This is a genomic window from Halomonas sp. N3-2A, assembly GCF_002216165.1.
Taxonomy (GTDB): Bacteria; Pseudomonadota; Gammaproteobacteria; order Pseudomonadales; family Halomonadaceae; genus Vreelandella.
The window spans coordinates 1,620,324-1,677,994 of sequence record NZ_CP022286.1; the positions used below are offsets into that span (position 1 = coordinate 1,620,324).

At 53.0% G+C, this 57,671-nt stretch carries 49 protein-coding genes, 1 tRNA gene and 1 other RNA gene (2 of these 51 cut by a window edge); 26 read left to right on the forward strand and 25 right to left on the reverse strand.

Translation table 11 applies throughout. The features are described from left to right. A protein-coding gene (locus CEK60_RS07655) for a DUF488 domain-containing protein (protein ID WP_089038519.1) crosses the window boundary here: on the forward strand, positions 1-31 show its end. It extends 320 nt beyond the left edge of the window; the window shows 31 of its 351 coding nt (coding positions 321-351); its start codon lies off the left edge, out of view; its stop codon occupies positions 29-31. Here the strand turns inward: CEK60_RS07655 and CEK60_RS07660 are convergent, their stop codons facing one another. The 3 genes from CEK60_RS07660 to CEK60_RS07670 form a co-directional block, all read right to left on the reverse strand. Then, on the reverse strand, positions 32-418 hold the full coding sequence (locus CEK60_RS07660; protein ID WP_089038520.1) for a SirB2 family protein: 387 nt from the start codon (positions 416-418) through the stop codon (positions 32-34). A gap of 11 nt (positions 419-429) precedes the next feature. Then, positions 430-837 carry a ribonucleotide reductase subunit alpha gene (locus CEK60_RS07665; RefSeq protein ID WP_232471484.1) on the reverse strand — a complete coding sequence of 136 codons (408 nt, stop codon included), beginning with the start codon at positions 835-837 and terminating at the stop codon, positions 430-432. Between the two features lie 70 nt (positions 838-907). Beyond that, positions 908-1,477: a hypothetical protein gene (locus tag CEK60_RS07670; protein WP_232471485.1), complete on the reverse strand. Its 570-nt coding sequence runs from the start codon at positions 1,475-1,477 to the stop codon at positions 908-910. Between the two features lie 177 nt (positions 1,478-1,654). Between CEK60_RS07670 and CEK60_RS07675 the strand changes: the two genes are divergently transcribed. The 6 genes from CEK60_RS07675 (at position 1,655) to CEK60_RS07700 (ending at position 8,928) form a co-directional block, all read left to right on the forward strand. Next, the gene (locus CEK60_RS07675; protein ID WP_089038522.1) at positions 1,655-3,553 is read left to right on the forward strand and encodes a type IV pili methyl-accepting chemotaxis transducer N-terminal domain-containing protein; all 1,899 of its coding nucleotides are present in this window, start codon (positions 1,655-1,657) and stop codon (positions 3,551-3,553) included. Beyond that, the gene (gene narL, locus CEK60_RS07680) at positions 3,553-4,221 is read left to right on the forward strand and encodes a two-component system response regulator NarL (protein WP_083023291.1); all 669 of its coding nucleotides are present in this window, start codon (positions 3,553-3,555) and stop codon (positions 4,219-4,221) included. The genes CEK60_RS07675 and narL overlap by 1 nt, the downstream gene beginning before the upstream one ends. 238 nt (positions 4,222-4,459) lie before the next feature. Then, on the forward strand, positions 4,460-6,052 hold the full coding sequence (locus tag CEK60_RS07685) for an antiporter (RefSeq protein ID WP_089038523.1): 1,593 nt from the start codon (positions 4,460-4,462) through the stop codon (positions 6,050-6,052). A 92-nt stretch (positions 6,053-6,144) separates the two neighbouring features. Next, complete coding sequence (locus tag CEK60_RS07690) at positions 6,145-6,603, forward strand: universal stress protein (RefSeq protein ID WP_089038524.1); 459 nt, start codon at positions 6,145-6,147, stop codon at positions 6,601-6,603. A gap of 56 nt (positions 6,604-6,659) precedes the next feature. After that, positions 6,660-8,153 carry an MFS transporter gene (locus CEK60_RS07695; protein WP_089038525.1) on the forward strand — a complete coding sequence of 498 codons (1,494 nt, stop codon included), beginning with the start codon at positions 6,660-6,662 and terminating at the stop codon, positions 8,151-8,153. A gap of 208 nt (positions 8,154-8,361) precedes the next feature. After that, positions 8,362-8,928 carry a YIP1 family protein gene (locus tag CEK60_RS07700; RefSeq protein ID WP_232471486.1) on the forward strand — a complete coding sequence of 189 codons (567 nt, stop codon included), beginning with the start codon at positions 8,362-8,364 and terminating at the stop codon, positions 8,926-8,928. A gap of 83 nt (positions 8,929-9,011) precedes the next feature. Here the strand turns inward: CEK60_RS07700 and CEK60_RS07705 are convergent, their stop codons facing one another. Further along, entirely contained in the window at positions 9,012-9,443 is a 432-nt protein-coding gene (locus CEK60_RS07705) for a DUF488 domain-containing protein (protein ID WP_089038527.1), read from the reverse strand. A 478-nt stretch (positions 9,444-9,921) separates the two neighbouring features. Further along, positions 9,922-10,776: an iron-siderophore ABC transporter substrate-binding protein gene (locus CEK60_RS07710; protein ID WP_089038528.1), complete on the reverse strand. Its 855-nt coding sequence runs from the start codon at positions 10,774-10,776 to the stop codon at positions 9,922-9,924. Positions 10,777-11,030: 254 nt separating this feature from the next. Here CEK60_RS07710 and CEK60_RS07715 point away from each other — a divergent pair, with 254 nt between their 5' ends. Further along, a complete protein-coding gene (locus tag CEK60_RS07715) occupies positions 11,031-13,205 on the forward strand; it encodes a TonB-dependent receptor (RefSeq protein WP_089038529.1) in 2,175 nt (724 codons plus the stop codon). Between the two features lie 344 nt (positions 13,206-13,549). Here CEK60_RS07715 and ffs read toward each other — a convergent pair. The 3 genes from ffs to CEK60_RS07730 all read right to left on the reverse strand — a co-directional run bounded on the left by ffs (position 13,550) and on the right by CEK60_RS07730 (position 14,814). Continuing rightward, positions 13,550-13,646, reverse strand: an RNA gene (gene ffs / locus CEK60_RS07720) — signal recognition particle sRNA small type. Between the two features lie 55 nt (positions 13,647-13,701). Continuing rightward, a tRNA-Met gene (locus CEK60_RS07725) sits at positions 13,702-13,778 on the reverse strand. Positions 13,779-13,881: 103 nt separating this feature from the next. Then, positions 13,882-14,814 carry a choline ABC transporter substrate-binding protein gene (locus CEK60_RS07730; protein ID WP_089038530.1) on the reverse strand — a complete coding sequence of 311 codons (933 nt, stop codon included), beginning with the start codon at positions 14,812-14,814 and terminating at the stop codon, positions 13,882-13,884. Positions 14,815-15,005: 191 nt separating this feature from the next. On the opposite strand from CEK60_RS07730, the gene betI reads away from it, so the two are divergent. From betI to CEK60_RS07785, 11 genes are all read left to right on the forward strand, one after another. Further along, a complete protein-coding gene (betI, locus tag CEK60_RS07735; protein WP_193059614.1) occupies positions 15,006-15,629 on the forward strand; it encodes a transcriptional regulator BetI in 624 nt (207 codons plus the stop codon). A 10-nt stretch (positions 15,630-15,639) separates the two neighbouring features. Next, positions 15,640-17,109 carry a betaine-aldehyde dehydrogenase gene (gene betB / locus CEK60_RS07740; RefSeq protein WP_089038531.1) on the forward strand — a complete coding sequence of 490 codons (1,470 nt, stop codon included), beginning with the start codon at positions 15,640-15,642 and terminating at the stop codon, positions 17,107-17,109. A 99-nt stretch (positions 17,110-17,208) separates the two neighbouring features. After that, the gene (gene betA, locus CEK60_RS07745) at positions 17,209-18,885 is read left to right on the forward strand and encodes a choline dehydrogenase (RefSeq protein ID WP_089038532.1); all 1,677 of its coding nucleotides are present in this window, start codon (positions 17,209-17,211) and stop codon (positions 18,883-18,885) included. A 198-nt stretch (positions 18,886-19,083) separates the two neighbouring features. Continuing rightward, on the forward strand, positions 19,084-21,570 hold the full coding sequence (locus CEK60_RS07750) for an acyl-CoA dehydrogenase (protein WP_089038533.1): 2,487 nt from the start codon (positions 19,084-19,086) through the stop codon (positions 21,568-21,570). A gap of 444 nt (positions 21,571-22,014) precedes the next feature. Beyond that, a complete protein-coding gene (locus CEK60_RS07755; protein WP_089038534.1) occupies positions 22,015-23,112 on the forward strand; it encodes an ABC transporter ATP-binding protein in 1,098 nt (365 codons plus the stop codon). Further along, the gene (locus CEK60_RS07760; protein ID WP_089038535.1) at positions 23,105-24,202 is read left to right on the forward strand and encodes an ABC transporter ATP-binding protein; all 1,098 of its coding nucleotides are present in this window, start codon (positions 23,105-23,107) and stop codon (positions 24,200-24,202) included. Before CEK60_RS07755 ends, CEK60_RS07760 begins: the two co-directional genes overlap by 8 nt. Continuing rightward, a complete protein-coding gene (locus CEK60_RS07765) occupies positions 24,199-25,086 on the forward strand; it encodes a carbohydrate ABC transporter permease (protein ID WP_089038536.1) in 888 nt (295 codons plus the stop codon). Before CEK60_RS07760 ends, CEK60_RS07765 begins: the two co-directional genes overlap by 4 nt. Before the next feature lies 1 nt (position 25,087). After that, positions 25,088-25,984, forward strand: coding sequence for a carbohydrate ABC transporter permease (locus tag CEK60_RS07770; RefSeq protein WP_038484944.1), 897 nt, complete (start codon positions 25,088-25,090; stop codon positions 25,982-25,984). A gap of 15 nt (positions 25,985-25,999) precedes the next feature. After that, on the forward strand, positions 26,000-26,272 hold the full coding sequence (locus CEK60_RS07775; RefSeq protein ID WP_038484947.1) for a DUF2160 domain-containing protein: 273 nt from the start codon (positions 26,000-26,002) through the stop codon (positions 26,270-26,272). A 94-nt stretch (positions 26,273-26,366) separates the two neighbouring features. Then, positions 26,367-28,106, forward strand: a complete 1,740-nt coding sequence (locus CEK60_RS07780; RefSeq protein WP_089038537.1) for an ABC transporter substrate-binding protein — start codon at positions 26,367-26,369, stop codon at positions 28,104-28,106. A gap of 169 nt (positions 28,107-28,275) precedes the next feature. Further along, positions 28,276-29,934, forward strand: coding sequence for a glycerol-3-phosphate dehydrogenase/oxidase (locus CEK60_RS07785; protein ID WP_089038538.1), 1,659 nt, complete (start codon positions 28,276-28,278; stop codon positions 29,932-29,934). Positions 29,935-30,009: 75 nt separating this feature from the next. Here the strand turns inward: CEK60_RS07785 and glpK are convergent, their stop codons facing one another. The 4 genes from glpK to CEK60_RS07805 form a co-directional block, all read right to left on the reverse strand. Continuing rightward, complete coding sequence (gene glpK, locus CEK60_RS07790) at positions 30,010-31,494, reverse strand: glycerol kinase GlpK (RefSeq protein ID WP_089038539.1); 1,485 nt, start codon at positions 31,492-31,494, stop codon at positions 30,010-30,012. 164 nt (positions 31,495-31,658) lie between these two features. Further along, positions 31,659-32,417, reverse strand: coding sequence for a DeoR/GlpR family transcriptional regulator (locus tag CEK60_RS07795; protein ID WP_038484959.1), 759 nt, complete (start codon positions 32,415-32,417; stop codon positions 31,659-31,661). Positions 32,418-32,542: 125 nt separating this feature from the next. Continuing rightward, a complete protein-coding gene (locus CEK60_RS07800; RefSeq protein WP_089038540.1) occupies positions 32,543-34,393 on the reverse strand; it encodes an SLC13 family permease in 1,851 nt (616 codons plus the stop codon). A 241-nt stretch (positions 34,394-34,634) separates the two neighbouring features. Next, positions 34,635-35,612, reverse strand: coding sequence for an NADPH:quinone reductase (locus CEK60_RS07805; RefSeq protein ID WP_089038541.1), 978 nt, complete (start codon positions 35,610-35,612; stop codon positions 34,635-34,637). Positions 35,613-35,792: 180 nt separating this feature from the next. On the opposite strand from CEK60_RS07805, the gene CEK60_RS07810 reads away from it, so the two are divergent. Both CEK60_RS07810 and nfo read left to right on the forward strand, forming a co-directional pair. Further along, positions 35,793-36,560: a glycerophosphodiester phosphodiesterase family protein gene (locus CEK60_RS07810; protein WP_089038542.1), complete on the forward strand. Its 768-nt coding sequence runs from the start codon at positions 35,793-35,795 to the stop codon at positions 36,558-36,560. A 36-nt stretch (positions 36,561-36,596) separates the two neighbouring features. Further along, positions 36,597-37,457 (forward strand): deoxyribonuclease IV, encoded by an 861-nt coding sequence (gene nfo / locus CEK60_RS07815; RefSeq protein ID WP_089038543.1) that lies wholly within the window; start codon positions 36,597-36,599, stop codon positions 37,455-37,457. On the opposite strand, the gene CEK60_RS07820 is transcribed toward nfo, so the two are convergent. Further along, the gene (locus CEK60_RS07820) at positions 37,427-38,014 is read right to left on the reverse strand and encodes a helix-turn-helix domain-containing protein (protein ID WP_089040878.1); all 588 of its coding nucleotides are present in this window, start codon (positions 38,012-38,014) and stop codon (positions 37,427-37,429) included. The two genes, nfo and CEK60_RS07820, sit on opposite strands and share 31 nt — an antisense overlap. A 151-nt stretch (positions 38,015-38,165) precedes the next feature. Between CEK60_RS07820 and CEK60_RS07825 the strand changes: the two genes are divergently transcribed. Further along, complete coding sequence (locus tag CEK60_RS07825) at positions 38,166-39,377, forward strand: benzoate/H(+) symporter BenE family transporter (RefSeq protein WP_089038544.1); 1,212 nt, start codon at positions 38,166-38,168, stop codon at positions 39,375-39,377. 86 nt (positions 39,378-39,463) lie between these two features. On the opposite strand, the gene CEK60_RS07830 is transcribed toward CEK60_RS07825, so the two are convergent. After that, entirely contained in the window at positions 39,464-39,898 is a 435-nt protein-coding gene (locus CEK60_RS07830) for a hypothetical protein (protein ID WP_089038545.1), read from the reverse strand. A gap of 243 nt (positions 39,899-40,141) precedes the next feature. Here CEK60_RS07830 and CEK60_RS07835 point away from each other — a divergent pair, with 243 nt between their 5' ends. Then, positions 40,142-41,872, forward strand: a complete 1,731-nt coding sequence (locus CEK60_RS07835; RefSeq protein WP_089038546.1) for a proline--tRNA ligase — start codon at positions 40,142-40,144, stop codon at positions 41,870-41,872. A 93-nt stretch (positions 41,873-41,965) separates the two neighbouring features. Here CEK60_RS07835 and CEK60_RS07840 read toward each other — a convergent pair whose 3' ends face one another. The 6 genes from CEK60_RS07840 to CEK60_RS07860 form a co-directional block, all read right to left on the reverse strand. Then, positions 41,966-43,189, reverse strand: coding sequence for a PqqD family protein (locus tag CEK60_RS07840; protein WP_089038547.1), 1,224 nt, complete (start codon positions 43,187-43,189; stop codon positions 41,966-41,968). 48 nt (positions 43,190-43,237) lie between these two features. Further along, positions 43,238-43,411, reverse strand: a complete 174-nt coding sequence (locus CEK60_RS22100; protein WP_157698019.1) for a hypothetical protein — start codon at positions 43,409-43,411, stop codon at positions 43,238-43,240. A 277-nt stretch (positions 43,412-43,688) separates the two neighbouring features. Next, positions 43,689-44,735, reverse strand: a complete 1,047-nt coding sequence (locus CEK60_RS07850) for a GGDEF domain-containing protein (RefSeq protein ID WP_319022057.1) — start codon at positions 44,733-44,735, stop codon at positions 43,689-43,691. Between the two features lie 107 nt (positions 44,736-44,842). Next, entirely contained in the window at positions 44,843-45,355 is a 513-nt protein-coding gene (locus CEK60_RS07855) for a hypothetical protein (protein ID WP_089038550.1), read from the reverse strand. A gap of 182 nt (positions 45,356-45,537) precedes the next feature. Then, on the reverse strand, positions 45,538-45,663 hold the full coding sequence (gene ccoM / locus CEK60_RS22795) for a cytochrome c oxidase subunit CcoM (RefSeq protein WP_269768700.1): 126 nt from the start codon (positions 45,661-45,663) through the stop codon (positions 45,538-45,540). 242 nt (positions 45,664-45,905) lie between these two features. Beyond that, positions 45,906-46,424 (reverse strand): FKBP-type peptidyl-prolyl cis-trans isomerase, encoded by a 519-nt coding sequence (locus tag CEK60_RS07860; RefSeq protein ID WP_089038551.1) that lies wholly within the window; start codon positions 46,422-46,424, stop codon positions 45,906-45,908. Positions 46,425-46,542: 118 nt separating this feature from the next. On the opposite strand from CEK60_RS07860, the gene CEK60_RS07865 reads away from it, so the two are divergent. Then, positions 46,543-47,913, forward strand: a complete 1,371-nt coding sequence (locus CEK60_RS07865) for an AmpG family muropeptide MFS transporter (RefSeq protein ID WP_089038552.1) — start codon at positions 46,543-46,545, stop codon at positions 47,911-47,913. A gap of 2 nt (positions 47,914-47,915) precedes the next feature. Here CEK60_RS07865 and CEK60_RS07870 read toward each other — a convergent pair whose 3' ends face one another. After that, positions 47,916-49,736, reverse strand: coding sequence for an SEC-C domain-containing protein (locus tag CEK60_RS07870; protein ID WP_089038553.1), 1,821 nt, complete (start codon positions 49,734-49,736; stop codon positions 47,916-47,918). Positions 49,737-49,818: 82 nt separating this feature from the next. Continuing rightward, entirely contained in the window at positions 49,819-51,066 is a 1,248-nt protein-coding gene (locus tag CEK60_RS07875) for an ABC1 kinase family protein (RefSeq protein WP_089038554.1), read from the reverse strand. 192 nt (positions 51,067-51,258) lie between these two features. Here CEK60_RS07875 and CEK60_RS07880 point away from each other — a divergent pair, with 192 nt between their 5' ends. Next, on the forward strand, positions 51,259-53,175 hold the full coding sequence (locus CEK60_RS07880) for a DNA topoisomerase III (RefSeq protein ID WP_089038555.1): 1,917 nt from the start codon (positions 51,259-51,261) through the stop codon (positions 53,173-53,175). Between the two features lie 113 nt (positions 53,176-53,288). On the opposite strand, the gene CEK60_RS07885 is transcribed toward CEK60_RS07880, so the two are convergent. Beyond that, the gene (locus CEK60_RS07885; protein WP_089038556.1) at positions 53,289-54,194 is read right to left on the reverse strand and encodes a LysR substrate-binding domain-containing protein; all 906 of its coding nucleotides are present in this window, start codon (positions 54,192-54,194) and stop codon (positions 53,289-53,291) included. A 122-nt stretch (positions 54,195-54,316) separates the two neighbouring features. Between CEK60_RS07885 and CEK60_RS07890 the strand changes: the two genes are divergently transcribed. Further along, positions 54,317-55,018 carry an FMN-dependent NADH-azoreductase gene (locus CEK60_RS07890; RefSeq protein WP_089038557.1) on the forward strand — a complete coding sequence of 234 codons (702 nt, stop codon included), beginning with the start codon at positions 54,317-54,319 and terminating at the stop codon, positions 55,016-55,018. A gap of 129 nt (positions 55,019-55,147) precedes the next feature. On the opposite strand, the gene CEK60_RS07895 is transcribed toward CEK60_RS07890, so the two are convergent. Both CEK60_RS07895 and CEK60_RS07900 read right to left on the reverse strand, forming a co-directional pair. Continuing rightward, the gene (locus CEK60_RS07895; RefSeq protein WP_089038558.1) at positions 55,148-55,867 is read right to left on the reverse strand and encodes a ZIP family metal transporter; all 720 of its coding nucleotides are present in this window, start codon (positions 55,865-55,867) and stop codon (positions 55,148-55,150) included. 52 nt (positions 55,868-55,919) lie between these two features. Next, positions 55,920-57,671: the 3' portion of a M48 family metallopeptidase gene (locus CEK60_RS07900; protein ID WP_089038559.1), read on the reverse strand. 207 nt of this gene lie beyond the right edge of the window; the window shows 1,752 of its 1,959 coding nt (coding positions 208-1,959); the start codon falls outside the window, past its right edge; the stop codon is at positions 55,920-55,922.

Below are 57,671 nucleotides of genomic sequence, written 5' to 3' on the forward strand. Positions count from 1 at the left end.
ACTTCGCCAATACTTAAGAATGCTGAAATAATCAGGCCAACCAGGATAGCGGGCTGTGGTGAATAGCGGCCCCCACCATATAGGCGAAGATAACCACCGCCACTACCGCGGCTAGGGCTCGTACCGCTGGCGTCGCCCCACGTTTAATCGCAATGGTGCCAATACCGATATAGGCCAGCAGTGCTAATAGCTTGGCGCCAAGCCAGGGAAGCTGCCAGGGCCATACGGAAAGCAATACCATTAAAGTCACCCCCAGCCCCAACAGAGCCGTATCAATAAGATGAGGCAATACCTTGGCCCAACGGGCGTTGAGTCGCGGACTTTCCTGCACCGACCACCAGGCGCGCACTACGAAGAGCGTGATGCTCAGCGCAGCGGCCGTCATGTGCAGGTGCTTGATAAGGAAATAGTGCTCCATGGTAACCGTCCCTAGCCGACGTTAACCGCATTGCCGTGATGATCGAAGGCAAGATAGGCGGTGATACTACCCATTTGCAGCGACTCCATCATACGCTGGAGTTGCCGTTCAACCTCGGCATCATCTTTTGGGTCGTCCATGGCAGCGCTGAAAACTAGATCCCATTCGATCTCGGTACGGCGTGACTCCTCGACCAACGCCGCCATACTGGTCAATTCCTGCGTCGACTTATCTACGCAGACTACCGGCACCAACACACCCCCTTCACCCTGCTCGAAGCGACGGCGCTGTTCAGCATCGGGGAAATCGGGCAGCTCTGCGCGCACGAACACAAACAGCAGGCGCTGGGGCTTAGGTTGTTTACGTGCTTCCCGCAGTAAATCGGCAAACGTCGCTATAGTCATAAAATCGGTGGTCATAAAATGAGCCCTATCGCTAGTAGTTAAGAATCAGTCGGCAAGAATGAACAAGTCAGGCTAATAGGCGGCATCACTCGGGTGACGCTACGAAAAGCCACAGCAGCAGCATTACCATAAACAGAGGGATCAGCAGGCTAAGTGGCGCCGCCCGCCAACCATAGGCTTGGACGACCAGAGGTGCTATTCGCAGGGAAAGCCCGACGCCTGCCGCTAACACCAGAAAAAGGACGACACAAAGACACACCCAGCGGCCAGGCATCCAGCCTTGGGCGTGGGCGATGCCGGTGGCAATCACCGCCCCTCCCAGCCCAAGCCCAGCCCCCACCAACAAAAACTCCCACGGCTGGCTAGCCATTCCAAACCCGCCCAGCGCCAACGCTAGCCCCAATAATAGCCACTGCATCACGCGGCAGGTGTCGCCCCGTTTGGCGATATACCAGGCTGGCCACGCCAATAACACACCACACATCAACGGTAACAACACATAGACAGGCTGCTTTGCGAGCAGGCCATAAAGTGTCCAGCTCGCCACCGCTAAAGCGCTTGCCAACGGCATTAGCAGCATGGCTACCAGCAACTGATAACCATTTACTGGCTGTGTGGATGTCTCCAACGTGGGAGGCGGCACAGATGATGGCATGGCGTTTCCCAGCGAGGGTATAAAGACATCGGAAGACATGCCAGAATTGTCGGTAAATACTGGGCGTAGGTCAAAAAGGCATCGGAGGTAGGCTGGCTAACCCCAAAGGAATAGCCCTCGTATCGAAATGCAGACAGTGCCACACTCTCTTACCTCTTTCGCGCTATCGGAAATGCCATGAAATTACTTCAGCGCTCCCTGGTTGCTCGCATCATTGCGTCCCTGCTTGCCATTAGCGGGATGGCACTCATCAGTATCACCCTGACCATGGCAATGTCTAACAGCAGTCGTGGCGATGCGGCTGCCATTAATGTCGCTGGCTCATTACGCATGAATGCCTATCAGATTATGGGAGCCTTGCAACGCCTGGAGTATGCTCCAGAGGAGACAAGCGCAGAACAGCTCGAAGGACTGATTTCGAGCTTCGATCAACGTTTGTATGGCACAACGCTACAACAAACGATCCCCATTGATGATCGTCATGAGCGCCGCCGTCAACTGGAAAAACTTCAGAACTACTGGCAGCACTCGCTGCGCCCAGCACTGGAGGCTCCGGCCGCTGCCACGGCGCTAGACCTCGCTACGCTAGAAATGATGATCGTTGAGATGGTCAGTGACATTGAAGTGCTAGTGACCTATCTGGAGCAGAGCACCGAAGCTAAGGTGCGGCTACTGGGGGTGATGCAACTGCTTTTTCTGGTACTGATCGCTATTGTGGTTTCGATAGCCCTTTACGATGTTCGCCATAACCTGGTAGTGCCGCTGCGCCAACTGATGGTGCTTGCCCGCGAGGCGGCGCAGCGTAATTTCAAGCCACGTTCAGAGCTACGCGGCAGTGATGAGCTGGCTTTGCTGGGCCACACCTTTAATAAGATGTCTGCCGAGCTGGCCACCAGCTACGCCGCATTAGAAGACAAGGTATCGCGCAAGAAACAGGAACTTGAGCGCAGCAATCAGGCGCTGCGAGTCATGCATGATGCTAGCCGTTCGCTGTATGGCGGCGGTAACGACCTTTGCTCTAGCGCAGCACCTATGCTGCGCGAACTGGAAAAGCTGCTGGATATCGGGCCGATTCGGCTTTCCCTAAACGACCCTTTCGACCAACGGGAAATGCCGGTTTTAGAAACCCACTCGCGTACCCGGCCAGAGTATTGCCGTGACCAGGAGTGCCACGCCTGCCTGATTGATCCTCGCCCCTTGGAGGTGCTGTCCAATAACCAGTCACAGTGCTTACTGCTACCGATTAGCGTCGGTGACACGCTGCTTGGCACCCTGGAAGTGTGGTATCACCAGGAGCGGCTCAACGATAGCACCCGCCGGTTACTCACCATGTTAGCCGACCAGCTCGCCACGGCAGTGTACCTGCAACGGCGTATCGAGGAGCAGCAGCACGTCACGCTGATCAACGAGCGGACCATCATTGCCCGCGAACTTCACGACTCGCTAGCCCAATCGCTCTCTTATCTAAAGATGCAGGTTGCGCGACTCGAACGTATGCAGCAAAAAGACGCCTCTCGAGAGATGCAGTCTGCGGTATTCGACGAGCTGCGTACCGGTTTAAACAGTGCCTATCGTCAACTGCGTGAACTGCTTACTACCTTCCGGCTCAAACTAGAGGGGCCAGGGCTGCAATTTGCCTTACGCCAAACCATCGAAGAGTTTAGCCAGCGAATGGAGATAACAGTCGAGCTTGACTACGATGTGCCGCCTTATCTACTTAACCCCAATGAAGAAATTCACGTGCTGCAGATCATTCGCGAGGCGCTGGCCAATACCCACAAGCACGCCCAAGCCCACTGGGCTGGAGTCACTGTGCGCTTTGCCGATGCTCGACTGCTAGTGCGTATTGAAGATGATGGCATAGGCCTGGAAGACGATAGCTCGCCACCCATGCACTACGGTTTGGTGATCATACGCGACCGAACTACTACCCTGAACGGGGAGCTGAGTATCACCAATCGCCCCGCAGGGGGGGCCAGCATTGAGATAGTCTTCACCCCGTTGACCGCTCGCTTAATTCAGCAGCAGCCTGTAACGGCTGCCTCAGACTCTCACTTAGGTACAGGGGCTTCTTAATGACGCTGACCACCGCCAACGATACACCCGCCAGCCTGATGATTATTGATGACCACCCACTACTGCGGCGTGGCGTGATACAGCTGCTTGAACTAGAGGACGATCTTGAACTGGTTGGCGAGACGGGCGACCCTGAAGAGGGCATTGCACTGGCTCTTAAACTGGAGCCTGACTTGGTTTTACTGGATTTAAACATGCCGGGCGTTAATGGCTTAGAAGCCTTGCGCCGCCTACGGGAAGCCAACTATAGCGGCCGTGTGGTGATGTTCACTGTTTCCGACCATGAGGATGATGTGGTCGCAGCGCTGCGCAACGGTGCCGACGGTTATCTGCTAAAGGATATGGAGCCTGAAGACATGGTGCGCCAGCTGCGTCAGGCTGCTTTGGGACGCATGGTCATCAGCGAAAGTCTAACCGCCCTACTCGCTGAAGCGCTGCGTAATCAGCGCAATGCCCCCACCACTCCGGATATTCATAGCCTAACCCAGCGTGAGCGCGAAATTCTGCAACAGCTGGCTGGCGGGCTCTCCAACAAGCTCATCGCGCGCAAGCTGGATATTACCGAAGGCACGGTCAAGGTTCACGTCAAGCATCTGCTCAAAAAGCTCAACTTACGCTCGCGTGTCGAAGCCGCCGTCTGGGCAGTCCAGGAAGGTATCGATCACTAGTCGGTTCTGTGTGGTTACCTCCAAAGACTCCCAGAGTACTTTTGCTCTGACCCGCCTTTACCCCCTGTCGATTTTTTCTCTTTAAAATCAATCAACCCAGGTTTTTCAGCGACTACCTCTCAATAGGTATGTCGCTGTTTTTCATGTTATTTTCACCTATTTCCCAATTTCTTCCTCCAGCGTATCTTGCTTGCTAACTGCTAGATGCAGAAAGGTTCGATGCCAAGGGGAAATCGCCATGAGCAAGAGAAATGCCGACATTGAGAAATGGAATGTCGAAGACGCCCAATTCTGGGAACAGGAAGGCAAGCACATTGCCAACCGCAACCTATGGATATCCATTCCCAGCCTGCTGATGGGATTCGCTGTCTGGATGATGTGGGGAATGATTACCACCCAGATGCAGAACCTGGGTTTTTCGTTCACGGTTAACCAACTATTTTCACTAACAGCGCTTGCCGGTCTAGCAGGTGCCACACTGCGCATCCCAGCATCGTTCATGATCCGCATCGCTGGCGGGCGTAACACTATCTTCCTGACCACCGCGCTATTGATGATCCCCGCTGCCGGCACTGGTATCGCCTTGATGAACCCAGGCACGCCGTTTTGGGTATTCCAGGCGTTGGCGCTACTTTCCGGTATCGGTGGCGGTAACTTCGCTTGTTCAATGAGCAACATTTCCACTTTTTATCCCAGCAAACAGCAAGGTTACGCCCTGGGCATGAATGCAGGCCTGGGTAATTTCGGCGTCACTACCATGCAGATTGTCATCCCACTGGTAATGACCGTCGGCATTTTTGGCGCTATGGCCGGTTCGCCAATGGAATTGCAAAGCGCTAGCGGTACGTTGATTGGTCGGATCGAAGCAGGGACCGACACCTGGATCCAGAATGCTGGCTTTATTTGGCTCGTATTCCTGATCCCATTAGCGTTCGCCGGTTGGTTCGGCATGAACAATCTCCGCACTATTACGCCCAACCCTGGTTCGCCGCTGGCGGCTTTCAGCAAAATATTGGGCCTCTACGGCGTCGGCATGGTAACTGCCATCGTCGGTATGTTAGCGCTCGGCTGGCTTAATATGTGGATTGCCCTACCGCTAACCATTGTTCTGACCCTGGTGTTGTTGCGTCTGATTCCTGGCGACATCAAGCCCAATATCCAGAAGCAGTTCGCGATATTTTCCAATAAGCACACCTGGTCAATGACCATTCTCTATATCCTGACCTTCGGCTCCTTTATTGGCTTCTCTGCAGCACTGCCGCTCTCTATCAACGTCATCTTCGGCAACATGATGGAAGCGACTGCCGATGGCACGCTGATTCGCGTGGCCAACCCAGAGGCGCCCAGCGCTTTAACCTGGGCCTGGATAGGCCCCTTCGTGGGCGCTCTGATTCGTCCGCTGGGCGGATGGATCTCCGACAAAGTGGGCGGCTCCATCGTTACCCAAATAATCTCTGCGGTCATGGTGGTCGCCTCTGTCGCCACTGGCTACGTGATGATGCAGGCCTATAACGCCACCGATCCTAATCAATTCTTCTGGCTATTCCTGCTGCTATTCATCGTGTTATTCGCCGCCAGTGGTATCGGCAACGGCTCTACCTTCCGCAGCATCGGGGTGATTTTCGACCAGCAGCAGAAAGGCCCGGTTCTTGGCTGGACCTCTGCCGTCGCTGCCTATGGCGCCTTCATCGCCCCGCGGGTAATGGGCGAGCAAATCCAGGCCGGCACACCAGAACTTGCCATGTATGGCTTTGCGGTCTTCTACACCATCTGCCTGGTCATCAACTGGTGGTTCTATCTACGCAAGAGTGCCTACGTTAAGAACCCGTGAGCTAGGTTAACAACTCCTAAATATAGCTTGCTTCTTTACGCCCGGAGCCAAGCGCCGGGTCTTTTCCCCCTACCCCACTGCGGGAGGACACCATGAAAATCATGATCGCCTATGACGGTTCGCGAAACGCCAAGCTGGCTCTTGCTCAGGTCGTCAATATGTTCCGCTGTAACCAACCTCTGCTGATACTGGTCGGCGTGGTGGAAAACCCACTCGACGCTACCGATAACAACGAGGTGCTGTTTCAGCAGGAGCACGATGAGGTTAAACAGCACCTTCAGGAGGGTATGGCGTTCGCTATCGGCGAGGGCTTCCAAGCCGAGCAGCTTCTTGCCGAGGGTGACGCACGCAAGATGCTGCTTCAGGCCACTCGCAAACTCTTGCCAGACCTACTAGTGATTGCCCGCCATAGCCATCAGCCGGACGGCGGCATCATCGCCAAGTCGTTGACTTATTTTGTTGATGAACTCGACTACATGACATTTGGCAGCGTCAGCTCGTTCCTAGCCCGGCGCGCCGAGTGTCCCTTATTGATCCTACCCAGCCCTTGAGTAGCCTCTCCCTCCCTTTGGCATAGACCACATTTGGGACACAGGACGATACGACCATGAAAGTTTCCGCTGTATTCAAGTTTCGCAGCCCCGAAATTCGGGCCTTGCACCTGACCTGGATTGCCTTCTTTATTACCTTTTACGTGTGGTTCAACATGGCGCCGCTCGCGTCGAGCATGCTCAAGAGCGTCGACTGGCTAACCACGGATGATCTCAAGCTGTTCGCCATCTGCAACGTCGCCTTAACGATTCCCGCGCGTATCATCGTTGGTATGGCACTGGATCGATTCGGCCCGCGACGGGTGTTCTCGGTGCTCATGGTCACTATGTCGCTACCGGCGCTGGCGTTTGCTTTCGGTAACAGCATGACGCAGCTACTAGTGGCACGCCTGGTACTGAGCTCGATTGGTGCCAGCTTCGTGGTCGGTATCCACATGACAGCGCTGTGGTTCAAGCCCAAGGACATCGGCTTCGCCGAAGGCTTCTACGCTGGCTGGGGTAACTTCGGCTCCGCCGTCGCGGCCATGTCGCTGCCGACCATCGCCCTAAGCATGTACGGCGGCGCCGATGGCTGGCGCTGGGCAATCGCCCAAAGCGCTATTGTTATGGCCGCTTACGGTGTTTACTACTGGTTCGCGATTACCGATGGCCCGGATGCCCAGGCTCACCGGAAACCACGCAAATCCGCTGCCATGGAAGTGAGTTCCTGGGGCGATATGATCAAGCTGATCATCTGGACGATCCCACTGGTCGGCGTACTCGCCATTCTAGTCTGGCGAATTCAATATATGGGCTATTTATCGGTTACGGGTGCCGTCATCGCTTATCTAGCCATTATCGCGATCGTCATCTATCAAATTGTCCAGATCTTAAGAGTCAACCTACCGATCCTGCGTAAGGGGGTACCGGAGGACGATAAGTACTCGTTCAACAGTGTGGCGGCGCTTAACAGCACCTATTTTGCCAACTTCGGCGCTGAACTGGCGGTGGTGTCGATGCTGCCCATGTTCTTTGAGGAGACTTGGGGCCTGAATGCTGCTACGGCTGGCCTGATTGCTGCATCATTCGCGTTCGTCAATCTGGTGGCGCGCCCCATGGGCGGCATGGTTTCCGACCGCATGGGCAACCGGCGTTTTGTAATGCTGTGCTACATGTTTGGCATTAGCGTTGGGTTCTTGCTGATGGCCATGCTCAATTCAAGTTGGCCGCTCATTCTGGCCATTGCGGTGACCATCGGCACCTCGATTTTCGTGCAAGGGGCCGAGGGAGCAACCTTCGGTATCATTCCCTCCATCAAGCGCCGCATCACTGGGCAGATATCCGGTATGGCCGGCGCTTACGGTAATGTTGGCGCGGTGGTTTACCTAACCATCTTTACGTTTGTCACTCCATCGCAGTTCTTCTACATCATCGCCACCGGCGCTTTCATCAGTTGGGTTATCTGCTTGGTGTGGCTCAAGGAGCCAGAAGGCGCTTTCGATGACGAGTACTACGTCTCTTCTGTTGATAGAGACATCGAAGAACAGGCTTTACAGAGTGCCAAGCACTAAACGTTAGAGTCATCTGTAGCACGGTACTGTTCGCGTCGATTGGATTCGGACAGTGCCTCTATTGTTCAGCAACTAACCGAAATGCCACACAGCACACTTAATTTTTTTAGTCATTTTCCCAACTCTGTTTACCACATACTCAACTATGGCTAACTCGCTAATTTAGAGCACCTAATCATTGAAATTACACTTCCAAGGGAGTCCTGAAGTGCGAGCACTCACTTTTCTCAAATTACCCTTCAACCATCGTGAAGGCTGGAAAGAGTTACAGACTTCCTGCCCCTCCATTCCTTTACTAGCGTGGCGGGTAGTTTTACCTATGTCGCTCTTGCCGCCAATACTGCTCTATTATGCGGGCAACCATTACGGCGATACATTTATGGTGGGCTTTGCTGACCGAGAGTGGCGTTTTATCACCTCCATTATTTTCCTTGCAGAGATAGTGAGTTTTTTTGTTATCGGGTGGGTAATCTACGCTGTAGTCAATGGAACTGAAGAGCTATCTATCAGCTATCAAGATGCCTATTTGCTTGCCGGGCTTGCACCACTGCCTTTATTTGCCTCGTCGTTGGCACTCCTGGTACCCAACTTATTTTTTAATGTCGTGATTATACTCAGCGGGCTGGGTATCTCTTGCAGCTTGATTTACCACGGTTTACAAGCACTCTGCACGCAGCAAGAAGTTGATGTTGCTACTATCTCAGCCACTTACACAATTATGGCTGCCAGTGCTCTGGGATGGGGTATTTTGTTTGCGGTTATCTGGGCTTATTAAGCGATTAACATTAGGTGCACTGGCCTACAGGGGCACTAAACCAGTCATCATCAAGCCCAATGATGACGCGTGAAGCAAACGGTCTAACGTTGAGAAGTGGGTAATGTGTGCGCCAGGCAGGGCGATGAGCAAAATTCACGATCACTCGCGTCTTCCTCTTCGAGCGCTGATAGCACCAGCTCTTTGATTACTGGAAGGTGGGAATCGTCAATTTGACGAGCGGCAGTGAGCAGGGTCACTCGCCCCGCGCGTGCGAATATCATTAAAGGCAGTAGCTTATCAGGGCACGCCTTCAGCTCACTGCTATAACGCTCAAGAAAGCGTGGTTTACTGATTTTTTGCTGACGATACTGACGGCATAGTTGAGATGCAGGAGCTATCTCCGGGTACCATTCATTCAGTGCAAGGAAGCTTGAAGACAGCCCGTTAGGGTATAACCGATCAACCAACACGCGAGTGCCGTCGTGATCCTCTATCGGCGCATATATGCGCTTAAGCGTTATTTCATATGACATCGATTACATACCTCTGCCAGGGTGCTCATGGCTTCAGCGAGTAACTTATATAAATAACAGCATAGCAGCGATGCTCGATTAATTAACTAAGAGAAAATTAGGTAGATAGCTTTTATCGATAGATAGCATTAAGCCATAACGAGTCTTTGAAACTGGAATAGAGCTTGTATGTCCTACTAGATAGCCAGTTCCCTAAGATATCCCTCAAAATGATCACGGAGCTTGTGAGATAGTATAGCGCTCAACCTCAGTCCAATAGGTAGACTGGTATCATCATCACACGGTAGCAGAATCAATTTATGGCACACTAGAACTAGCACGACAGAACTCAAATACGTATAGATACTGAGTGGAACAAACGTAACACCTCCTTCCGATTTCCTCTTGTGGGGTACATGCCCTGCCGTCGGCTAGCACTTTTACTGGCTATTCACCCCCAGGCGCCATCTCAGGAACAGCGCCCGTATAGCGACGTGCGTCAACGTCGTGGCTGAGACGCGAGCGCAGCAACCAACTCCCGAGCAAAGCGTTGCCCGGAAGGCAGCGCTCCAAAACTCCATGCTGGCGGTAAACGCAATAAATTGGCGTTTTTAACGCTGGGCAAATGTTGCCATAAACCACTTTTCGCCAATGCGTCTTCAACACCGGTTGGCACTGGGTCAACAATGACTAGGGTTGCCTCGGGGTAATCGTAGAGTGCTTCGATAGCTGATAGTGAAAATCCCCAGGCGTTGGTGGGCCGGTCCCAGGCATTGGTCAGATTAATTTGTTCAAGCACAGCGTTGTAGAGACTGTTATCACCAAAAACCCTTACATGACGGGCATCCATAAATTGTACCATCAGTAACGGTGGCGCATCGGGGTGCTGTTGGCGAAGCGTGTTCATCAACGTATGCGTTTCGCTGATTAACTGCGCTGCCTGCAGCCGGTGGCCGGTTAGCTCACCTAGCTGACGGGTAAGTGTTTGTATCTCTTGCCAGGTATGAGTACCAGGTGAATAGGGGGAAAACGACGTGACCGGGGCAATTCTCTCCAGACGCTCCGTCAGTCCAGCGAACATCGGCGAAATGAACGTTTGCGTCGGTGGCGATTGCGCCATGAGCTCGAGGTTGGGCTGTGATCGCAGACCAAGATCTTCAACGCCGTCGGGGATCCTTGGCTCCCCTACCCACTCATGGTAGCCATTTTGTTGGGCGGTACCGCTCAGCGGCGCGTCAATGGCCAGTAGCGTTTCGGCAATGGTCCAGTTGATGGTGGCCCACTGTGCGTGGGCATTCGACAAGGGCAACAAGCAAGCGGCTGATAAACAGCAGCGGGCCACGAAAGAGAGCATCGACCGATAACACATAGCAGCGAGAGCATCAGAAAGAAAATAGGCATCACATTTAGACGCCAATACCCTTTTTTTGCAAGGCGGGTACGGAAAAAATATCACCCGCAGATGCTAATACATCTCATTTTGTTTATCATGTAGGCCTATGCTTGAGGGGTGACCACGGCACGGCAGCCAAGCCCTCCGCTTTCTTACATCAGTTTCATAAAAACGTGGCGGCTCGGCGCTGCTGTAAAAATGATCGGATCGACACTATGTCTCTTGGGAACACTTTCAACACAGCGGCTAAGCGCCGCAAAGCTCAGCTGCTGCGCGCGCTAACACTGATCGCAATGGGTATCACGCCTGCGAGCGCCTGGGCGCAGACGAGCACTGCCAATCAGTCCTTGGATACCGTCACCGTCACGGGCTCCATGCCTACCTACGGAGATACACCACCGCCAGCCTTCGCCGGAGGCCAAATCGCGGCGGGTGGCCGCGTAGGGTTGATCGGTGAAAAGGACGCGATGGACGTGCCTTTCAACGTCATCAGCTATACCAGTGAGCTGATGGAGAACCAGCAATCCCAGACACTGGGCAATACGCTTCAGAACGATGCCTCGATATCGGTAGGACTGGGCTTCGGCATCTATGGCGAAGCGTACAAGGTACGCGGCTTTAACTTGGCCGGTGACGACGTGGCTTACGGCGGTCTATACGGCGTGCTGCCACGACAAATCATCAACAGCGACCTTGCTGAGCGCGTCGAAGTCTTCAAAGGCGCCAGCGCCTTTACGTCGGGCATACCTGTCGGCGGGAGCGGCGGAATCGGTGGCACCATCAACATCGAGCCCAAGCATGCCGGTGATGACCCGATGCTCAATCTATCCAGTGGTTACCGCTCCGATGGCTATGGCGAAGTGGGCGTCGATGCTAGCCAGCGGTATGGTGATCAGCAGCAATGGGGGGCACGGATAAGTGCCGTGCGCGGCCGTGGTGACACCGCCATTGATGGCGAAGCTCAGCGCGATACCTCCGTCGTCGTTGGGCTCGACTACCGTGGCGATCAAGGCCGAATACTGTTCGATGTCGGCCATCAAAAACTCACCCTTGATAGTGGCCGCTCAAGCGTTAATACCGGCGCGGCAACTCAGATACCCGCTGCGCCGGATTCATCGTTGAACTACACCCCCTCTTTCGGTGGGACTGAGCTAGAAACTAACTTCGGCATGGTCAGGGGCGAATATGACCTCACCAACACCTGGACCGCTTTCGCGGCCTTGGGGGGTAACCGCACGCTCGAAGGCATTGTGTCGGCGACTCCGCGCCTTACCAATGACGCGGGTAACGCCAGGGTCAATGACTTCGAAACCGATAACCACATTGACAACATTGCCAGCCAGGTGGGGCTCCGTGGCTACGTGCTGACCGGCCCGGTCAGCCATGACATCACCTTCGGCTACTCTAGCGCCTATCGCAAGTTCGACACCGACTGGAACTTCCTCGCGGCTGGCACGACCAACATCTACGATCCTGTCGATTTATCTCGCCCAGATGGCACGCCTTTCGTGGGCGGTAGTGTGACGCGCACGCGCTCCCAAGGGGGCACGCTGAGCGATACGCTTGGATTCATTGATGACCGGCTTTTACTGACACTGGGCGCACGTTATCAGGAACTTGAGATCGACGAACGCCCTAACGACGGTAGCAGCAATCGCTATGCCGATCGTCGGGTGACACCCGCCGTCGGCGCGGTGTTCAAGACCACTGACAATATCTCTCTTTACGCCAACTACGTCGAAGCATTGCAGAATGGCGGCACGGTCACCGATACCACAGCGGTGAACTTTGGTCAGCACTTGGGTATTGCCCATGCCGAGCAACACGAGGTAGGCGCTAAGTTCGACTACGGCCACCTAGGCGGTGGCATTAGCCTGTTCCAGATCGAGCTGCCCTCTGCAGCGGTCGTCGATGGCGTAGGCAGCCTGGATAACGAGCAGCGTAATCGCGGCTTGGAACTAAGCCTATACGGTGAGCCGATGACAGGAGTGCGCCTGTTCAGCAGTGCGACCTGGATAGATGCCGAACTTACCAAAACACAGGATGGCAATGAAGGTAATGTCGCCACGGGCGTTCCAGAGTATCGCTTTGTGTTCGGTGGCGAGTGGGATACCCCCTTCATTGAGCGTCTCACTGCCACTGGGCGTATCCTGCACACGGGCTCGCAGTACGCTGATGTGGCCAACGACTTGAAACTGGATTCCTGGACACGCCTCGATCTTGGCCTGCGCTACACCACACCGGTCGGTGGCGCTGACTGGATCTGGCGCGCAGGTATCGACAACATTACCGACGAAAATTACTGGTCAGGTGCTTCGACGTCCTTTGCGAATTATTTGATTCAAGGCGAACCGCGCACCTTCAAGCTTTCGGCGACCGTCGAGTTTTAAAAAAAGCATCCTCATTACCGTTACCATGAGGGTGCTTCCTATCAAGCGCCCTCACTGTTTGCGGCGGGGCAATAAAAGACTTAACTTGAGGGGAGTATTCAAGGTGGTAGCAGGCATCTAACTCTAGGGAAGACTCTACAGTATGAGCAGAGGCAGTTTTGAAGCTAGCAAATTTGTAGAGGTTCTTGACACGGGAGTGACGGAGTTTGCGCCTGTACATGACAACACCTCATTGAGTAGGTTTACTACAAAATCAGGTTATGTCACGAGAGACCGCAAATCATGTCATTTTGATCGGAATTTATGCCAAAACAGGCCGGAAACGGCACTAGAAATGGAGGCGGCCCCAAAAGCCACATCCCGGCACACGCAGCCACCACTACCGTTGCTCCCTTCCGGGCCTGGCGGGGTTTGCAGTTTAGCGTTGCGGGAGGACCTAAGGGGCCACCATAACGGTACACTCTGATATTTCTAAGTGAGTGTACTAATGCTGATGTGGTGGCTACGCCCTGATTTGAACAGGGGACCCCATCATTATGAGTGATGTGCTCTAACCAGCTGAGCTACGTAGCCTTTCCCTCATCAACGGGTGCAGATTATGCCTATCTTAACTATGAAAGGCAAGCCAAAAACGACCTGCCTTTCATTCAACTACCCTGTTAAGTGAATAGTGTGCTTATAAAGCTGCTTGGACTGCTGGCAGTGCTTCTTCGCCAGCTCGAGTAGTCACCCCTTCGAGCCATGCTGCTAGCACATCATCGTTTTCATTGAGGTAACTGCGTGCTGCCTCTCGCGGGTCTACCCCATCGTCCATAATGGCACTCATCAGTTGGTTTTCCATTTCCAGGGTGAATGTCATATTTTTTAGCAATTCACCGACATTAGGGCACGCTTCAACAAACCCCGCACGAGTATTGGTATGTACGGTTGCGCCCCCCAGGTTAGGGCCAAAATAGTCGCCAGCATCAGATAAATACGCCATATCAAAATTAGTATTCATTGGATGCGGTTCCCAACCCAAAAACACCATCCATTTTTCATTGGGTACCCTCGCGCGAAGCTCAGCCAGCATACCCGCCTCGCTCGAATCGATGACTTGCCAATCACCTAGCCCATAGGCGCTATCATCAATCATTTGCTCAATCAGCTCGTTACCATCATTGCCAGCTTCAATGCCGTGTAAACGCTGCTCAAACTGATCAGCATGCTCTGCCAGATCATTAACGGAGGTCACGCCCGCATCATAGACATATTGGGGCACTGCCAGGGTGTACTTAGCTCCCTCAAGGTTGACCGCTAAGCGCTCAACCTCGCCACGCTCCACATAGGGGTCGCTGATAGATGCCATCGATGGCATCCAGTTACCTAAAAAGACGTCAAAATCATTATTACTCATGCCCGCATAAGCAATCGGCACCGAGACAGTATCGACACGCGTTTCATAACCAAGTGCTTCCAGTACTTCACTAGCCAATGCTGTCGTTGCTGTAATATCAGTCCAACCCACTTCTGCAAAGCGAACACTACTACACTCATTAGCATAGGCAGCTGCCGGTAAACAGGCAGTCAGCAGTAATGTACTTAGGCTTCGTGTGTATTTCCGTTTCATGTTGATCTTCCCCATTATCGGTTTTATATGAACACGCCCTATACGCAACAGTCGTAGAGACGAGAAAACAACGCAGGCTTTTATTGATTGAACGTTCAATAAAAAAATGTCATCATACCCAGGTAATCATGCCTACTCCTGGTTTTCAAGGACAGGAGCCAATGGGCATTCAACGTCAGTAGGAGATAGCTGTGCCTAAGGTGGGAATGGAACCGATACGCCGCCAGCAGTTAATTAAGGCTACCATGGCGGCCATTGACGAAGTTGGTTTAGCAGAAGCAACCGTCATGCGAATTGCCCGTCATGCTGGCGTTTCGGCGGGCATTATTAGTCACTACTTTGGCGGCAAGGATGGCCTGCTGGAAGCAACGATGCGGCAGATCTTGACCGATCTTAGTGACGCCGTTGCAGCACGCCGCCGTGCGTTAGAAGACGACTCCCCCCGAGCTCATATTGGCGCCATCATCGAAGGTAACTTTGATCGCACCCAGGTGACCGGCCCTGCCGCCAAAACATGGCTCGCCTTTTGGGCTAGCAGCATGCATAAGCCCGTGCTTCAGCGGCTACAGAATGTTAACGACCGCCGTTTGTACGCCAATTTATGTCATCAATTCCAGCGCGTCATGCCCCGCGCAGACGCTCGTAATGCCGCCCGCGGGTTGGCTGCGATGATTGATGGTCTATGGCTGCGTGGTGCACTTACCCCAGAAGGGCTCGATGCCGCTGAAGCGCGACATCTTGCGCACACCTATCTCGACCAATTGCTTATTCATCATGGATGCCAACAACGTGCATCCACTGCAGATACACAGTAAGGAGACCAACATGGCCGCTCAAGATATTCAGCCACTTTATATTGATGGTCGTCCGGTAGACGCCACTTCAGGCGAGACATTTACCGTTTCAAACCCCTACGATGGCAGCCTCCTTGCCACGATTGGTCAGGCAAGCCAAGCTGATGTTGATAGCGCTGTAGAAGCCGCCCAACGCGGGCAGCGTCAATGGGCTTCGATGACGGGCATGGAGCGCTCACGTGTTCTGCTGCGCGCTGTTGCACTGTTAAGAGAACGAAACGATGAGCTTGCCGAGTTGGAAACTCAAAATACCGGCAAGCCTATTAGTGAAACCGCCAGTGTCGATATTGTGACGGGTGCCGATGCCCTGGAGTACTACGCTGGCCTTGCCCCCGCTATCGAAGGCAGCCAGATTCCGCTGCGTGATAGCTCCTTTGTGTATACCCGTCGCGAGCCACTCGGCGTCATTGGTGCCATTGGCGCCTGGAACTACCCCATTCAAATCGCCTGCTGGAAAGCCGCACCGGCGTTGGCAGCGGGCAACGCCATTGTATTTAAGCCTAGTGAAGTAACACCGCTAACCGCTATCAAACTGGCTGAAATTTTCACTGAGGCAGGCCTGCCTAACGGTGTTTTCAATGTCGTTCAAGGCGATGGCCGCGTTGGCGCGATGCTGACGGAGCACCCTGGTATCGCCAAGGTATCGTTTACTGGCGAAGTCGGCACGGGCAAAAAAGTGATGGCCGCTGCTGGTGGCTCTACGCTGAAAGACGTCACCATGGAACTAGGCGGTAAATCTCCGCTGATCGTGTTTGGCGATGCTGATTTAGATCGTGCCGCCGATGCCGCCATGATGGCCAACTTCTACTCCAGCGGCCAGATTTGCACTAACGGCACTCGCGTGTTCGTGGAGCGCAGCGTCAAAGACGCCTTTGAGGCGAAGCTGGCTGAACGTGTTCAGCGTATCAAAGCGGGCGACCCGATGGACCCCAGCGTTAACTTCGGCCCGCTAGTAAGCTTTGAGCATCAGCAAAAAGTGCTTTCCTATATTGCCCTGGGTAAAGAGCAAGGCGCGCGAGTATTGGCAGGCGGCGATGCGTGGAATAGCGGTGATTGGGCGAAGGGGGCTTGGGCTGCGCCCACCATCTTCACCGATTGCACTGACGATATGCGTATCGTAAGAGAAGAGATTTTTGGCCCAGTAATGTCCGTACTCGCCTTTGAAGACGAAGATGACGTTATTCGTCGCGCTAATGACACCAAATACGGTCTAGCGGCGGGTGTGTTTAGCGAAAGCTTAAACCGTGCTCACCGAGTTATTCACCAGTTGGAAGCCGGCATTTGCTGGATCAACACCTGGGGCGAGTCTCCTTCTGAGATGCCGGTAGGTGGTTACAAAGAGTCGGGCATTGGCCGTGAGAACGGCGTCGAGACGCTCAATCACTACACCCAGACCAAGTCCGTACAGATCGAGATGGGGCCGTTTGAGTCGGTGTTCTAATCGAAGTAATGGACGCTCTCGGTAGGTATATCGAAGAGAAGTATCTCTTTTATGCCTACCGGCTCATTACCCATCATTCGGCTCCTCCAAGGTAAAAGCATGTCTCAATCACGCGAATTTGATTACATCATTATCGGTGCAGGCTCGGCCGGCAATGTACTGGCTACCCGCCTCACCGAAGACAGTGACGTCAGCGTTTTGCTGCTTGAAGCAGGCGGCCCCGATTACCGTTTCGATTTTCGCACCCAAATGCCTGCCGCACTGGCCTACCCGCTACAAGGCAAACGCTACAACTGGGCATTTGAAACCGATCCCGAACCGTATATGGATGGCCGCCGTATGGAGTGTGGCCGAGGCAAAGGCCTGGGCGGCTCTTCACTGATCAATGGCATGTGCTATATCCGCGGCAACGCCTTGGATTACGATAACTGGGCCAAGCAACCCGGCTTGGAAGAGTGGGATTACCTCAGTTGCCTGCCCTATTTCAAAAAGTGCGAAACCCGCGATATTGGCCCTAATGATTACCACGGCGGCGACGGCCCGGTCAGCGTGACCACGCCGAAAGCTGGCAATAATCCGCTTTACCGCACGTTTATCGAAGCAGGGAAACAAGCGGGCTATCCAGAAACCGAGGACGTTAACGGCTACCAGCAAGAGGGCTTTGGCCCGATGGACCGTTTCGTCACGCCCAAGGGACGCCGTGCATCGACTGCACGCGGCTACCTGGACACTGCCAAGCAGCGCAGTAACCTGACCATTGAAACCCACGCAGTCACCGATGTGATTGAATTTGATGGCAAACGTGCCGTTGGCGTGCGTTACGAGCAGAAAGGTCAGCCACACAAGGCCCGCGCTCGCCGGGAAGTGCTGCTGTGTGGCGGTGCCATTGCCTCACCACAGATTCTTCAGCGCTCTGGCGTAGGCAACCCCGAATGGCTTCGGGAATTAGGCATTTCAGTCGTCCATGAGCTACCCGGCGTAGGCGAAAATCTCCAGGACCACCTTGAGATGTACATTCAGTACGAATGCAAAGAGCCTATTTCGCTGTATCCAGCGCTGAAATGGTACAACCAGCCAAAAATTGGTGCCGAGTGGTTATTTAAAGGTACTGGCGTTGGCGCCAGCAACCAGTTTGAATCCTGCGGTTTTATTCGTAGCAATGATGAGGAAGAGTGGCCAAACCTGCAGTACCACTTCCTGCCCATCGCGATCAGTTACAACGGTAAAAGCGCCGTCCAGGCACATGGCTTCCAGGCCCACGTTGGCTCGATGCGCTCGGAAAGCCGTGGACGAATTCGCTTAACCTCGAAAGACCCACACGCGGCACCCAGCATCTTGTTTAACTACATGGCCAAAGAGAAAGATTGGCAAGAGTTCCGCGATGCGATTCGCTTAACCCGCGACATCATCGCGCAACCAGCGTTTGATAAGTACCGCGGCCGTGAAATTTCACCTGGCCCTAGCGTACAAAGTGATGAAGAACTCGATAACTTCGTCAAGCAACACGCTGAAACGGCTTATCACCCGTGTGGCAGTTGCCGCATGGGCGAAGGCGAGATGGCAGTGACCGATAGCCAAGGCCGCGTACATGGGCTCGAAGGCCTGCGCGTCGTCGATGCCTCGCTGTTCCCGGTGATCCCTACCGGCAACCTAAACGCGCCTACTATTATGCTGGCGGAGAAAATTGCTGACCGCATCCGTGGACGTGAACCTTTGCCACGTTCCAAGGTGGATTATTACGTCGCTCACGGCGCACCCGCGAAACAGGCTTCGTAGCGCACTCACACCTGCATGCAACACGCTAAACGCCATGGCCACTCGCCATGGCGTTTTTTTATGGCCTATTTACGCTACAGTAAAGAGACTATAGCGAATGTATAAGAGTGAAATGCTTGCACTGATATAGGTGACTCTGACAATATTCAAACATACGTTTAAATACGTCCACAATTAACCACCCACGGAGAAACATCCATGCTCACCTTACTACTCATTGTGCTTGCCGTTGCAGGCTTGCTCGTGGTGATGCGCCGCGAAGCAGGCGCTACGCCAGCACTCGCCCTGCTTGGCGTACTGGGCTTAGTAGGCTTAGTGCTTGGCGCAAGCGTTATTGGCACGCTGCTATTGATTGCGGCCGCCGCCGTTGCAATTGCTGGTCTACCCGTATTACGCAGCAAGTGGCTGACGCCGCGCATTTTCGCCACCTTCAAAAAGGTAGCGCCGAAAGTGTCCGATACGGAGCGCACGGCATTAGAAGCGGGCAGCGTCTCCTGGGATGGCGAGCTCTTCTCTGGCAAACCTCAATGGGAGTCGTTACTTAACTATAAAGACAACGGCCTGAGCGAGGCAGAACAAGCGTTTCTGGATAATCAGTGTTCGAAAGCAGCTGGCATGTGTAACGCCTGGGATATCGCCCAAGAACGCGCTGACCTCCCCCAACAACTGTGGGATTATCTAAAGAAAGAAGGCTTCTTCGGCATGATTATTCCGAAGGAGTACGGCGGCCTCGGATTCTCAGCTAAGGCACAGTCCATGGTGCTGCAGAAGCTCTCCGCTAATGAGACGCTGATGGTCACCGTTGGCGTACCGAACTCACTTGGCCCAGGCGAACTGCTGCTTAAATACGGCACTCAACAACAGAAAGATCACTACTTGCCGCGCCTTGCTGATGGCCGCGAAATCCCCTGCTTCGGCCTAACCGGCCCGCGTGCTGGCTCTGATGCCACGTCGCTACCGGATACAGGCGTTGTCTGTAAGCAAGTTATCAATGGCGAAGAAGTGCTTGGCTTACGCCTTAACTTCGAAAAACGCTGGATTACCCTGGCTCCCATCGCCACCGTGGTAGGCCTAGCCTTCCGTCTTTTCGATCCAGAAAAATTGCTCGGTGACGAAGAAGACCGCGGTATTACCCTTGCACTCGTTCCCCGGGATACTCAGGGCATGGATATCGGTCGCCGTCACCACCCTATCGGCAGCCCGTTTATGAACGGCCCGATTAAAGGTAACGACGTATTTGTGCCGCTGGATACCATTATTGGCGGCCCAGACATGATCGGCCAAGGCTGGCGCATGCTGGTCGAGTGCCTCTCGATTGGTCGCTGCATTACCTTACCTTCTGGTGCGACCGGCACCGCCCGCTACGCGCTAGGCTGGAGCGGTGGTTTTACCCGCGTACGTCGTCAGTTCAACGTACCCGTCGCTGAAATGGAAGGCGTACAGGAGCCGTTAGCACGCATGGCCTCGCTGGCTTACATCTCTGCTGCTACGGTTTACCAGACCGCCAACCTGATCGACCATGGCGAAAAACCCGCTGTTCCTTCAGCCATCTTGAAGAGCCAATTGACCGAGTTCCAGCGCGTGCTGCTTAGTGACGCAATGGATGTTCACGGCGGTAAAGCCGTTACCCTTGGTCCACGCAACTACCTAGGCATTGGCTACAGTGCTAACCCGGTGGCAATCACCGTGGAAGGCGCCAACATTATGACCCGCAACCTGATGATCTTTGGTCAAGGTGCGATTCGCTGCCATCCCTATGTACTGGACGAGCTAGCCGCTAAAGATGCCAACGACGTTAAAGCCTTCGACAAAGCCTTCTTTGGCCACGCAGGGCTAATTTTCGGCAATGCTGCCCGTGCCTTTACGCTTGGGTTTGGCTTGGGCAAAGCAAATGTCCCCTTTAGTGGCCCTGCGGCTACTTACGCCCAGGATATTGCACGCATTTCAGCAGGCTTTGGCCTATGTGCCGACGCCGCCATGGCCAGCCTTGGCTCTGAACTCAAGAAGCGCGAAATGCTGTCAGCACGCTTGGGTGATGTTCTGTCCAATCTGTATCTAGCTTCCATGGTACTGAAACAGTGGCACACCGGTGACCAAGTCGAGGGTGAAGAAGCGCTGCTACACTATAGCTTGCGGTTCTTACTGAACCGTGCCGAACAGGCGTTCGTTGAAATTTTCGATAACCTACCGAACCGCGCGTTAGGCAAGGCACTGAAAGTTATCATAATGCCGACCGGCCGCCGTTGGAATAAACCGCATGACGACTTGGCTCGCGATATCGCACAGCGCGTATCCACACATAGCGCCCTGCGTAGCAAGCTACTTTCCAATACATGGGATAAAGATGATGGCGCAGAGTCTAACCCGCTTGCGCGCTACAACGCGCTGCTGGTGGATTATGACCGTGCCGAAACCCTCTACCGCACGGTGAACAAAGCCTATGCCAAAGGTGAGCTGCCACAAACGGCACTACATCCTGAAGCACGCATTGAAGCCGCACTGGACAAAGGGATTATCACAGAAGACGACGCACAGTTTATGCGCACTTTCGAGGCAGAGGTACTCGAGATGCTGACGGTTGATGATTTCGCCTATGACGCGTTTGCTAATGATAAATCGACGTTGATTAATCACAATGCAGCGCCTGTGGCCACGCCGCAGCAAGCAGAAACCAGCGTTAAGTAGTCCTTTCTCGCTTTAACTAGCGATCCTAACCGGCCTCTCCAGGCCGGTTTTTTTACGTATATTTTCAAAAACGAAACAAACGAACATTCGCTTATCTCACTCAGCGGCTGCTTTCCTTCTCTAAACGCCTCGTTTTTATGCCAATTTCTCACCAAAGCAACCGTTATGCAGTACTCTCCACCGCTGGAGAAGCGACGATATACGCCTAAAAGCGAATACAAACCGCTACAAAAGTCGTTGCAAGTTCGCAAATGATCAACTAGCCTTTCGTTATTGAAAATAAAGTGAATGGAAGTCCGCTTGATGGTTGGCTGACAATAACGTGCAAACAGCCAAGGCTAACATCTCGAATAAGCGTGTATTGCTTCACTTTCATCAATAGCGATCAACGCAAGACCTCTACCAATAACATTTATCTATAACAATGACGTTAGCGAGATCGGCATGTCCTTACATCTGCAAAATATCGACCACATCGTCGGTGGTGAATCCCATATCAGTGGGGTGAACCTCGAGCTGGAGCCGGGTTCTTTCAATGTGCTGCTAGGGCGAACCCTGGCAGGTAAAACAACGCTCATGCGATTAATGGCGGGTTTGGAGCAACCTACCCGGGGGCGAATCTACATGGATGGCAAGGATGTCACGGGCGTATCCGTCCGCAAGCGCAATGTCTCCATGGTGTATCAGCAATTCATCAATTACCCAAGCCTTAACGTTTACGACAATATCGCGTCACCACTTAAACTGGCTAAGGCATCCAAGCAGGAAATCGACAAGCGTGTGCGCGAAACTGCCGCCATGCTGGGGATTGACCACTTGCTGGACCGCTTGCCGCTTGAGCTTTCTGGTGGGCAACAGCAGCGTACCGCCATGGGCCGCGCTTTGGTTAAGGATGCGGACCTGATCCTGTTTGATGAACCGCTGGTCAATCTTGACTACAAACTGCGTGAAGCGTTGCGCGATGAACTTCGCGGGCTATTCAAGGCGCGAAACTGCATTGCCGTTTATGCCACCACCGAGCCCAACGAAGCGCTAGCGTTAGGCGGTAACACTGCCGTATTGCATGAAGGCAAGCTGCTGCAATATGGCCCAACCGAGCAAATTTATCGCGAGCCTAACGGCATCCTAAGCGCTGAGATGTTTTCAGAACCGCCGATCAATATTGTGCCTGGGCATCTTACTGCCAATGAAATCACCTTCGACCAGGATATCCATTTCCCCTGCGATGTGGCGCTACGCAACCTACCCGCGGGAGCATACCGATTTGGAGTCCGTGCCTCTCACGTCAGCCTACAGCCGAATGCAGCAGATGATCTAGAGCTTGAAGTTGAAGTTGAAGTGGCTGAAATCAGCGGTTCGGAAACTTTCCTCCACGTGCGGCACAACTTATTTTCTTTAGTACTCCATTTGCTTGGTATTCATACCCCTAAAGTCAATCAGCGCATAAAGATCTACTTCCCTACCCACAAGCTGTTTGTCTTCGATCAGCAGGGTTCTATTGTTCATACGCCGGAAACACGGGGAGTGAATCAGCATGGCTGAGATCATACTAAAGGCTCTCGCGCATACTTATAGCGCTAACCCGAAATCACCTGAAGATTACGCGATTCGCCAGATGGAACATATCTGGCACCAAGGCGGCGCTTATGCCCTGCTGGGGCCATCGGGGTGTGGCAAATCTACCCTGCTGAACATTATTTCCGGACTGCTCGAACCTTCTGAAGGGGATGTGCTGTTTGATGGCCAGCGAGTTAACGAGTTGCCGCCTGAGGAACGTAACATCGCTCAGGTTTTTCAGTTCCCGGTGATCTACGACACCATGACGGTGTTTGATAACCTCGCCTTTCCATTGCGTAACATCAACATTCCAGGCCATCGCATCACGCCAAAGGTAGAGGAAGTCGCCGAGATTCTGGAGTTAACCCCACTGCTAAAGCGTAAAGCCAAAGGGCTGACCGCCGACGAGAAGCAGAAGGTTTCAATGGGGCGCGGCTTAGTGCGCGATGATGTCTCGGCAATTCTGTTTGATGAGCCGTTAACGGTTATCGACCCACAGCTCAAGTGGAAATTACGCCGCAAGCTGAAGGAGATTCACCAGCGCTTCAATATCACCATGATTTACGTCACCCATGACCAGCTGGAAGCGGCAACTTTTGCCGACAAAATCGCTGTGATGTATGAAGGTCAGGTGGTTCAGTTCGGCACTCCTCAAGAGCTCTTTGAAACCCCCGCGCATACCTTTGTTGGCTATTTCATTGGCAGTCCCGGCATGAACATTCTGGATGTACGCCACCATGCGGGGGAAGTCATCTTTGCTGATATACCGCTCCCCTTACCGCAGGCGTTTGTTGACGCCATTGCCAATACCAAAAGTTCGAATATAAAAATCGGCATTCGCCCCGAGTTTGTAACCGTGCATGCCAGCAAACGTGAAGGTGCCCTGCCCGCTCGTAAACGGCAGGTGCAAGATCTAGGCACCTACTCAATTGTTACCTTTGAGTTGGGTGGTCAGGCGTTCAAGGCACGCTTGCCGGAAGGTCACCCTGAATTCGGAGACGATATTTATCTCACCTTCGACCACGATCAGTTAGGGCTGTTTGTGGACGAATACCGGGTGGAGGTTACCTCATGAATAATAAAGTCTATAACAACCGCGCTTGGCTATTAGTTCTACCAATGTTAGTGCTCGTGGCGTTTTCCGCCATTATCCCCTTGATGACAGTGGTCAACTACTCGGTACAGGACGTGCTAGGCCCCAACGCTAGCTTCTTTACCGGCACCGAGTGGTTTCGCACTATGCTCAACGACTCGGAGCTGCAAGCTGCATTTGGTCGGCAGATACTGTTTTCATTGATTATTCTGGCTATTCAGATCCCACTGGGAATAGGAATAGCGCTGATTATGCCAAAACAGGGCTGGCAGGCGTCCGCCGTACTAATTCTGATTACCCTGCCCCTGCTAATTCCTTGGAACGTCGTTGGCAGTATCTGGCAGATCTTTACCCGTGGCGATATTGGGTTAATGGGCTGGGGGCTGCGCGAGCTGGGTATTAATTACAATATTACCCGTAATGCCGGTGACGCCTGGGCGACCATTATTTTAATGGATGTTTGGCACTGGACACCGCTTGTCGCAATGCTCTGCTATAGCGGGCTGCGCTCTATTCCTGAAGCCTACTATCAAGCGGCAAGAATTGACCGTGCTTCTAAGTGGGCAGTGTTTCGCTATATTCAGCTACCGAAGCTAACTAACGTTCTGGTTATCGCCGTACTGCTGCGCTTCATGCACTCCTTCATGATCTACGCCGAGCCCTTTGTGTTAACCGGCGGAGGACCTGGCAGTTCAACTACATTCCTAACCCAATCGCTTGCCACCATGGCTATCGGCCAGCAAGATCTGGGGCCTTCTGCCGCCTTCTCGATCATCTACTTCCTCGTCATTCTGCTAGTCAGCTGGGTGTTCTATACCACCATCATGCATCTGCAGAAAGACAAGAATTCACAGGGAGGCGTGTAAGATGTCTTACCAACTTGAAAACACCCAGCAGGGTGAAAAATACAACACTATTTTCAGTAAGGTGCCAGCAGCTGAGCGACGCAAGCGCCACTCACGCTCTCGGCTGAGAAAGCGGCTTCTGCTTGGCACCTATATCGTGCTGCTGATACTGCCCCTTTATTGGCTGCTCAATATGTCGCTGCAGACTAACAGCGAGATCCTCGGGTCGATGACGCTGTGGCCACAGAATCTGACCTTTGACAACTACATCGGCATCTTCACTAACCCAAGCTGGTACATGGGGTACGTCAACTCCATCATGTATGTGGTGATGAATATGGTCATCACCATGTTAGTGGCACTTCCGGCCGCCTATGCCTTCAGCCGTTACAAGTTCATCGGTGATAAGCACCTGTTCTTCTGGCTATTAACCAACTTGATGGCGCCACCCGCAGTATTTTTGCTGCCCTACTTCCAGCTTTATTACTCGGTCGGCTTATTCGATACGCACATCGCCGTAGCGCTAGCTCACTGCCTATTCAATATTCCGCTGGCCATCTGGATTCTGGAAGGCTTTATGAGCAGCGTGCCTAAGGAAATCGACGAAACCGCCTATATCGACGGCTACAGCTTTCCCAAGTTCTTCATCAAGATCTTCATTCCCATGATCAGTTCTGGCATTGGCGTGGTGCTTTTCTTCCTATTCATGTTTTCGTGGGTTGAACTGCTGCTGGCACGCACACTGACGTCTACAGACGCTCAGCCAATCGGCATGATCATGACCAGGACCTCGACGGCATCAGGTATCGACTGGGGCACCCTCGCGGCCGCCGGTATGTTGACCATTGTTCCCGGCATTCTGGTGGTTTACTTCGTACGCAACCATATCGCCAAGGGCTTTGCCCTGGGCCGCACCTGAGTAGGAGGAAACCTTATGTCCTGGATGGTATGGACTTTACCGACGGCTATTTTCTTTTCTTCCATTGCGGCCATGCTCGCTGGCATGACGATCTGGGAACTACGCTCGCCAAGCATTGAAAGAAAGGGATTTTTACCCATTAGCACCACCCGCGGTGATCGGCTGTTTATCGGCTTGCTGTCTGCCGCGTTTATTCACTTGGGCTTCATTGGGTTCACGTCGCTTTCAATTTGGATTGCACTAGCACTTTCAGCGGTATGGCTGCTGGTGTTAATGCGCTGGGGTTAGCCAATCAGCAATTCCAGGAAAACCCTGGCGTTAAGTACGGCAGTATCAAGGACGCTCAAGAGATCAGGGAAGAGCACAACAAAACGAGGTCAACATGCGCAACAACAAGTTCAAACTTACTACCCTCGCCGCCAGCCTCATGCTCGCATCGGGGACACTGATGGCCGACGATCACGACGCGCGGGCAATCGCGGAGCGCTTGGTCGACGAACACTTCCAAAACTCTACCTTGAGTCGTGAAGAGCAAATCGAAGAACTGCTTTGGTTTGCAAAAGCAGCTGAGCCTTTCCGCGGTATGGATATTCAAACTGTCGCAGAAGGCTTGACCACTCACGTCTATGAAAGTGAAGTGCTGGCAGAAGCATTCAGTGAGTTAACCGGTATCAACCTTACTCACAATATTATCGGCGAAGGCGACGTCGTTGATACGATGCAAAATCAGATGCAGTCAGGTAACAGCATCTACGACGGTTTTGTTAATGACACCGACGCTATCGGCACGCACATTCGTTACGGCACCACCATCAACCTCACCGAGGCGATGGAAAACGAATGGGCTGACTACACACTTCCAACGCTGGACCTAGACGACTTCATTGGCTTGCAGTACGGCACTGGCCCCGATGGCAGCCTATACCAACTACCCACTCAGCAGTTCGCCAACCTTTACTGGTTCCGTTATGACTGGTTCCAGCGCGAAGACCTACAGGAGCAGTTCCGTGAGATTTACGGCTACGACCTAGGCGTGCCCACCAACTGGACGGCTTATCAAGATATTGCCGAGTTCTTTACCAAACATGTTGGTGAAATCGACGGCACTACCGTCTATGGCCACATGGACTACGGCCGTCGTGACCCGTCGCTTGGCTGGCGCTTCCACGACTCCTGGCTCTCAATGGCCGGTATGGGTAGCCCGGGCGTACCATCAGGTAATCCAGTCGATGACTGGGGCATTCGCGTTAACGAAGATAGTCAGCCGGTAGGTGCCAGCGTTAGTCGTGGCGGTGCGACCAACTCGCCAGCGTCTGTCTTTGCCATGCAAAAAGCCGTTGATTGGCTACGTGACTTCGCACCGCCTGAAGCACAGGGCATGACCTTTGGTGAAGCGGGTCCTGTGCCTGCTCAAGGTCATATTGCTCAGCAAATTTTCTGGTACACCGCCTTCACAGCAGACATGACCGATCCTGCCGTGGCTGTGACCGACGATGAAGGCAACCCACTTTGGCGCATGGCACCTTCCCCTACCGGCCCTTACTGGGAAGAAGGCATGAAAGTGGGTTATCAGGATGTAGGTGCATGGACGTTCTTTGACTCCACACCCGAAGACCGTCGAACCGCTGCTTGGCTATTTGCCCAGTTCACGGTAGCCAAAACGACCTCTCTTGAAAAACTGATAGCTGGTCTAACGCCGATTCGTGAATCTGACATTTTCTCTGAACAGATGACCGAAATGGCACCTAAGCTTGGTGGTTTGGTTGAGTTCTACCGCAGCCCCAACGAATCCAACTGGACGCCTACGGGCACCAACGTACCTGATTATCCGCGTATGGCTCCGCTATGGTGGCAAAACCTAGCACCGGTAATGAGTGGCGAAGTTACCCCTCAAGAGGGCTTGGATAAGCTGGCGGCAGATATGGATAACACCATGTACCGCTTAGCTCGCGCGAACGTCTTCGATAGCTACGCCCCTGCGCTTAACGAAGAGCGCGACCCGCAATACTGGCTGGATCAAGAAGGCTCTCCTAAGCAAAAGCTTGATGATGAAATGCCGCAAGGAACGACCGTTCCTTACGATGAAATGATGGAAGCCTGGATGGAAGCGGGTACCCGCTAATCCAGTTGGGGCGGGCTTCGGCCCGCCCTATTAAGGCTCAAAAACTAGGTTTCATCAGCGGCGAGCAAATAACAGCAGGGCTCGCTGGTCTACATAGGCTTATTGCTTTGTTGTCATGTTGAAACCGCTACCTAAACACGGGGCTTTTTCTTTGTTAATTGGAACCGCTATGAAACTGCGTAACCGGAATATCGAGAAATTGCACACTGACGACTTTGACGCACTAATCATCGGTGGCGGCATTAACGGCGCAGCAACGGCAGCCGCGCTTGCAGGCAAAGGCGCTAAAGTCGCCTTAATAGACCGCGGTGATTTTGCGGGAAGCACCAGTATGCACTCCTCCAACTTAGTTTGGGGAGGCATTAAGTATATGGAAAGCAAGGATTTCGCATTAGTACGCAAACTGTGCAAAAGCCGTAATCACTTGATTAAAAGTTACCCTTCTACCGTTCAGGAAATTCGCTTTCTGACTACCATCAGTAAAGGTTTCCGCCATTCACCCTGGTATTTGTGGGCAGGCACCTGGCTCTACTGGCTAATGGGAAACGGGTTTACTAAGCTGCCCCGCTTATTGTCTCCCAAGAACATTAAGCAAGAAGAACCCATTATTGATATCGAAGGCTCAGTCGGTGGGTTTGAATACTCAGATGCCTACTTACACGATAATGATGCCCGATTTGTATTTAACTTTGTTCGCCATTCGCTTAACTATGGGGCAATTGCAGCCAATTATGTTGAGTCGCTTGGTGCTGAACGTGAAGGCCAGCACTGGGTAACGAAAGCGCGCAATGTCATGGATGGCAGCACATTCAATATCCGTTCCAAAGTATTAATTAATGCGGCTGGCCCCTGGGTAGACCAGCACAACGCACTTACCGGCGAGAAAACCACCCATCAACATCTTTACTCAAAAGGCATTCATCTGATCGTTCCGCAATTGACGGAAACGAAACGGGTACTGGCGTTTTTTGCCGACGATGGACGACTGTTTTTTGTCATTCCCATGGGGAATCGCACCTGCATCGGCACGACTGATACGCATATGGAACATCCAGAGGTGGATGTCACCGCTGAAGATATTGAGTTTGTATTGGAAAATATCAATAAGCGCCTAACGTTAGAAAAGCCGCTTACCCAAGACGATATTATTTCAACACGCTGCGGTGTTCGGCCCCTGGCTATCAAAGCAGACCAGGGTGACGGCGATCGCGATTTTCTCCAGCTGTCGCGTAAACATGTCATCGATACCAATGCGGATAGCGCCCACATTAGTATTTTTGGGGGTAAATTAACCGACTGCTTGAATGTAGGTGATGAAATCGCAGAAGAAGTGGTCCGCCTAGGTGTCAATCTCAGCGATATCAACTATCGCTGGTACGGTGAGCCACCAGAGCCTGTCAAACAGCAGTTTATGGACCAAGCTAAACGGATGAATCTAGATGCGATGACTGCACCAACGTCGACCGAGCCGCTCTCTTCCCGGCTGTGGCGGCGTTATGCAGAACAGGCCATGCAAATGCTAGAGAAAATCCGTCAGGATCCTGCGGAAGCCGATATTCTCATTGAAGGTACCGAATATATTCGCTGCGAACTAGAGCATGCCCGAGACCACGAAATGATTACGCAGTTGGAGGACTTCCTGCGCCGAAGAGCCAAAGTGTCACTGGTTGTTCACCATGAACAGCTGCGCCACTCTAAGGGGCTGAAAGAAGCTTGTCGTGTCCTCTTCGGAGACCAAGCGGAAGAACGCTTTGCTACCTACTTTGCTGAAAATCGTGACACCTCACAGCCTTTCGTTGCACAAGCAGAGCCACAGAACACTCACTGATTAACCATCAACAACATTAAAAAGCCGCTATCATCGATAGCGGCTTTTGCCTATTGAAGTAGCCAATAACGGTTGTTAATTACAACGCACGCGATTCACGGCATCTAGCCAACCCTGGTACAACGCCTCCCGAGTCGATTCTGGCATTTTAGGTGTAAAGCTCTTTTCGCAACGCCAGAGTTGCTCAATTTCTTCAAGCGTGTCATACCAACCCAAACGCAAGCCTGCCAAATAAGCAGCTCCAAGCGCTGTCGTTTCAAGAATAGTCGGTCTATCCACCTGGACATCGAGCATATCGGCTAAAAACTGCATCACCCAGCTGTTTTTCACCATGCCACCATCGACACGTAGGTTACCAGGCGTGGCTTCCATATCGTCGTTCATACAGTGCTGAAGATCACGGGTCTGGTAACACACCGCCTGGAGCCCCGCCGCAACGATTTCGGCAATACCGGTATCCCGAGTGAGGCCAAAAATTGCCCCTCGCGCTTTAGGGTCCCAATGGGGCGCACCCAAGCCAGTAAAGGCCGGCACCAAGTAAACGCTATGTCCGCTGCGGGTTTCTTTAGCAAGCGCTTCTGTCTCTGACGCATCCGCAAACAGGTTCAACCCATCGCGTAGCCACTGCACAGTCGCCCCAGCAACGAAAATACTGCCCTCCATCGCATAGGTCGGCTTGCCATTAATTCGGTAACCAATGGTGGTTAGCAGACGATTTCGTGATACCGAGGGTGTATCCCCGGTGTTAACGATCATAAAACACCCGGTGCCATAGGTGCTTTTACCCATTCCTGGCTGAAAGCACGCTTGACCTACTAGCGCAGCCTGCTGATCCCCTGCTACACCCGCAATAGGGATAGCCGCCCCTAACCAATCTGCGTCAGTGGTGCCAAAATCATCGCTGGAATCTTTTACCTCGGGCAGCATGTTGGCAGGAACGTCAAACAACGCTAACAGCTCATCGTCCCATGTTTGATTATGGATATTAAAAATGGCTGTTCGCGATGCGTTGGTGGCATCAGTGACGTGTTGCTTGCCATTCGTTAATCGCCAAATCAAAAAGGTATCGATAGTGCCAAAGAGTAGCTCACCGCGCTGCGCACGCTCGCGGGCTCCTGCTACATTATCGAGTATCCAGGCGAGCTTGGTGGCAGAGAAATAGGGATCTATTAAGAGGCCTGTTTTCGCTTGTACTGCCTCTGTATGCCCTTGGTCACGGAGTGTTTGACAAAGTTCAGAGGTACGCCGATCCTGCCAGACAATCGCATTATAGAGCGGCTTACCCGTCTCTCTATCCCACACCACCGTGGTTTCACGTTGGTTAGTAATGCCAATTCCATCAATCTGCTCTGGCGAAATATTCGCCTTTTCTAATACCTCACGACAGGTGGCGAGGACAGTCTCCCATATATTTTCGGGATCATGCTCTATCCACCCATCTTGAGGGAAGTGCTGAGGAAATTCCTGTTGGGCAACCGCCTCTATTTGGCCTTGGCGGTCAAATAAAATGGCGCGCGAGCTGGTCGTACCTTGATCGATGGCGAGAATAAAGGAGGACATATCACGTTCACTTTGTTGTAGGTTCTTTCGGTTTTGTGTGTTTTGTTTCGCTTTATTATCATCCAAGGCTACTCTAGCCGCCCCAAATGCTCAAGTATGAAACTACTCTCCTTCACTCTTAAACGCGTCGAGGGCCGTGCTCCGCCTTAGCTTACGCATCATGCTTAAGCGATATGCAACGCAACACCGTGCTGCGATAACAGCTGCAGAATCGACTCAGGAGGCTTCCGATCAGTGAACAGAGCATCGAGCTGGGAAATATTCCCTTGGCGCACCACCGGATTACGATGAAATTTTGAGTAATCTGCGGCGAGATAAATGCGTCGCGAATTGGCAATAATCGCTTGAGCAACGCGTACTTCCTGGTAATCAAATTCAAGAAGCGAGCCATCCTCATCAATACCGCTGATCCCGATGATCCCGTAATCCACTTTAAATTGATTGATAAAATCGATAGTGGCTTCGCCGATAATACCGCCATCGCGAGAGCGAACTTGCCCGCCAGCAATAATCACCGTGAAGTCCTCTTTGTGCTGAAGAATGGCGGCCACGTTCAGATTATTGGTAATGATTTCTAAACCCTGGTGTTCAAGCAGCGCCTGGGCGATCACCTCGTTACTGGTACCGATATTAATAAACAGTGAGGAGTGATGAGGAATTTGCTGCGCCAGGCAGTGAGCAATCCGCTCTTTCTCTTCTAAATGTAGCGTTTTACGCGTGCTGTAGGCGGTGTTAACAGTGCTCGACTCTATTCCTACACCGCCATGCACACGACGAACCCGCCCTTCGTTTGCTAGCGTATTTAAATCACGCCGAATGGTTTGTGGCGTCACTGCAAAGTGATCGGTCAGTTGCTCAATGCTCATATAGCCATGCTGGCGTACTAGCTCGACGATAGCATCTTGGCGAAACTGTTGGTTCATAAGCTCGGCCTATTCGTTATTTATTAGTGTTTAAGAGCTGTTCTCTATGAGCTATAGAGTAGCAAATTTTCGAAATTTAATAATACGAACATTAAGCTCTCATTTTTCGCCAAGTACCTGCTCGATTAGAGCGGCCAGACCCATAAAATGGCAGGAATAGCGACCACCATCACCACTAACGAAAGTGGAAGGCCTAGCTTCCAATAATCACCGAACTGGTAACCACCCGGGCCTAACACTAGCGTATTGGACTGGTGGCCTATCGGGGTTAGAAAGGCGCATGAGGCGCTGACAGCGACCACCATTAGAAAGGGATCGAGTGATGCATCAAAACCACTCGCAAGACTGGCGGCAATAGGCGCCATCAACAACGCGGCTGCGGCGTTATTGACCACGTTGGAAAGTAACATCGAGAGAATAAATAGCCCTGCTAATGAAACAGTGATGGGCCACTCAACGCCAAATCGTAGTAGCGCATCAGCAATAATTTCAGCGCCACCGCTCGTTTCAAGCGCCTCACCAACCGGCAGCATGGCCGCCAGGAGAACAATAACGGGCCCATCAATGGCTTGATAACCTTCTCTCAGCGGCAGCACTCCTATCAGCAGTGATATCAACGCCGCGCTACTCATAGCAACAGCCGCAGGAAGCAAATCAAACAGCATCGCCATAATGGCGAGGGCAAAAATACCGATCGACAGCGCCAACTTTCGCGGTTGCCCTAAGTGAAGCTCACGGTTAGCCAGCGGCAAACACCCAAGGGTCGCTAAGCTATCGGCGATTTCGTTTTCACTTCCTTGTAACAGCAGTACATCACCGGTTTGAAAACGAATGTCCCGAAGACGCTGCTTTAAACGCCCTCCATCGCGGGCCACCGCCACTAAATGCAGCCCGAACTGCTGGTTTAACCGCAGCTGGCGTACGCTCCGATTGACCATCATCGAATCGTTACGCACCACCGCTTCAATCAGCTGCAGACCTTCCGTATTGACAGGCTGGCGCTCATCCGAGGGCTGTGAATCTGCATTTTCACTATCAGTCTCATCACTGTCTTTCTCATCTTTTTCGGATTCCGCAATCGCGCTCAGCCCTACTTTGTCTTCCAGCAGCTTAAGTTCATCAGGCCCTGCTTCCAGCAGCAAAATATCCCCTTCCCGAAGCACCCCGTGAAATGAGTACCCGGCGCGGCGATTATCTTCTCGTACCACAGCAAGAACCGGAATAGCCTCCTCTAGCTCATCATGTAGTTGCTGGAGTGTCAGACCATTAGCCTTTGACTCTTCTGAAACCTTTAGCTCAACCAAATAATTAGCAGTATCAAACATTTCTTCGGTTGAAGCCTGCCCACTGCGCTTAGGCGTTAAGCGCCAGCCCACAAGCACAATAAACGCCAGGCCGACTAACGCAACAGCAACCCCCACCGGGGTAAAGCTGAACATGCCGAAGTTTTCACCGGTGATATTACCCCGGTATGTGGCAATAATAATGTTAGGTGGCGTGCCAATCAGCGTGGTTAAGCCTCCCAGCAATGAACCAAACGCCAACGGCATTAATAACAGCGACGGGGATGTGTTGTGCTCTCGAGCAAGCCGCATGGCAACGGGCAACAGTAACGCCAGTGCCCCTACGTTATTCATCACCCCAGAAAGCACCACGACCGTACCCACTAATACCAGCAACTGCAGTAGCAGCCGTTCACCTACTTTGAGCACTTGATTGGCGATAATATCGACAACACCCGAGCGCTCAAACCCTCGGCTAATGACCAATACCGCGGCCACCGTAATCACCGCCGGATGCCCAAAGCCTTTAAAAGCTTCATCGGTGGGCACAAGCCCAAGCATTACCGAGCCGAGCAACGCCGCAAGCGCAACGAGATCATAGCGAAATCGCCCCCACATAAAAGCGGCAAGCGTTAATCCCAAAATGATAAAAACCAACGTGCTAGGCGCAAGCCCAATGCTTTCCATTGTCATGCGGTGTCCCTCTCCTTGTGTGGGTACGCTCGGCTGAGGCGCCAACTCACTAGCAACACAGTAGATGATGACTATACGGCCGTATAGCCCTAGCAGCGCAGAGCAACAAAAGAACGTTGGAGCAATAAAATGCCTGGCGTGGCCAGGCATTCATAAAAAGTGATTAAAGAACGACTAAGCCACGCAGCTCACTCCATGTTGCAAAAAGTGGCTGTAAAGCGTGGTCGTTTAGTCAGGTGAGTTAAGGAAGTAGCACGGTCGAGCCAGTTGTTTGACGGCTTTGCAGGGCATCTTGAGCCTTTCCTGCGTCCTGAAGCGGGTAGCGATTTGCTACGTCAATACGAAGTTTGCCGCTTTTGATCATGCCAAAAAAGTCATCGCACATCATTTCAAAGCGTTCACGGGTGTCAGCATAGCCGTTCAAACTTGGGCGGGTTACAAAGAGCGCGCCTTTTTGGTTCAGAATACCTATATTCACCCCGTCTACGGGACCAGACGCATTACCAAAGCTGACCATTAGCGAACGAGGCTTTAGACAGTCTAACGACATTTCCCAGGTATCTTTTCCTACGGAGTCATAAACCACATCGCACATTTCGCCATTGGTTAGCTCACGCACCCGCTCTACCACATTCTCTTCGCTGTAGTTGATCGTTGCCCATGCACCGTTGGCCATCGCCAAGTCTGCTTTCTCTTTTGAGCTAACCGTCCCAATCAGCTTAACACCAAGCGCCTTGGCCCACTGGCAGGCAATCGAGCCAACGCCTCCAGCAGCGGCATGAAAAAGAATGGTCTCACCGCCCTTTAGCTCATAAGTTTGCCGCAGCAGATACTGCACGGTTAACCCTTTCAGCATACTGGCCGCAGCGGTTTCAAAATCAATAAAGTCCGGCAGCTTAATCACCTTGGCCGCTGGCAAGGTATGCATCTCTGCATAGGCACCCAATGGCCCTTGTGCATACGCTACCCGGTCACCCTCTTTTAGATGGGTAACACCTTCACCCACAGCGTCGACAATCCCTGCACCTTCGGTGCCTAATCCAGAAGGCATAGATGGCGCAGGATAGAGCCCGGTACGAAAGTAGATATCAATAAAATTCAGGCCCACCGCTTTATTAGCAATACGCACTTCACCGCTGCCGGGTGCCTTAGGCGCTGTGTCGACCCACTCCAATACATCTGAATCGCCCGTTTTTGAAAACTGAATACGTTTAGACATCTGGGCAAACTCCCATTGTTAATTACTGGACACACATTAGCAGGCTATCCAACCGCGTTGTGCGCCTCAAATCAAGCGATTAGCCAGCCATACAGGACATATTGCTGTCATGCACCCATGCTAGACTATCTGAAAAATGTTGATAACAATGCTTATCGATTACTCTAAAACGGACAGACTATGACGCACCCAGCAATCTGTTTGCCTACGCTTATAGCCCATCGCGGATACTCAGCCGCCGCACCTGAAAACACCCTAACGGCAGTGCGTGCCGCTCATCAAGCGGGCATTACTTGGGTGGAATTAGACGTTCAACTATTGGGCGATGGTACCCCTGTCATCTGGCATGATGGCGATATTAGCCGCTGCTCCGATAGCCGTGGCAACCTCGCTAACCTGACGTGGCAGCGTGCGCAACAGCTTGACGTCGGCAGTTGGTTTGGCGATGAGTTTGCAGGTGAAAAGATGGCCAGTCTAGAGGCCATGCTGGCGCTATTGAACGAACTCAATATGGGGGTGAATTTAGAGATCAAGGTAAACAAAGGCCGTGACCCCATCGCCTTGGTGGATACCGTATTACCAATCGTATTAGCAACACTGCCCGCCGAACGGCTGATTGTGTCCTCGTTTGATGCCCGAGCGTTAGCTCGATGCCGCCACTTTGCACCCAAAGAAGCCCTCGCGCTGGGCGTACTGTTTGGCAGCACACCTCCAACTTGGCGTGACCAGTGTCAAGCCATCGACGCCTTTAGCATTCACCCTCATTGGCCACGCTTAAAACACACACAGGCTGCTGCCATGCGCCGAGATGGCTATGAAATTTTATGCTATACCGCCAACGACCCCAGCGCTTTTGAAAGCCGCTGGGGCTGGGGAGTAGCCAGCGCGATTACTGATGAGCCTGAAGCATTTCAACGCTATTTGAATAATCGACGTCGACACGGTTAAATTCGTCAATACTCACTACTCTACCTAAGGAAGACTATGCACTATCTTGGTGCCCACGTAAGCGCCGCAGGTGGCGCGGATCAAGCAGTGTTCCGTGCGGTAGAAATTGGCGCAAATGGCTTTGCTCTGTTCACCAAAAACCAGCGGCAGTGGAAAGGTAAACCGCTGACCGACGAGGCCATTGCGGCGTTTAAACAAGCCTGCCAAACCCACGGGTTTGGCCCAGAACAAATTTTACCCCACGACAGCTACCTGATTAACCTAGGCCATCCGGAAACCGCTGGGCTTGAAAAATCACGCGCTGCGTTTTTAGACGAAATGCAGCGCTGTGAGCAACTAGGTCTCACGTTATTGAACTTCCACCCTGGCAGTCACCTGAACAAAATCAGCGAAGCCGACTGCCTGAAACGCATTGCAGACTCCATCAACGAAGCATTGCTAGCCTCACAAGGTGTTACGGCAGTGATTGAAAACACCGCCGGGCAAGGCACCAACCTTGGCTGGCGCTTCGAGCATTTAGCGGAAATCATTGCCCACGTCGATGATAAAACCCGTGTTGGCGTTTGTATTGATACCTGCCATGCCTTCGCCGCTGGGTATGACCTACGTACCGCCGAGGCCACCCAAGCAACGTTGGATGAGCTAGGCAAGGTGGTCGGCTTTGAGTATTTACGCGGTATGCATTTAAACGATGCCAAGAGTGCCTTCGCCAGCCGTGTAGACCGCCACCACAGCCTGGGGAAAGGCAATATCGGCCTGGACGCGTTCACAACGATCATGCAAGACGAACGCATTCATGACATACCGATGATTCTGGAAACCGTCGAACCCGGCATTTGGGCTGACGAACTCAACTGGTTACGTGCTCAAGTGCCTGAAGCAGCGCCTGGCAAATAGTGAATCACATCGTGAAAACGTAGCCGCGTTGTAGCGCTGTTACGCATGGCGTGGGGTCGGTCAGCAAAAAAGCGCAGCCCCTCGCCCACTCGTAGCGTTTGCCAACGCTCGTCAATGCGTAGCTCCATCTCGCCCTCGACAACGACGATGTGTTCTACCACACCGCTGGCGTGGGGAGACGACTCACTGATCGCCCCTGGTGCTAGCTCAATCATAAACATTTCAAAACCCAGCAGCGGGTCGTAAGGGAAAAGCAGCCGCGCTTGCATCCCGGCGCTATCATCGCCCCAAACGGACTCCCAGCCATCTCTGTGTAGTTCGCCTAACGCAGGCTTGTCACCATCAAACAGGGTTGAAAACGACACCCGAAAACCACTCGCGATCTTCCAAAGCGTTGAGATGGTAGGGCTAGACTCACCACGCTCTATCTGTCCCAACATGGCTTTACTCACACCCGTTTCACCCGCCGCGCGATCCAGGCTCCAACCACGCTCTTTACGTAGCTTTTTAACGGTTCCCGCAATGTGCTCGGCAATGGTATGAGGATCACTCACTATGCGGCTCTCCATAGAATTTAGTGTCGTAGTTTACCTATCCGGTCAGCGATGAACACCGGCGATGCCAATATTGTGCGCTATAACGCACAGTGATAGTCTGGCAGCATTGTGCGCTATAGCGCACGCCACCCAACGTAAACGAGGTAACACTATGGAGGCGCCACCAACTCTACAGCCCGCTGGAAGCCATAGAACTCCTTTCTGGCGAGACATTAGCCTCTCGGCCGTCACTGCAGGTTTCGTTGCGGTCACTATTGGTTATACAAGCTCAGCGGCCATCATTTTCCAGGCGGCAGCCGCGGCGGGCGCCAGCACTGCGCAAATCAGCTCTTGGCTGTGGGCGTTGGGCATTGGCATGGGCATTACCTCGATAGGACTATCGCTGCGCTACCGGATGCCTTTATTGACTGCGTGGTCAACGCCAGGCGCGGCGTTTTTGGCGACGAATCTTCCTGGCATTCCACTTGATGAAGCGATCGGTGCCTTCCTCTTCTCCGCGCTGCTCATTACGCTCTGCGGCGTAACAGGTTTATTCGAGCGCTTGATGCGCTACATTCCCAGCGCAATCGCCTCGGCTCTACTGGCAGGTATTTTGCTGCGCTTTGGCCTAGAGCTGTTTAACGTTATGGAAAGCCAATGGCTGCTACCACTGGCCATGTTGGCCGCTTGGGTAGCAGGTCGGCGCCTATGGCCAACGCTCGCAGTGCCTGGCGTGCTGTTAATCGGCATTGCTATTGCCCTTTGGCAGGGTCAACTTAACGTACACAGCATTCCGTTAGCACCTACCGTACCCGTTTTCACTGCGCCTACCTTTTCGCTGACAACGCTGATCAGTATCGGCATCCCCCTATTTGTGATTACCATGGCGACTCAAAATTTACCTGGCGTAGCCGTGCTACGGGCAGCAGGCTATCAGCCAAACAGTTCGCCGCTCATCAGTTGGACAGGGGGAGCAACGCTGTTACTTGCTCCTTTTGGTGGCTATGCATTCAATATGGCGGCCATTAGTGCAGCAGTCTGCATAGGGCCTGATGCCCATGCGAATCCTCTTAAACGCTATACCGCAGGCGTTGCAGCGGGCGTGTTCTATATCGCGATGGGCATCTTTGGCGGCACGGTGACGGGTATTTTCAATGCCCTTCCCAGCGTCCTAGTTATGTCGCTGGCTGGTATAGCGTTACTTGGCACATTAAGCGGTGGGTTAGCGAATGCATTTGAAAATAGCGGGCAACGAGATGCCGCCATTGTTACCTTTTTACTAACCGGCTCTGGCATCACGTTGTTAGGTATCGGCGGTGCATTCTGGGGGCTTGTGGCGGGCTTGGTGGTACTAAAGCTGACAAAGGCTCCAAGTATACGATAAAAAATGCCCCCAGAGCGTTCACTACTGGGGGCATTTTATTATTTCTGTTCAGCGCTATCTGACTCTACATATGGGGCCATTACGCATTACATCGTCGCGAGGCGTTCTTCATCCAGTACGCCCGACATCCGCACCATGGCTAACGCTTCATCCAGGCTGGCCACTTCTTCCATCATCAACAATTCGTTTTCCAAGCTAACCGGCTGTCCCGCTTTATCTGACAGCAGCTTTTCCAGCGAAGCTACGTCCATAGCGTCGTCTAAGTGGTGAATATCTACCGACGCACTGCTCGCACTTGGTAAGTAGATAGTGCCATTAGAGAAATCCACGGCATAAGCGATAACGCCCGGCACAATAAAAAACAGTAAGCCGACACCGTTAGCGATCGCCACCACTGGGTCAACATTACCGCTCATTTGCCCTTTACGCTCAGGATGAAAAAGCGTTCCACAACCACTTAACGTTACAATGGAGACACCAACAATGGCCCCCGTTAACCAACGGCGTACTGCTTGCTGCATGAAGGTTCCCTCAAAGTCCTAACGTACCGATAGCTGGAGAAGATGCGGCTGTTTGCCCACTGCTATCGAGCCACAAAACCGGGCAAGTTTAACACATTTGCTTACCAGCACACGCCAAGCTGTTAACGTAGGGTTTTGCCGCCTTACTCGCTTAGCCGTACAATGCCGCATTCAGCGCTAGTTTAAGCGCTACATTACTAAACGATTAAGCATCACCCCTACCAACAAGGAATGCTCACGCCCATGCGCGCCAGCCAATTATTGATTGCGACATTAAAAGAAACCCCGGCCGACGCTGAAGTCATCAGCCACCAGTTAATGCTGCGCGCCGGTATGATCCGTCGTCTTACCTCTGGCCTCTATACGTGGCTGCCGCTTGGCCTGCGCACGCTGCGTAAGGTTGAAGCCATTGTCCGCGAAGAGATGAACCGTGCCGGCGCTCAGGAAGTATTAATGCCCGCCGTGCAACCTGCTGACCTATGGCAAGAGTCTGGCCGTTGGGAGCAGTACGGCCCGGAGCTACTACGCCTGAAAGATCGCCACGAGCGTGACTACTGCGTAGGCCCGACCCATGAGGAAGTCATTACTGATTTGGTGCGCAAAGAGATTGCCAGCTACAAGCAGCTGCCGGTTAATTTTTACCAAATCCAAACTAAGTTCCGTGACGAGATTCGCCCGCGCTTTGGGGTGATGCGTTCTCGCGAATTCATTATGAAGGATGCTTACTCCTTCCACCTGGACGAAGCCTCCCTCAAAGAGACTTACCAGACGATGTATGATGCCTATACACGCATCTTCACTCGCCTGGGTCTCGATTTCCGTCCTGTGATTGCTGATAACGGCTCGATTGGCGGCACGGGTTCTCATGAATTCCACGTGCTGGCGGAATCAGGCGAAGATGATATTGTGTTCTCTAACGCCTCCGATTACGCCGCTAATATGGAAAAAGCTGAGGCTCTGCCCGCGCCGCTAGGCAGCAACGCCGAGCGTGCAGCCCCCAGCGAAGAGATGCATCTGGTCGATACGCCCAACGCTAAGACAATTGCCGCCCTGGTAGAGCAGCATGGCCTGCCGATTGAGAAAACCATCAAGACACTGATGGTGCATGCCGCTGAAGGTGGTTTGATTGCCCTGCTAATCCGTGGTGATCATGAGCTTAATGAAGTCAAAGCTGAAAACCTGCCCCAGGTAGCCGCTCCGCTCACCATGGCGAACGAAGAAGAAATCCGCGCCGTGGTTGGCGCTGGCCCAGGCTCACTTGGCCCCGTTGGCCTAAACATGCCGATCATTATTGATCACAGCGTGGCGCTTATGAGTGACTTTGGTGCGGGCGCAAACATCGATGGCAAGCACTACTTCGGCATTAACTGGGAGCGTGACGTGGCGCTGCCCCAAGTTGCCGATCTACGTAACGTTGTCGAAGGTGACCCTTCGCCGGACGGCAAAGGCACGCTGTCTATCAAACGTGGTATTGAAGTAGGCCACGTCTTCCAGCTTGGACAAAAGTACTCCGAAGCAATGAACGCGACGGTGCTGGGCGACAACGGCAAAACCAGCCATCCGTGGATGGGCTGCTATGGCATCGGTGTTACCCGCGTGGTCGCTGCCGCCATTGAGCAAAACCACGATGATTCAGGCATTATCTGGCCAAACGCTATTGCTCCGTTCCAAGTAGCGCTGGTGCCGATGAATGCCCACAAATCACAACGTGTGCGCGAAGAGTCCGAACGTCTCTATCAAGCGCTAACAGCGGCTGGCTTAGACGTGTTGCTTGATGACCGCGACACGCGTCCCGGCGTCAAGTTTGCAGACCTGGAGCTTATGGGTGTGCCTCACCGTTTAGTGATTGGTGATCGTGGTTTGGATAACGGCGAACTGGAATACAAAGGCCGCCGAGACAGCGAAGCGACCATGGTTCCGGCTGACACAATTGTTGATTTTCTACGCGTAAAAGCAGGACTGATCAGCGCATAACCGTTTATAACGGCCACGACTAGAACTGCATCGTGGCCAATAAAAGAGACACTGGCAGGCATCATCAGTTAGGTTGCCTCGCCAGTGCCAGCGCTAATCGGCGACAGGCTGCACTAATCCCAAGCTGACTAATTGGCCCAATAACTGGCAGATATCTCGCTTGATACTTTGCCTGCTAGCGCCAACAAAAAAAGCCATCAAGGTATCAATAATTTCATCTTGGCATAGAGCCTCATGCTGCAGCAGTGCCCACACGGCTCTACTCGTCACATTCAAACGATGGATTTCGCCGCCCTCTTTCGCAATGACGAACAGCTCTTCACCCAATGGAAACTCGTGAGCCACCGGGCTGATTTGCCACCTGCGCGTGTCGTTTGCTGCCAGCACCTGGCGCTGTTTGAACGCCTCCGACTCAGTTTGACGACGACACGGACTCGTCGCTACAGCACCGTCAAGAAACCCATCACTATCTATCTCAGTTGCCAGCCACGTTGCCGCTTCGTAAGCATCTCGGTAACGCATTAAAAAACACGGTAAATCTTTTAAGAGTGGCAAAAAGCGCTCAATCAACGTTTGATCCGACTCATGCTCGGCGAAATTCTGCTGCAACAACTGCCATAACCCATCTCCCGGCTGCAGACGAACCAGCTGTGGCTCACTGAGCGATTCATCGCGCTCAATAAGCAGTACGGCGCCTAGCGGACAACGCATCCCATGCGATGCCAACTGCTGCTCATTTAACGCCAGATAGCCATAGCGATCATCATGAGGCCCTAGGTGGTTGGCAACAAACTGATGAAACTCCGGCGCAAGGGTTTCTGGCAACGGCAAGCGCAGTCTAGGTGCAACGCCCAGCGCTATCCCTTCACCACAGCTAGTGAGTGCCAGCACATCATCGCCAAACACCCTATAACCCGCCGCGGCGAACGCCGCCGTGAGCGTGCTTTTACCAGCTCGATGACTATCCGGAAATATTACTAGCTGTTGATTAACCTCTACCGCCCCACAGTGAAGCCCAATATACTCAGGATGATGTCGAAGATAAGCACCCGCTAAATCAGCAATCACGCTGCATGCGGTTCCTGCCGGTGTATCTAATAACATGCCTCCCGGCAGGGCCGGCGCTTCCTGCCAGTAACCATTAGGATGACGCCAAACACAAATAGAGGGTGCGTGCTGTTGAGCCTCACAGGGCGTTAGCCGCCAGCCTGGCATGGCTTGATGAATCACTGGCAGTAGCCGCTCTGCATCAATCAAGCGTATGCAAGGGCCAACATTTTCCAACGCATAATCGACAGCAATCGAAGTGGTAGACACGGCCCCCCCCTTACCAGCGAGGTAATAAGCGGCTTATGCGAATCTCAATTACAGCGTCTCCATCCCAACGGGAGCGCTGTGGGCGAGCGTAGTAAGGACGTGAATGATGGGGACGTGAATGCCTGGGTTTAGAATAATGGGGTCTTGAATAGCTATGTCTTGAATAACGGGGCCTCGAATAGCTGGGCCGCGAGTAACGTGAACGGGAATGGTGATGTTCACGCGCTTCAGCTTGCCCCATGGAAAACAGCGTAGGGGCCACGTAAAGTGCAGCGGCACCAAGCCCTAAACTTGCTAGCACTTGACGTCGTGAACGCCGTTTATTCAGCAGGAAATCGGCTTCATTGCTCATATCAGCACTCCGGATTAATCGCTAGAAAGGTTATGAAACACTGTTTTAAAAACAATCCTAGCCTCGAAGCACACAGCAAACCACTGGCTGAGCGTCACTTTCCCATTGTTTACTTTTTTTAACTACACTCAGCGTTTTGTGGAAACATTATGCAGCTGCAGTAATTTGCCAACCATTACGGCCTGCGCTCTTTACTCGGTAAAGCGCCTTATCAGCAGCTTTATAGGCACTTGGAAAGGTCGCATCCCCTGCGGTAAAGCAGACTGCCCCAATACTCAAGGTGACCCTTTCATTGTGCGGATGCGCGGGGTGTTTGAAATCAGCCTGCTCTAAAACAGACGTTAATTGATCACAGTAGCCAATCAATAACGCATCATCATCACAAGGCAATACTGCGGCAAACTCATCTCCCCCTAATCGGTATAGTTTTGCCTCTGCTCCCAGTACATATTTCAGCAGACTGGCTAAGCGCCGTAACAGTTGATCCCCCTCAGGATGCCCCAATGAATCGTTGTACTGCTTAAAGAAGTCGATATCGACCAAGATCAAAGCAAGCGCAGCCCCTTCTTTGGTAGCGACATCCTGATGCAGCGCACTGCGGTTACCTATCCCCGTCAGCGGATCACGCATCGCATGCTGCATCCAGGCTATGGTTTGCTTAGTCGCACGCTCTGTACGCCGTAACTGACGCTCATGCATTACCCAAAACAGCAGCCCTAGTGCAAAAATCACCATGCTCGAATAGGTGAGAATCTGATTATACCGTCGGGTGCTTTCGGAAAACTCATTAATTGCCATACCACGCAGGTCGAGCTGATTCATCTCAATGTTCGTTAAACAATCAATTGGGCCCAACAGTTCAGCTGCAGCATCAAACGGTGTCACGGTAGTTTCTGTAAGGCGCTCTGTTAGTAAATTGAGGGTTTGTAAACTCGGCTGGGTACAGCTGTACCTTTGACGATATACCTCGACATCAATTAGCCCATAGGCAAGATCGAGATTAAGCCTAACCGTTTGTCGCTGTTCATCGTCAAAGGGCTGTTCGCTTAACAAATGTTGTTGGGCGAGCTGTAAATATGCCCGAGACCTGGTAGCCAATTGCTGCCCTGTCAAATTGCCTGTCTGGCTGAAGTAAGCCTGTATTTCGGGATATACCCAGCGCGCCTCATAAACAATAACTACCATCAATGCCATAAAACTCATGAGGCTCAATGATAACCACGTTACATAGCGGCGCTTCCTAGCGAAAGGAACGGGGGGTGGCAGTGGTACGGCAGGTGGAGAAGGCGGCGGCTCAATGATCACCAACGGGCCTCAATACTTCGAATCATCCATATCCAGTCGTTGAACTCACGCAGGCTCTTGATATCACGCTGATCATTATAAGCCAGATCAACCAGCCGCAATGGCCCCCGCGAACGCAATGTAAGTGGCTCTCCACTCTCTGCCGTGACCATTAACCACTTAGGATCATCCCAGCCATCTAACGTCACTTCGTAATCATCCCATGTCGTAAAGTGCAATGCGGGAGGAACTTCGCCAAACTGATTAATGAGAAAGCGACGGAATTCAAGCCCATGCATCTCTAGCTCTCGGCCTTGAAAAGGATCAAATACTGGCGAGGTAATCGTAGATTGTTGGCGCAACTCATTAAGAGAGAGTGCTGTGGTTTTTTCACCATTAATGACGCTTAATGCTTGAGCATAGACCGGCACTGATAGCCAGCTAAGTAATAGAAGAATACAGGCAACACTAGCTTTGGGATAATGATGAGCGCAACAGCGTATGGCAACGATTGAATTAGCAGCATTCATGGCAAATGGCTTCCTTGCGGTACAATGCCTTATTGTACAACTAGGTACTTTACCAGACGATTAATGCGAATACTCGAAAACATAGTTTTAATTAATAAAAAAGCCGACCCAGCTGGGCCGGCAACAGGAAGCTCGCTGTTAAAAGCAAGCTCCCTCCCCTGACGACGGTCACCACAACGGCGTTAATGCTTTTTACGTTCATCCTTACGGAGGTGGTCGCGTACAATAAAACCTACCCAACCAACCATAAAAGCAATCATTAACGCGACAGTAACTAGACCGAAAATAACAGCATCATCCCAATACATGGTGATCCCCTCCTGCCGTGATGTATGACACCATCCTAGTGCGTTAATCGCGGCAGGAAGCTGACCTGGGTCAAGCTTTTCAGCGGGGTTATTTGCGGCCCATCAGGAACTTGATATGGGTCAGTTTTTAACACTCAAAATACGCTGCAGCTTTAAAATACACTGTCAATTTTGAGCACGCCGAAGATTTAAGGCCTATGAAACTTAAAGTCTGTAAAACTTAAAGCCCCTAAAACTTGCAGCTAAAGCACTTTTCGATCTTCTACTTTGCTGTGTTCGGTTCCCGGCGGTAGAGGGTGGCCTTTCGCCAGCTCTGCACGGGTTGCATCACGCACATCCAGCACGTTGACTTGATAGCGAAGCGTATGGCCTGCCAGCGGATGATTTGTATCGACCGTTACCATGTCCCCATCAACACTAACCACCGTGACAATTTGCGGGCCTGCTTCACCTTCTGTTTGGAAACGGCTACCGGGTTCAAGCGCTGCGCTGCCAAACGACCCACGACTCACCTGTTGCACCAAGTCTTCATTACGGATGCCGTAGGCATCAGCAGGCGCAAGCGTGACACGCAGCTCATCTCCAGCGGCTTTATCTTCCAGAGCACTCTCTAAACCGGGCAAAATATTATCGTGTCCATGGAGGTACTCTAAGGGCTTATCACGTGCGTTGGAGTCATCTAGCACGCGGGTACTGCCATCGCTAAGCACATCGCTTAACACGTAGTGTAAAGTGACTACTTGATGGGCTGTAATCGACATTGAAAACTCCTCTCCGGTAAGCTATCGGCTTTGTCATGGATATCAGGCCTAGTCTACCACTGAGCGGTTTTTAGCGGGCCTCGATGCAGACGTTTTCTTTCCTGGAGTGTTAACCAACATGCCCACCCCTACTCCCCAGCGCAGCTGGCTGGATGCGTTAGGTATTTACTGTCGTGCACCTGTTATCACCATGCTGTTTCTAGGTTTTTCAGCAGGCTTACCTTTTTTGCTGGTGTTTTCGACTCTCTCTGCATGGCTACGCAGTGACGGCGTTGAAGTGGCCGCCATTGGCTTCTTCGCCTGGATTGGCATGCTCTACTCAATCAAGTTTTTTTGGGCACCTATCGTTGACCGACTTGCCCTGCCGATCTTAACCCGCATGCTTGGCCAGCGGCGTGGCTGGATGCTGCTTGCCCAGGGGATGATTGCGGCAGGGCTAATTGGCTTAGCGGGAGTCAGTCCCGTAGGCAACTTAGGCTGGGTAGCAGCCTTTGCGCTGTTGATAGCCTTTGGCTCGGCCACCCAGGATATCGCCATTGACGCGTATCGCATCGAATCCGCGGATGACGATGTACAAGCAGCGATGGCCTCTACTTACATTATCGGTTACCGCGGTGGGCTGTTAGCGGCAGGTGCCGGGGCGCTGTATGTGGCCTCAGCGATTTCCTGGAACGCAGCGTACCTCTGCATGGCCGCGCTTGTGGGCATTGGCGTGCTCACCGTGCTGATTCGACCTGAACCAAAGCGCGCATCGTTGACGGTTCAGCTCATTCACGAACCCAAGGTACGCGCCTTCATTCGTGCCAGCCGTGGACAACCGAAAGCTTTGCGACGTCTAGGTGCTTGGGTGATTGGTGCCATTGTGTGCCCTTTTACCGACTTCTTCCGCCGCTATGGGGTGAAGGCGTTGGGCATTTTAGTGTTTATCGCGGTGTTCCGAATTAGCGACCTTGCCATGGCCTCTATGGCAAATCCGCTGTATATCGATTTAGGCTTTTCACTGGCCACCATCGCCAACGTCACCAATATTTTTGGTATTGCCATGAGTATAACGGGGGGCATTCTTGGCGGCTTGCTGGTTGCTCGCTACGGCATTGGGCCACTGCTGATCATTGGCGCAGGCTTTGTCATGGTGACCAACCTGCTGTTTGCCGCGTTAGCGTTGATAGGTAACCAACTCCCCATGCTGGTCGTCACCATTATTGGCGATAATCTTGCCAATGGCTTAGCCAGCGCTGTCTTTATTGCGTTTCTTTCCAGCTTAACGTCGCGGGCTTATACCGCCACCCAATACGCACTGTTTTCGTCGCTAATGACGTTACCAGGGAAGTTTCTGAGCGGTTTTGGCGGGCTGGTTGTTACGGCTCAGGGATACGCCACTTTCTTCATAGTGGCCACTCTGCTCGGTTTACCCGCCATTCTGCTAGCCATCTGGATCAGCCGGGATAAGCAGTTGGTGCCTACCCCAGTGATCGCAGAGGCAAAATAAAGCTAGCGGTGATCCGCCAACCACGCCAGCGCGCCTGGCGTGGTGCGCCACTGGTCACGCATCAATGTACGATACTGCCACGCTTCCGCACGGGAGCCGGGATCGACCTGACCATCCGCGTGAGGCATTGAAGGCCGCGGGTTCTCGGCACATAACAGCTCTATCGCATGACGATTATGAGCGACCACATCTGCCAGCGCTGCTTCAGCGGCATCGTGCTTTTCCAATCGATACAGCGCCAGTGTACGGCCCATTAATAACCCCAACTCTAAAGAGCCATCATCTTTTTGGGGCTCATCAGTGAGCGCTAGCGCTTCTTCATTGCGGTCATCACGCAGCAATTGATCAAGTACTAACTCTCTTAAGCCAAGACTATCTTCCTGGTCTATGGCTAGCAGCTCTTCAGCCAACTCACGGGAGTGCTGGCGCGCGCCGCGCTCCATGCCCACCACCAGCGCAAGGCCGGTGCGCAGTAGCATGGCGTTATCGGCATCGTCCCAACACAGGCTGCCGTCACCGGCTGCACGGGCCTGCTCAAGCCAGCGAGAAAGGCGCAGTGCCAGCGGTTCCAGCAAGCTCGGTGCCATCCACGGCAGGCTACCAAAGCGGCTGGTCAGTGCTAACGTTACATCTTGCACTACCTGGGGGGCATCCAACCATTCTGGGTGAGCACATAGCTCAGACATCCACTCTATCGCGTTGCCCCAGGGGTCATCGCGAAAGCCCAAGGCGACCTCTTCATCGACCATGACCTGAAACTGTTCGTGCCAAGCCGCAAACAGGGTTTCTTCGCGAGCAGTGGTGGTGTAGTGCAACCTACCGGAATCGGCATCTTGCTCAATGGTCAGCTTCGGTGCGATAGGAAGTGCCGCCAGCAGCGCCTGTAGCGATACCAGCGGCGTCGCCATATCTTCTTCGGCGCTCAACAACTGGTCGGCCAAAGTGGCACCAGGATTTTCAGCTAGAGCTGCCAGGAATTCGAGTTGCTCTTCATCCAAGTCGCCCTGGCGAACCAAGCGGCGGTACCAGAAGTTAGCTCGCTCTTTGGCCTCTTCCTCATGACCTTCATGCAGCAGCAACATGGCTTCAATGTAGGCTAGCGTCGGTGAATCCGGTAGCGCCTGCTGGGCTTTCACGAACGCAGCGCGGGCGCTGTCTAAGTCGTCGTTATCCAGGTGCATTAGGCACAACCGCTCAAGCGCCACGCCACGTAAAAACAGTGGGCCGCGTTCCATAACGTCATCAAGCAGGTCAGCACGCTTGCGGGTAAAACCGCGCTCTTGATAGATATCTAACAGAATTTCAAACGCAGGCTCAGCCTGCTCCGGCAGCCGCGACCAATCACTGCCGTCGAACAGTGACTCAAGAATCTGCATTGAACGACCGGTTTGACCGCTTTCAGCAGCAATTAGCCCGGCTTCTAATAACGCCTGGGCAGGTGCTTGCTGGCTTTCCAGCGCCGCTTTTAGCGTTGCGCCTTTCCACTCACGCAGGGAAAGCATCCACATCATCTGCTCAGGGATATCCGTGGGGAAGTCAACGCGGTAGCAGCACTGTTTGAATTTACGTCCTGAATCACACCAGCAAGGTTCGTTGCGCCCTGGGGTAGCCAACGGTTCGTTCGCAAAATTAAGCCGCTCTAGCGGCGTTTGCGACCATAAAATAGGCGCAAGCGCCTGGGCAGTTGCCACATCGCCATTAAACGAATCTGCGCCTTCGTCACGTACCCAGGTCATAAAATCGGGGTAGTGTTCCTGTTTCCTAATTGCCGAGAGTGCCCCAGAGGCAAATCCCAGCAGTTGATCGACCCATACCGCCAGCATTGCCGTCTCCACTGTCTTCAAAACGCTATTGAAAAGCGCAATAGTCTAGCATGACAGGCGGCGCTCCCGCAGCGGCAATTAGTTAGCGACTACGCGCCCAGGCTAGCAGTGGCTCGGTGCGGCTATGCATATCAAGACGCGCTTGCAGACGTACTAAGTTCCAGTAGTGCCCATTCAGTGCCCGGGAGAGCAGCAAGGTATCCGCAGGTGGTTGCAGTCGATCCATGGCAGCCCACACTTTGGGCGTTAGTTCGCGCAGGCGGCGGTGTACCCGCACATCGCTGAAGTCCTGCTCACCAAGGCAGAATAGTGGTGACACGCACTCGGCGGACTCTCGATAAAGTGCCAGCGGCGCGCCCTGCCCCTGGCGGCCGCCCATTTTCATTAACGCATCATCCATTGCCATCGGGTCTTGCGCCAAGGTGGCATCTAATAACTGCATCATGGCTTTTAGACGCGCTTCGGGCACAGGTATCACTGCACCAAAATCGTAGATGATCAGGCGACCTTCAGCATCCGCTGCGAAGTTACCGGCGTGGGGATCGGCATGCAGCTCACCGTAGGTAAACAGCTCCTCGGTAATCCAATCAGCCAACGCCACGGCCACTTTCTGACGAGTGCCATCATCGGTGCTTTCTAAATCCCGCAGCGGTGTACCGTCTACAAAGCGCATAGCAAGGACATGTTGGCCAGATAACTCAAACAGTGGTTCGGGTATGACCAACTGAGGATTATCCTGATACCGCTCGCGATAGCGAGCCAGCGCTCGTGCTTCGGCGTGATAATCCAGCTCTTCACGCAGCCCTGCCGCTAACTCTTCAAATAGCGCATCCAAACGCGCTTGAGGCACTTTGAACCAGCGGCCCAAGCTCATGATCCGTTTGACCTGCTTAAGATCGCTTTCCAACACATCCGCAAGCCCAGGGTACTGCACTTTCAGCACCACGGTTTCACCTGTATGGGTGACCGCTTTATGCACCTGTCCCATGGAAGCACTGGCAAACGGACGCTCTTCTATATCGCTAAAGTACTGATCAATATCGCCATATTGCAGCACCAACGCTTCACGGATACGCGGCCAAGGCATTGGCTCTGCTTGACGCTGCAAGCGAGCAAGCTCATTTGCCAGGTCTGGGGGCAGCAGGTCATCCCACTGGGACATAATCTGCGCCAGTTTCATGGCCGGGCCTTTTAACTCCGAAAGCCCTTCAAACAGCGCTTCACCTAGCGCCCGCCAATCCGCTTGACCACCTAGACGAGTTTTCAGCAGCGCCCCGCCCGTGCGGGCACCCAGACCCAATAAACGTCGTGTTCTGCCGCGCTCGCGCATGGAAATCGCCTCATTAATTGCTTTTTGACAGCTTACTCAATTTGTTAATTTTATACAAAAACTATACACAACAATAAATCCATCCATTTACAAAACAACTCACTCGCCATCTAACACACAAGCTAGACGCTAACCTGTTGCGGGTTCTGCTAAGATGGCAACTTGTTGTTATCTGACAGGGCTAGACACTGTATGCGCTTGATTATCGCCGAGAAACCCAGCCTTGCACGGGCCATAGCCGACGCGCTGCCCGGCAGCGCAAAACGCCAGGATGGCGCTATGATTTGCGGCGACACCACCGTCACTTGGTGCCTAGGCCACTTGCTAGAACAAGCCCCCCCCGAAGCCTACGACCCTGCCGATAAACAGTGGCGGCTAGATCGGCTACCCATTGTGCCGCAGCAGTGGAAACTGATGCCGCGCCCCAAGGCGCGAGGGCAACTGGCAGTGATTCGCAAGCTGATTAAGCAGGCCACCAGCGTGGTGCACGCTGGCGATCCAGACCGCGAAGGTCAGCTACTGGTGCAGGAAGTAATTGAGTACATGAAGTATCGCGGCCCCGTTCAGAGGCTACTGATCAGTGACCTTAACAAACCCGCCGTGAGCCGAGCACTTGCCAAGCTGCGCTCTAATATGGAATACCAGCCGCTGTTTCAAGCGGCCCAGGCGCGCTCGCGTGCTGACTGGCTGTATGGCATTAACTTAACCCGCGCCTGGACACTCACCGGCCGCCAAGCGGGACATGACGGCGTGCTTTCCGTTGGCCGTGTGCAAACACCAGTACTCGGATTGATCGTGCGCCGCGACAATGCTATTCGTAATTTCAAGCCTCACCCGTTCTACCCGCTATGGGTGGATTTACAAGTGGCCCAAGGCCAGCTGCGCGCCTGGTGGGCACCTAAAGAGCACCAGCCCTTAGATGAGCAAGGACGGCTGATTGATCGCACTCCCGCCGATGCCTTAGCAGCACAGCTTCCCGGCGCACGGGGCACCCTAACCACCCTCGATCAACAGGAAAAACGCCAAGCGCCGCCGCTACCCTATTCGCTTTCCGCGTTACAAGTAGACGCCGCACGCCGCCACGGGCTCTCCGCACAGATGGTGCTGGATATTTGCCAGCGGCTTTATGAACAGCACAAGTTAATTACCTACCCCCGCTCCGACTGCCGCTACCTGCCCGAAGAGCATCTAGCGCTGGCCCAGCGTAGCTTGAGCAGCGCCTGCCAGAACGATGCTACGCTGCGTCAGTGGCTGGGTGGCGCTGACTTTACCCTGCGCTCAAAAGCCTGGAACGACAAACAGGTAGGCGCGCACCATGCCCTAGCGCCCACCGGCAAGCCCGCGGACTTTAGCCAACTTTCCGCCACTGAAGGCCATGTATTTCGGTTGATTGTGCGTAATGTGATGGCGCAGTTTTATCGGCCGCTGCGCACCTTTGAGGTGAAAGCAGAGTTCACCCTGCTAGATGAAGCTTTCCGTGCCCGTGGCCAGAGCATTCTTGATCATGGTTGGAAGCCACTCTTCACCACCCGCGACGAAACCCCACCACTGCCGCCGCTCACTCAAGGGGAAGCCTGCCAAGCGCTGGGCGCAGGCGTTGAGGAGAAAGAAACCCGCCCGCCGGAACCATTCACTGATGCCAGCTTGATTAAAGCGATGATGAACATAGGCCGCTACGTGGATGACCCTAACGTGCGTCGCACGCTGCGTGACACCGACGGCCTTGGCACCGAAGCAACCCGCGCAGGTATTATTGAAACGCTGGTGCAGCGTGGCTACTTGGTGCGGCAGCAAAAAGCCCTGCGCGCCACTAAACTCGGCTGCGCGCTGATCGCCGCCTTACCCAGCGCCGTAAGCACGCCAGAACGCACCGCCCTTTGGGAACAGCGGCTTCGAGCGATCTCAGAACAGCAGGATGACCCCGGCGCGTTTCAGCAAGCACTCCTGGATGATCTACGTGGCCTACTCACCCACAGCGATGCGGCCAAGCTGAGACACAGCCTACAAACCGCCCAAGGTGAAGCCGGAGGCCCGGCAAAACGCACAACTAAGCCAAGAAAAAGTTATTCGAAAAGGAAGAGTACCGGGGCCAGAAAGAAGATGAGCTGATGAGCATTTAATCAGTGCGTAGCGCTTAACTTGTGTTGAACAGCGAGCAGGCAGCTTAGCGGTATTTATAGTTAGCACATGCAAGATAACGGTATAAAACTTATTCCATTATCTCAGTCCGATAACGTGCACAGCCCACCCGGTACTGCCAACACCCAATCACGAATAGCCAGAACCGTCGGATCATGACGTCGGCTTTCTGGGTAAACCAAAAAGAACGGCTTGCCTTCAAATTCCGGGCCAAAGGGCTGCACCAAGCGCCCCTCCTCCAATTCATCTTGAATCAACTGACGACTCATTAGCGCCACACCCTGCGCACCAACGGCGGCCGAAATAACGTGGGTTTCATCAGAAAATACCAACCCGGCACTCACGTCCAGCCCAGGAACTTTTGCCAACTTCTGCCAAACGCTCCAATCCAGTGGCGAAGACACCGCCCCTGGGCTGCGGAAATGGATAAGCGAGTGCCCAGGTAGCTGCGTTATATCGTGCAAGCCTAGGTGTGGACTACACGCTGGGATAAAGGTGTTATCCAAGAGTTTCTCTGCTATCAACCCAGGCCAACGGCCATCGCCATAACGAACAGCAAGGTCCGCCGTCACCCCATCCAGAGCGACCGGCTCATGCGTCGCGTGGATACGCAGATCAATATCGGGATGCGCGTCACGCAGCATACATACCCAAGGTAGCAACCAGCGCACCGCTATAGCTGGCGTTGTAGACAGCGTAATGGTTTGGCGAACAGGTACAGCGCTTAATCGATCGACCACACTACTGATACTGTCAAAAGCTGTTTCCAGCACTTGCTGAAGCTCACGGCCCTGAGCGGTCAGCTCCAACTGACGCGGTTTACGCAGAAAGAGAGGGACACCCAGCGCTTCTTCAAGCCCCCGGACCTGATGGCTAATGGCGGTAGCGGTGACCGACAGCTCTTGTGCGGCCTGCTTGGCGCTTTCATGGCGAGCAGCGGCTTCAAAAGCGCGAAGCGACGAAAGAGAGGGTAATCGGCGATGGCTCATGAATGAGTTTTCCTCATCTATAGCGGCAAGAAAAGATCGTTTGTTTAGGCCAAGAGGGCCAGACTAAGCTGAGCCTGTTGTTAATCATAGATGAGTTCAGTTCAGATTAGGAGGCTATTACCATGGCACATATACTGCACATAGACGCTAGCGCCCGGCCCGGTATTGCAGGAAAAGATAACCACGGCTCGCATAGCCGCCATTTGACCTATCAATTTGTCAGTCAATGGCAATTTGACCGACCGCAAGACACGCTCACCTATCGCGACATAGGTCAAAACCCGCCGTCTATTATTAGCCATGATTGGATTGCGTCTGCCTTCACCCCCGCAGAGCGTCGAGAAAACTGGATGCAGGAGACACTAACAGAGAGCGATCAACTGATTGATGAATTAGTTGCCGCTGATATTGTGGTGATTGGAACGCCGCTCTACAACTTCGGTATGCCTGCGGCCCTGAAAGCTTGGATTGACCAAGTCGTGCGGCCCGGTCGAACAGTCGATATCGATGAGTCGAATCAGATCGAACCCTATATACCCAAGCTAGCAGATCGAGAAAGGCATGCTGTTGTTCTTACCGCCAGGGGCGGAATAGGCTTTGACCCAGGTGGTGAGATGGCTCATCTGAATCATTTGGAACCAAATCTAGCCACAGCGCTTGGCTTTATCGGAATTACCCGTATCCACTACATCGCTATCGAAGGCCAGGAAGTTGGTGGTGAGTTACTGGCGGCCTCGGTGAATGAGGCGTTAGGCAAGGTTGCAGCTCTGGTAGAGGCGTTACAGGAAACGGTGGAGGTCACTCCACTTGCCTCACCGGCCTAAACATCAGGTGAAGCAGAACGCTGCCAAGCGCTGTTTTGTGCTTCCCACATCAATGAAGCTGGCTATTATTTGTTAGCTTTCCATACCCGTGATCAACACGCGCTTGGTCATGGGTAATAGCTGACTATATTAGCCACCGGCAATCATCATATTACCGACTAAACCGAGCAAAAAGCCTGTAACTGCTCCCACTGCGGGCATGCTTTTATGTGCAAGCTTAGATTCTGGTGCAATATCCTGGAAAACTAAGTAAAGAATTCCCGCACTAGCAAACAGCATTAAAGCGCCCATCAACTCCTCATACTGAGACAGCAAATAATACCCTGTGGCGGCAGAGGCAGGACCTACTAACGCTAAACCGCTAAAAGCCAGCACAATTTTATTTGCTGAGAGTTGAGAGTTACTACTTAACTCCTCAAAGGCATTAAACCCTTCCGGTAAGTTTTGCAAAACCATCAGCAACGCCAACAAAAAGCCAGCACTTCCTCCCGAGGCAAAGGCCGCTCCTAAAGCAATGGCTTCGGGAACAAAATCAGAAAGCATTGCGACCAGTTGACCAACAGAACTGTTCAGCCTACTTAAAAAAGTATCCAACAGATAGAAACACACTCCTCCCGCAGCAAAACACAGCGCCGCGAATACAGGAGAAAGCTTGCCCGCCCCTTCAGGGACTAGCACCAAAGCGACTGCCGATATAAGCGCTCCCCCGCCAAAAGCAACAATAAAATGCCGCCATGCAGTACCTAAGAAATAGGGATGCACAAGATCAAGTCGAGCAAGCAATGCCCCCGTGGGCATTGCCGCACCAGCCAGCAATGATAATAATAAGATATAGGTAATTTCAGTCATTGATATTGGCGATCACTTTCCTAAAGACCTCAATTTTCCAGCAATATTCTCTTTACTTTACAGCACCAGATCGCTCATCTATCAGCAGCGGCGGCATCGGACAGTCGAGGATATCTGCTATTACCCGAAACAACTCAGCTTCGGCTGGGCGAATATGCCCGCTATGCTCAATGCAGCGCGCCATGGCTTGCAGAAGAACGGGCTTCTGCAAAGGCTTCAAGCGCCGTAAACGCTCCACGGCCAAGCTTAATGCCCGCATATCACTTACTTCGTCAGTGGCAGATAAGGCGAACGGCAGCTCGCTTTCCGCTGCGTTAAGCGCTGCGCTAATCTCTTCAGGGTTATCCTGGCCTGCTGCTGCCAGCACACTGAGTAGGCGCTGGCACTCTCGCTGTAAATCACCCAGTTTAAGATGAGAGAGCCCGCTGTTCTTTTCGCCCAGATTGTTCAGTAGCAGCTGGTACAGCGCCCATTCAAACAAGCTGACGTGGCCATCCGCGTTGATCAATTGCTCCATGCAGAGGCGAAAGTGCTGAGCCTGATCAACGGAAAGCAACTTTAAGGCTGGTAGTGCCAACTCAACCAGCGGTAGACGTAACTCGATATTCAGCCTCAATACCTCGGAACCAATGCCCATCAGCGCTTGATAAGTATCTGGCAAGGCAATTTGTTGTAATGCATCTAACTGCTGCTCACGAACTGATAGTTCATCGCTTAGTAGTAGTGCATAAATTAACGCTCGGGCGGTATAGGGTTCATGGGCCGCAGTTTTGATTCGTTCTGGCAGCGCATTTAGCGTTGCCCTGGCTTGCGCTAGGTGGCGTTGACTGGGCTGGCCGATGGCGTTAATGGCCGTTTGAGCAGAAGCTGCAGTTAATACAGCAGCCAACGTCCCTCTGCTTAGCTTCGCATCAGAACGGTCTTCACTATCATCTTCATTATCTACTGAGCCAGGGGCGTCATGATCCGTTTGCTGCGGCGGCCAGCGAACCTCGAAGCGGCCATCCCAGTCTGGCATTACCCGCTGAATACGCTCTTTTAGTGGCGGGTGGGTCGCCATCATAAGCGTAAATCCCAGCTTGATGCCCTGGCCGAAAAACAGGTGGCTGAATTCGGCTGCCTGTGGCGCTTTGAGGTAGGAACCCTGGCTATGCGAGCCAATCTTGATCAGCGCATTACCAATGCCATAGGGGTTACGGGTGAACTGAACTGCGGAAGCATCCGCCAGATATTCGCGCTGGCGGCTGACCGCTGACTTAATCAGATTGCCAAAAAAGGTCCCCGCATAGCCGACCACCATTAGCGCCGCTCCCAACCCCAAAATTATCGCCGCGGAGTTGTTACGTTTACTGCCTCCGGCACGACGATAGCGCATGCTACGTAGCAAAGTACCGCCCAATAGCCCAATCAGCAGAATACCGTGGAGGATGCTGACCAAGCGTATGTTTAGCCGCATGTCGCCGTACAGAATATGGCTAAACTCATGCGCGACGACCCCCTGCAACTCTTCCCGTGTCAGGTTGCGGATGGTGCCACGGGTAATACCGATCACCGCATCGCTGGTTTGATACCCTGCCGCAAAAGCATTGATGCCCTCTTCCTCTACGACATAAACGGAAGGCACCGGCGTGCCCGATGCAATGGCCATTTCTTCAACGACATTGAGAATGCGGCGTTCATCGGGGTTCTGGGTCATTAGATTAATCTCGCGCCCGCCGAGCGCTTCTGCGACTGCCCGGCCACCACCACTGAGCTGACGTTGTTTGAATAGACCGCCTAGCACCACAACAGCCAGCACCCCGAT

Excerpts from the sequence above, each read along its gene's own strand:
- CEK60_RS07660 (WP_089038520.1), bottom strand. The coding sequence starts at position 418 with ATGGAGCACTATTTCCTTATCAAGCACCTGCACATGACGGCCGCTGCG.
- CEK60_RS07665 (WP_232471484.1), bottom strand. The coding sequence starts at position 837 with ATGACCACCGATTTTATGACTATAGCGACGTTTGCCGATTTACTGCGG.
- CEK60_RS07670 (WP_232471485.1), bottom strand. The coding sequence starts at position 1,477 with ATGCCATCATCTGTGCCGCCTCCCACGTTGGAGACATCCACACAGCCA.
- CEK60_RS07675 (WP_089038522.1), top strand. The coding sequence starts at position 1,655 with ATGAAATTACTTCAGCGCTCCCTGGTTGCTCGCATCATTGCGTCCCTG.
- narL (WP_083023291.1), top strand. The coding sequence starts at position 3,553 with ATGACGCTGACCACCGCCAACGATACACCCGCCAGCCTGATGATTATT.
- CEK60_RS07685 (WP_089038523.1), top strand. The coding sequence starts at position 4,460 with ATGAGCAAGAGAAATGCCGACATTGAGAAATGGAATGTCGAAGACGCC.
- CEK60_RS07690 (WP_089038524.1), top strand. The coding sequence starts at position 6,145 with ATGAAAATCATGATCGCCTATGACGGTTCGCGAAACGCCAAGCTGGCT.
- CEK60_RS07695 (WP_089038525.1), top strand. The coding sequence starts at position 6,660 with ATGAAAGTTTCCGCTGTATTCAAGTTTCGCAGCCCCGAAATTCGGGCC.
- CEK60_RS07705 (WP_089038527.1), bottom strand. The coding sequence starts at position 9,443 with ATGTCATATGAAATAACGCTTAAGCGCATATATGCGCCGATAGAGGAT.
- CEK60_RS07710 (WP_089038528.1), bottom strand. The coding sequence starts at position 10,776 with ATGCTCTCTTTCGTGGCCCGCTGCTGTTTATCAGCCGCTTGCTTGTTG.
- CEK60_RS07715 (WP_089038529.1), top strand. The coding sequence starts at position 11,031 with ATGTCTCTTGGGAACACTTTCAACACAGCGGCTAAGCGCCGCAAAGCT.
- CEK60_RS07730 (WP_089038530.1), bottom strand. The coding sequence starts at position 14,814 with ATGAAACGGAAATACACACGAAGCCTAAGTACATTACTGCTGACTGCC.
- betB (WP_089038531.1), top strand. The coding sequence starts at position 15,640 with ATGGCCGCTCAAGATATTCAGCCACTTTATATTGATGGTCGTCCGGTA.
- betA (WP_089038532.1), top strand. The coding sequence starts at position 17,209 with ATGTCTCAATCACGCGAATTTGATTACATCATTATCGGTGCAGGCTCG.
- CEK60_RS07750 (WP_089038533.1), top strand. The coding sequence starts at position 19,084 with ATGCTCACCTTACTACTCATTGTGCTTGCCGTTGCAGGCTTGCTCGTG.
- CEK60_RS07755 (WP_089038534.1), top strand. The coding sequence starts at position 22,015 with ATGTCCTTACATCTGCAAAATATCGACCACATCGTCGGTGGTGAATCC.
- CEK60_RS07760 (WP_089038535.1), top strand. The coding sequence starts at position 23,105 with ATGGCTGAGATCATACTAAAGGCTCTCGCGCATACTTATAGCGCTAAC.
- CEK60_RS07765 (WP_089038536.1), top strand. The coding sequence starts at position 24,199 with ATGAATAATAAAGTCTATAACAACCGCGCTTGGCTATTAGTTCTACCA.
- CEK60_RS07770 (WP_038484944.1), top strand. The coding sequence starts at position 25,088 with ATGTCTTACCAACTTGAAAACACCCAGCAGGGTGAAAAATACAACACT.
- CEK60_RS07775 (WP_038484947.1), top strand. The coding sequence starts at position 26,000 with ATGTCCTGGATGGTATGGACTTTACCGACGGCTATTTTCTTTTCTTCC.
- CEK60_RS07780 (WP_089038537.1), top strand. The coding sequence starts at position 26,367 with ATGCGCAACAACAAGTTCAAACTTACTACCCTCGCCGCCAGCCTCATG.
- CEK60_RS07785 (WP_089038538.1), top strand. The coding sequence starts at position 28,276 with ATGAAACTGCGTAACCGGAATATCGAGAAATTGCACACTGACGACTTT.
- glpK (WP_089038539.1), bottom strand. The coding sequence starts at position 31,494 with ATGTCCTCCTTTATTCTCGCCATCGATCAAGGTACGACCAGCTCGCGC.
- CEK60_RS07795 (WP_038484959.1), bottom strand. The coding sequence starts at position 32,417 with ATGAACCAACAGTTTCGCCAAGATGCTATCGTCGAGCTAGTACGCCAG.
- CEK60_RS07800 (WP_089038540.1), bottom strand. The coding sequence starts at position 34,393 with ATGACAATGGAAAGCATTGGGCTTGCGCCTAGCACGTTGGTTTTTATC.
- CEK60_RS07805 (WP_089038541.1), bottom strand. The coding sequence starts at position 35,612 with ATGTCTAAACGTATTCAGTTTTCAAAAACGGGCGATTCAGATGTATTG.
- CEK60_RS07810 (WP_089038542.1), top strand. The coding sequence starts at position 35,793 with ATGACGCACCCAGCAATCTGTTTGCCTACGCTTATAGCCCATCGCGGA.
- nfo (WP_089038543.1), top strand. The coding sequence starts at position 36,597 with ATGCACTATCTTGGTGCCCACGTAAGCGCCGCAGGTGGCGCGGATCAA.
- CEK60_RS07825 (WP_089038544.1), top strand. The coding sequence starts at position 38,166 with ATGGAGGCGCCACCAACTCTACAGCCCGCTGGAAGCCATAGAACTCCT.
- CEK60_RS07830 (WP_089038545.1), bottom strand. The coding sequence starts at position 39,898 with ATGCAGCAAGCAGTACGCCGTTGGTTAACGGGGGCCATTGTTGGTGTC.
- CEK60_RS07835 (WP_089038546.1), top strand. The coding sequence starts at position 40,142 with ATGCGCGCCAGCCAATTATTGATTGCGACATTAAAAGAAACCCCGGCC.
- CEK60_RS07850 (WP_319022057.1), bottom strand. The coding sequence starts at position 44,735 with ATGGCATTGATGGTAGTTATTGTTTATGAGGCGCGCTGGGTATATCCC.
- CEK60_RS07855 (WP_089038550.1), bottom strand. The coding sequence starts at position 45,355 with ATGAATGCTGCTAATTCAATCGTTGCCATACGCTGTTGCGCTCATCAT.
- ccoM (WP_269768700.1), bottom strand. The coding sequence starts at position 45,663 with ATGTATTGGGATGATGCTGTTATTTTCGGTCTAGTTACTGTCGCGTTA.
- CEK60_RS07860 (WP_089038551.1), bottom strand. The coding sequence starts at position 46,424 with ATGTCGATTACAGCCCATCAAGTAGTCACTTTACACTACGTGTTAAGC.
- CEK60_RS07865 (WP_089038552.1), top strand. The coding sequence starts at position 46,543 with ATGCCCACCCCTACTCCCCAGCGCAGCTGGCTGGATGCGTTAGGTATT.
- CEK60_RS07870 (WP_089038553.1), bottom strand. The coding sequence starts at position 49,736 with ATGCTGGCGGTATGGGTCGATCAACTGCTGGGATTTGCCTCTGGGGCA.
- CEK60_RS07875 (WP_089038554.1), bottom strand. The coding sequence starts at position 51,066 with ATGCGCGAGCGCGGCAGAACACGACGTTTATTGGGTCTGGGTGCCCGC.
- CEK60_RS07880 (WP_089038555.1), top strand. The coding sequence starts at position 51,259 with ATGCGCTTGATTATCGCCGAGAAACCCAGCCTTGCACGGGCCATAGCC.
- CEK60_RS07885 (WP_089038556.1), bottom strand. The coding sequence starts at position 54,194 with ATGAGCCATCGCCGATTACCCTCTCTTTCGTCGCTTCGCGCTTTTGAA.
- CEK60_RS07890 (WP_089038557.1), top strand. The coding sequence starts at position 54,317 with ATGGCACATATACTGCACATAGACGCTAGCGCCCGGCCCGGTATTGCA.
- CEK60_RS07895 (WP_089038558.1), bottom strand. The coding sequence starts at position 55,867 with ATGACTGAAATTACCTATATCTTATTATTATCATTGCTGGCTGGTGCG.